The organism is Pseudomonas sp. H1_G08 (genome assembly GCF_054681355.1).
On sequence record NZ_CP162822.1, the window covers coordinates 2,972,014 to 3,028,674 of the forward strand.

The 56,661-nt window shown below is 58.9% G+C and carries 55 protein-coding genes (2 of these 55 cut by a window edge); 23 read left to right on the plus strand and 32 right to left on the minus strand.

Going from position 1 to position 56,661, the window contains the following annotated elements:
• A protein-coding gene (locus AB4N85_RS13430) for a winged helix-turn-helix domain-containing protein (RefSeq protein WP_460064688.1) crosses the window boundary here: on the minus strand, positions 1-730 show its 5' portion. Its footprint begins 497 nt before the window's first position; the window shows 730 of its 1,227 coding nt (coding positions 1-730); the start codon lies at positions 728-730; the stop codon falls past the left edge of the window.
• Positions 731-794: 64 nt separating this feature from the next.
• Positions 795-1,016, minus strand: a complete 222-nt coding sequence (locus AB4N85_RS13435; RefSeq protein ID WP_024013770.1) for a DUF1127 domain-containing protein — start codon at positions 1,014-1,016, stop codon at positions 795-797.
• Positions 1,017-1,113: 97 nt separating this feature from the next.
• Here AB4N85_RS13435 and AB4N85_RS13440 point away from each other — a divergent pair, with 97 nt between their 5' ends.
• Entirely contained in the window at positions 1,114-1,968 is an 855-nt protein-coding gene (locus tag AB4N85_RS13440; protein ID WP_174823892.1) for a LysR substrate-binding domain-containing protein, read from the plus strand.
• On the opposite strand, the gene AB4N85_RS13445 is transcribed toward AB4N85_RS13440, so the two are convergent.
• A complete protein-coding gene (locus AB4N85_RS13445; RefSeq protein ID WP_221264894.1) occupies positions 1,958-2,704 on the minus strand; it encodes a sulfite exporter TauE/SafE family protein in 747 nt (248 codons plus the stop codon). The two genes, AB4N85_RS13440 and AB4N85_RS13445, sit on opposite strands and share 11 nt — an antisense overlap.
• A 111-nt stretch (positions 2,705-2,815) precedes the next feature.
• Here AB4N85_RS13445 and AB4N85_RS13450 point away from each other — a divergent pair, with 111 nt between their 5' ends.
• From AB4N85_RS13450 to AB4N85_RS13465, 4 genes are all read left to right on the plus strand, one after another.
• Positions 2,816-3,772 carry a LysR family transcriptional regulator gene (locus AB4N85_RS13450; RefSeq protein ID WP_016770867.1) on the plus strand — a complete coding sequence of 319 codons (957 nt, stop codon included), beginning with the start codon at positions 2,816-2,818 and terminating at the stop codon, positions 3,770-3,772.
• Positions 3,773-3,847: 75 nt separating this feature from the next.
• A complete protein-coding gene (locus tag AB4N85_RS13455; protein WP_323620453.1) occupies positions 3,848-4,303 on the plus strand; it encodes a MarR family winged helix-turn-helix transcriptional regulator in 456 nt (151 codons plus the stop codon).
• 329 nt (positions 4,304-4,632) lie between these two features.
• Positions 4,633-5,052 (plus strand): organic hydroperoxide resistance protein, encoded by a 420-nt coding sequence (locus tag AB4N85_RS13460; RefSeq protein WP_007940002.1) that lies wholly within the window; start codon positions 4,633-4,635, stop codon positions 5,050-5,052.
• A gap of 37 nt (positions 5,053-5,089) precedes the next feature.
• Positions 5,090-6,100, plus strand: a complete 1,011-nt coding sequence (locus AB4N85_RS13465; RefSeq protein ID WP_041478416.1) for an alpha/beta hydrolase — start codon at positions 5,090-5,092, stop codon at positions 6,098-6,100.
• A 184-nt stretch (positions 6,101-6,284) separates the two neighbouring features.
• Here AB4N85_RS13465 and AB4N85_RS13470 read toward each other — a convergent pair whose 3' ends face one another.
• Together AB4N85_RS13470 and earP are read right to left on the minus strand one after the other, a co-directional pair.
• Positions 6,285-6,854, minus strand: coding sequence for an elongation factor P (locus AB4N85_RS13470; RefSeq protein WP_003226785.1), 570 nt, complete (start codon positions 6,852-6,854; stop codon positions 6,285-6,287).
• A gap of 48 nt (positions 6,855-6,902) precedes the next feature.
• Positions 6,903-8,045 carry an elongation factor P maturation arginine rhamnosyltransferase EarP gene (earP, locus tag AB4N85_RS13475; RefSeq protein WP_460064695.1) on the minus strand — a complete coding sequence of 381 codons (1,143 nt, stop codon included), beginning with the start codon at positions 8,043-8,045 and terminating at the stop codon, positions 6,903-6,905.
• A 125-nt stretch (positions 8,046-8,170) separates the two neighbouring features.
• On the opposite strand from earP, the gene AB4N85_RS13480 reads away from it, so the two are divergent.
• Positions 8,171-8,584 (plus strand): hypothetical protein, encoded by a 414-nt coding sequence (locus AB4N85_RS13480; protein WP_095182207.1) that lies wholly within the window; start codon positions 8,171-8,173, stop codon positions 8,582-8,584.
• Positions 8,585-8,586: 2 nt separating this feature from the next.
• A complete protein-coding gene (locus AB4N85_RS13485) occupies positions 8,587-9,069 on the plus strand; it encodes a GreA/GreB family elongation factor (protein ID WP_024013776.1) in 483 nt (160 codons plus the stop codon).
• Positions 9,070-9,078: 9 nt separating this feature from the next.
• Here the strand turns inward: AB4N85_RS13485 and cysB are convergent, their stop codons facing one another.
• From cysB to AB4N85_RS13510, 5 genes are all read right to left on the minus strand, one after another.
• Entirely contained in the window at positions 9,079-10,053 is a 975-nt protein-coding gene (gene cysB, locus AB4N85_RS13490) for an HTH-type transcriptional regulator CysB (protein WP_016770873.1), read from the minus strand.
• Positions 10,054-10,166: 113 nt separating this feature from the next.
• A complete protein-coding gene (locus AB4N85_RS13495; RefSeq protein ID WP_016770874.1) occupies positions 10,167-10,670 on the minus strand; it encodes a universal stress protein in 504 nt (167 codons plus the stop codon).
• Between the two features lie 97 nt (positions 10,671-10,767).
• Complete coding sequence (locus AB4N85_RS13500) at positions 10,768-11,673, minus strand: 5'-nucleotidase (RefSeq protein ID WP_024013777.1); 906 nt, start codon at positions 11,671-11,673, stop codon at positions 10,768-10,770.
• A 22-nt stretch (positions 11,674-11,695) separates the two neighbouring features.
• Positions 11,696-12,652 (minus strand): putative 2-dehydropantoate 2-reductase, encoded by a 957-nt coding sequence (locus AB4N85_RS13505; protein WP_460064699.1) that lies wholly within the window; start codon positions 12,650-12,652, stop codon positions 11,696-11,698.
• Complete coding sequence (locus tag AB4N85_RS13510; RefSeq protein ID WP_041478405.1) at positions 12,649-13,035, minus strand: thioredoxin family protein; 387 nt, start codon at positions 13,033-13,035, stop codon at positions 12,649-12,651. Before AB4N85_RS13510 ends, AB4N85_RS13505 begins: the two co-directional genes overlap by 4 nt.
• Here AB4N85_RS13510 and AB4N85_RS13515 point away from each other — a divergent pair.
• Positions 13,034-13,477 carry a PilZ domain-containing protein gene (locus tag AB4N85_RS13515; RefSeq protein ID WP_056788469.1) on the plus strand — a complete coding sequence of 148 codons (444 nt, stop codon included), beginning with the start codon at positions 13,034-13,036 and terminating at the stop codon, positions 13,475-13,477. The genes AB4N85_RS13510 and AB4N85_RS13515 overlap by 2 nt on opposite strands.
• 129 nt (positions 13,478-13,606) lie before the next feature.
• Positions 13,607-14,683, plus strand: a complete 1,077-nt coding sequence (locus AB4N85_RS13520) for a 3-deoxy-7-phosphoheptulonate synthase (RefSeq protein ID WP_016770878.1) — start codon at positions 13,607-13,609, stop codon at positions 14,681-14,683.
• Positions 14,684-14,743: 60 nt separating this feature from the next.
• Here AB4N85_RS13520 and AB4N85_RS13525 read toward each other — a convergent pair whose 3' ends face one another.
• On the minus strand, positions 14,744-15,025 hold the full coding sequence (locus AB4N85_RS13525; protein ID WP_016770879.1) for a GNAT family N-acetyltransferase: 282 nt from the start codon (positions 15,023-15,025) through the stop codon (positions 14,744-14,746).
• A 639-nt stretch (positions 15,026-15,664) separates the two neighbouring features.
• Here AB4N85_RS13525 and oprI point away from each other — a divergent pair.
• On the plus strand, positions 15,665-15,916 hold the full coding sequence (gene oprI, locus AB4N85_RS13530) for an outer membrane lipoprotei OprI (RefSeq protein ID WP_003183784.1): 252 nt from the start codon (positions 15,665-15,667) through the stop codon (positions 15,914-15,916).
• Positions 15,917-16,042: 126 nt separating this feature from the next.
• On the opposite strand, the gene AB4N85_RS13535 is transcribed toward oprI, so the two are convergent.
• The 3 genes from AB4N85_RS13535 to AB4N85_RS13545 all read right to left on the minus strand — a co-directional run bounded on the left by AB4N85_RS13535 (position 16,043) and on the right by AB4N85_RS13545 (position 18,166).
• Positions 16,043-17,014, minus strand: coding sequence for a L,D-transpeptidase family protein (locus AB4N85_RS13535; protein ID WP_024013783.1), 972 nt, complete (start codon positions 17,012-17,014; stop codon positions 16,043-16,045).
• Between the two features lie 195 nt (positions 17,015-17,209).
• On the minus strand, positions 17,210-17,503 hold the full coding sequence (locus tag AB4N85_RS13540; protein WP_016770881.1) for a hypothetical protein: 294 nt from the start codon (positions 17,501-17,503) through the stop codon (positions 17,210-17,212).
• A gap of 57 nt (positions 17,504-17,560) precedes the next feature.
• A complete protein-coding gene (locus tag AB4N85_RS13545) occupies positions 17,561-18,166 on the minus strand; it encodes an arylesterase (protein ID WP_252868046.1) in 606 nt (201 codons plus the stop codon).
• Positions 18,167-18,176: 10 nt separating this feature from the next.
• Here AB4N85_RS13545 and AB4N85_RS13550 point away from each other — a divergent pair, with 10 nt between their 5' ends.
• Genes AB4N85_RS13550 through greB form a run of 3 tightly spaced genes read left to right on the plus strand, consistent with a single transcriptional unit; the run spans position 18,177 to position 21,896 of the window.
• Positions 18,177-18,860 (plus strand): ABC transporter ATP-binding protein, encoded by a 684-nt coding sequence (locus AB4N85_RS13550; RefSeq protein ID WP_016770883.1) that lies wholly within the window; start codon positions 18,177-18,179, stop codon positions 18,858-18,860.
• Positions 18,860-21,364: an ABC transporter permease gene (locus AB4N85_RS13555; protein WP_460064707.1), complete on the plus strand. Its 2,505-nt coding sequence runs from the start codon at positions 18,860-18,862 to the stop codon at positions 21,362-21,364. The genes AB4N85_RS13550 and AB4N85_RS13555 overlap by 1 nt, the downstream gene beginning before the upstream one ends.
• 34 nt (positions 21,365-21,398) lie before the next feature.
• Positions 21,399-21,896 carry a transcription elongation factor GreB gene (gene greB / locus AB4N85_RS13560; protein ID WP_252868048.1) on the plus strand — a complete coding sequence of 166 codons (498 nt, stop codon included), beginning with the start codon at positions 21,399-21,401 and terminating at the stop codon, positions 21,894-21,896.
• Positions 21,897-21,902: 6 nt separating this feature from the next.
• Here greB and AB4N85_RS13565 read toward each other — a convergent pair whose 3' ends face one another.
• The 3 genes from AB4N85_RS13565 to AB4N85_RS13575 form a co-directional block, all read right to left on the minus strand.
• Positions 21,903-22,211 carry a hypothetical protein gene (locus AB4N85_RS13565; RefSeq protein WP_095182213.1) on the minus strand — a complete coding sequence of 103 codons (309 nt, stop codon included), beginning with the start codon at positions 22,209-22,211 and terminating at the stop codon, positions 21,903-21,905.
• 248 nt (positions 22,212-22,459) lie between these two features.
• Positions 22,460-22,894, minus strand: coding sequence for a DoxX family protein (locus AB4N85_RS13570; RefSeq protein WP_016770887.1), 435 nt, complete (start codon positions 22,892-22,894; stop codon positions 22,460-22,462).
• A gap of 113 nt (positions 22,895-23,007) precedes the next feature.
• The gene (locus tag AB4N85_RS13575; RefSeq protein WP_252868049.1) at positions 23,008-24,429 is read right to left on the minus strand and encodes an MltF family protein; all 1,422 of its coding nucleotides are present in this window, start codon (positions 24,427-24,429) and stop codon (positions 23,008-23,010) included.
• A gap of 234 nt (positions 24,430-24,663) precedes the next feature.
• Here AB4N85_RS13575 and AB4N85_RS13580 point away from each other — a divergent pair, with 234 nt between their 5' ends.
• The 3 genes from AB4N85_RS13580 (at position 24,664) to AB4N85_RS13590 (ending at position 27,728) form a co-directional block, all read left to right on the plus strand.
• Positions 24,664-25,470 (plus strand): TatD family hydrolase, encoded by an 807-nt coding sequence (locus AB4N85_RS13580; protein WP_252868050.1) that lies wholly within the window; start codon positions 24,664-24,666, stop codon positions 25,468-25,470.
• 207 nt (positions 25,471-25,677) lie between these two features.
• Positions 25,678-27,159 carry a methyl-accepting chemotaxis protein gene (locus tag AB4N85_RS13585; protein WP_252868051.1) on the plus strand — a complete coding sequence of 494 codons (1,482 nt, stop codon included), beginning with the start codon at positions 25,678-25,680 and terminating at the stop codon, positions 27,157-27,159.
• 203 nt (positions 27,160-27,362) lie between these two features.
• Complete coding sequence (locus tag AB4N85_RS13590) at positions 27,363-27,728, plus strand: DUF962 domain-containing protein (RefSeq protein WP_016770891.1); 366 nt, start codon at positions 27,363-27,365, stop codon at positions 27,726-27,728.
• A gap of 1 nt (position 27,729) precedes the next feature.
• Here AB4N85_RS13590 and AB4N85_RS13595 read toward each other — a convergent pair whose 3' ends face one another.
• The 3 genes from AB4N85_RS13595 to AB4N85_RS13605 form a co-directional block, all read right to left on the minus strand.
• The gene (locus AB4N85_RS13595; protein WP_056788449.1) at positions 27,730-28,524 is read right to left on the minus strand and encodes an acyl-CoA thioesterase; all 795 of its coding nucleotides are present in this window, start codon (positions 28,522-28,524) and stop codon (positions 27,730-27,732) included.
• 233 nt (positions 28,525-28,757) lie between these two features.
• Positions 28,758-29,516 carry a CHAD domain-containing protein gene (locus AB4N85_RS13600; RefSeq protein ID WP_252868052.1) on the minus strand — a complete coding sequence of 253 codons (759 nt, stop codon included), beginning with the start codon at positions 29,514-29,516 and terminating at the stop codon, positions 28,758-28,760.
• A 103-nt stretch (positions 29,517-29,619) separates the two neighbouring features.
• Positions 29,620-29,898 (minus strand): hypothetical protein, encoded by a 279-nt coding sequence (locus AB4N85_RS13605; RefSeq protein ID WP_016770894.1) that lies wholly within the window; start codon positions 29,896-29,898, stop codon positions 29,620-29,622.
• Positions 29,899-30,112: 214 nt separating this feature from the next.
• Here AB4N85_RS13605 and AB4N85_RS13610 point away from each other — a divergent pair, with 214 nt between their 5' ends.
• Positions 30,113-31,150, plus strand: a complete 1,038-nt coding sequence (locus tag AB4N85_RS13610) for a patatin-like phospholipase family protein (protein ID WP_252868053.1) — start codon at positions 30,113-30,115, stop codon at positions 31,148-31,150.
• Between the two features lie 148 nt (positions 31,151-31,298).
• On the opposite strand, the gene AB4N85_RS13615 is transcribed toward AB4N85_RS13610, so the two are convergent.
• The 6 genes from AB4N85_RS13615 to kdpF form a co-directional block, all read right to left on the minus strand.
• Positions 31,299-31,997: a response regulator gene (locus AB4N85_RS13615; protein WP_252868054.1), complete on the minus strand. Its 699-nt coding sequence runs from the start codon at positions 31,995-31,997 to the stop codon at positions 31,299-31,301.
• A 48-nt stretch (positions 31,998-32,045) separates the two neighbouring features.
• A complete protein-coding gene (locus tag AB4N85_RS13620; RefSeq protein WP_252868055.1) occupies positions 32,046-34,697 on the minus strand; it encodes a sensor histidine kinase in 2,652 nt (883 codons plus the stop codon).
• Between the two features lie 145 nt (positions 34,698-34,842).
• The gene (kdpC, locus tag AB4N85_RS13625; RefSeq protein WP_252868056.1) at positions 34,843-35,388 is read right to left on the minus strand and encodes a potassium-transporting ATPase subunit KdpC; all 546 of its coding nucleotides are present in this window, start codon (positions 35,386-35,388) and stop codon (positions 34,843-34,845) included.
• A gap of 228 nt (positions 35,389-35,616) precedes the next feature.
• Positions 35,617-37,674, minus strand: coding sequence for a potassium-transporting ATPase subunit KdpB (gene kdpB / locus AB4N85_RS13630; protein ID WP_252868057.1), 2,058 nt, complete (start codon positions 37,672-37,674; stop codon positions 35,617-35,619).
• Positions 37,675-37,684: 10 nt separating this feature from the next.
• Positions 37,685-39,379, minus strand: a complete 1,695-nt coding sequence (gene kdpA / locus AB4N85_RS13635; RefSeq protein WP_252868058.1) for a potassium-transporting ATPase subunit KdpA — start codon at positions 39,377-39,379, stop codon at positions 37,685-37,687.
• A gap of 8 nt (positions 39,380-39,387) precedes the next feature.
• On the minus strand, positions 39,388-39,477 hold the full coding sequence (gene kdpF / locus AB4N85_RS13640) for a K(+)-transporting ATPase subunit F (protein WP_007899818.1): 90 nt from the start codon (positions 39,475-39,477) through the stop codon (positions 39,388-39,390).
• A gap of 423 nt (positions 39,478-39,900) precedes the next feature.
• On the opposite strand from kdpF, the gene eat reads away from it, so the two are divergent.
• The 3 genes from eat (at position 39,901) to AB4N85_RS13655 (ending at position 42,349) form a co-directional block, all read left to right on the plus strand.
• Positions 39,901-41,265: an ethanolamine permease gene (eat, locus tag AB4N85_RS13645; RefSeq protein ID WP_016770900.1), complete on the plus strand. Its 1,365-nt coding sequence runs from the start codon at positions 39,901-39,903 to the stop codon at positions 41,263-41,265.
• A 221-nt stretch (positions 41,266-41,486) separates the two neighbouring features.
• Positions 41,487-41,654 carry a DUF2897 family protein gene (locus AB4N85_RS13650; protein ID WP_016770901.1) on the plus strand — a complete coding sequence of 56 codons (168 nt, stop codon included), beginning with the start codon at positions 41,487-41,489 and terminating at the stop codon, positions 41,652-41,654.
• A gap of 137 nt (positions 41,655-41,791) precedes the next feature.
• Complete coding sequence (locus AB4N85_RS13655) at positions 41,792-42,349, plus strand: TetR/AcrR family transcriptional regulator (protein ID WP_041478311.1); 558 nt, start codon at positions 41,792-41,794, stop codon at positions 42,347-42,349.
• Here AB4N85_RS13655 and fabF read toward each other — a convergent pair.
• The 3 genes from fabF to AB4N85_RS13670 all read right to left on the minus strand — a co-directional run bounded on the left by fabF (position 42,346) and on the right by AB4N85_RS13670 (position 46,266).
• The gene (gene fabF, locus AB4N85_RS13660; RefSeq protein WP_252868059.1) at positions 42,346-43,620 is read right to left on the minus strand and encodes a beta-ketoacyl-ACP synthase II; all 1,275 of its coding nucleotides are present in this window, start codon (positions 43,618-43,620) and stop codon (positions 42,346-42,348) included. The genes AB4N85_RS13655 and fabF overlap by 4 nt on opposite strands.
• Before the next feature lie 205 nt (positions 43,621-43,825).
• On the minus strand, positions 43,826-44,161 hold the full coding sequence (locus AB4N85_RS13665) for a ComEA family DNA-binding protein (protein WP_252868060.1): 336 nt from the start codon (positions 44,159-44,161) through the stop codon (positions 43,826-43,828).
• Positions 44,162-44,271: 110 nt separating this feature from the next.
• Positions 44,272-46,266: a polysaccharide biosynthesis protein gene (locus tag AB4N85_RS13670; RefSeq protein ID WP_150637733.1), complete on the minus strand. Its 1,995-nt coding sequence runs from the start codon at positions 46,264-46,266 to the stop codon at positions 44,272-44,274.
• Between the two features lie 351 nt (positions 46,267-46,617).
• Between AB4N85_RS13670 and cysC the strand changes: the two genes are divergently transcribed.
• From cysC to AB4N85_RS13685, 3 genes are all read left to right on the plus strand, one after another.
• Positions 46,618-47,208 (plus strand): adenylyl-sulfate kinase, encoded by a 591-nt coding sequence (cysC, locus tag AB4N85_RS13675; protein ID WP_150637731.1) that lies wholly within the window; start codon positions 46,618-46,620, stop codon positions 47,206-47,208.
• Complete coding sequence (locus tag AB4N85_RS13680; RefSeq protein WP_252868061.1) at positions 47,208-48,587, plus strand: FAD/NAD(P)-binding protein; 1,380 nt, start codon at positions 47,208-47,210, stop codon at positions 48,585-48,587. The genes cysC and AB4N85_RS13680 overlap by 1 nt, the downstream gene beginning before the upstream one ends.
• Before the next feature lie 137 nt (positions 48,588-48,724).
• Entirely contained in the window at positions 48,725-49,486 is a 762-nt protein-coding gene (locus AB4N85_RS13685; RefSeq protein WP_224787287.1) for an SGNH/GDSL hydrolase family protein, read from the plus strand.
• Between the two features lie 68 nt (positions 49,487-49,554).
• Here AB4N85_RS13685 and AB4N85_RS13690 read toward each other — a convergent pair whose 3' ends face one another.
• The 3 genes from AB4N85_RS13690 to AB4N85_RS13700 all read right to left on the minus strand — a co-directional run.
• Positions 49,555-50,538 (minus strand): NAD-dependent epimerase/dehydratase family protein, encoded by a 984-nt coding sequence (locus AB4N85_RS13690; RefSeq protein ID WP_224787286.1) that lies wholly within the window; start codon positions 50,536-50,538, stop codon positions 49,555-49,557.
• 214 nt (positions 50,539-50,752) lie between these two features.
• A complete protein-coding gene (locus tag AB4N85_RS13695) occupies positions 50,753-55,678 on the minus strand; it encodes a glycoside hydrolase family 99-like domain-containing protein (RefSeq protein ID WP_150637728.1) in 4,926 nt (1,641 codons plus the stop codon).
• Between the two features lie 144 nt (positions 55,679-55,822).
• Positions 55,823-56,661 carry the 3' portion of an ABC transporter ATP-binding protein gene (locus tag AB4N85_RS13700; protein WP_150637726.1) on the minus strand. Its footprint extends 535 nt past the window's final position, so only the last 839 of its 1,374 coding nucleotides appear in the window; the start codon falls outside the window, past its right edge; its stop codon occupies positions 55,823-55,825.

Below are 56,661 nucleotides of genomic sequence, written 5' to 3' on the forward strand. Positions count from 1 at the left end.
CCGCAGGGCTCAGGCGAAAGTAATCACGCAGGTCTCTTTCCGTACCAACGCCCAATGCTTGCGCCGCATGCGAGAGCAAACCGCGTTGCGCCTCGGCCTCATCCGGTTGGGGCTGCTGCAGAATCGCTGCCGGAATCACTCGCTCGGGCAAATCGTACAAGCGCTCGAAACCGCGTCGCCCCGCCACTGTGACCTCACCGGCGGCGAACAACCATTCCAGCGCATGTTTCTCGGCACTCCAGCCCCACCATGGCCCGGCCTTGTCTTCGCGGGTCGACAGACTGCCGGCGCCAAGCGCGCCCCGCTCCTCAACCGCAGTCAGCACGCGGCGAATGGTTTCCTGTTGTTCGCGACCAAACCTCGCCAATTGCTGGTAGATGTCTTCGCCACGCTTGGCCCGTTGCATGCGCCAGCCCAGCAACGGGTACATCGACATCGGCAACAGCGACGCTTCATGGCCCCAGTATTCGAACAGCGTGCGCCGACGGCCCGAACTCCAGGCAGCCTGGTCGAGCAAGTCAGATGAATAGCAACCGAGACGGGAAAACAGCGGCAGGTAGTGCGAGCGCACCACGGCATTGACGGAATCGATTTGCAGTAGACCCAGCCGTTCGATCAGTCGGTTGAGATGACTGGCATTGACGTTCGGCGGCTGGCGCCCGTTGAACCCTTGGGCAGCCAGCGCCAGACGTCGCGCCTGTTTGAGGGAAAAGGACACTGTCGCGGGCATTTATTCCTCCATGTCTGCTCGCAACCTACCTCACCTGAAAGGGGTTTGTGTAGCGATAGCCTCATCATTTATGCATCGGGTCGTCCCAGAACGGCCGCACGGTTTCATGCTCCACATCGGCGCGGCTGATGCCGATGTCCTTCAGCGCTTCGTCGCTGAGCCCGGCGAGCATTTCCCGTTCACGATGCAGCTCATACCAGCGGCTGAATTTGTGCAGCAGATCGGACACGATATGGCCGTGGCCGGACAGCTGTTCTTCGCTTGCATACTCTCTTTGACCTTTCATCGTCTTGCCTCCTTTTGTGGATGGCTCAAGTCTCGCGCCGGCGCTAAGATCAATCCAACGAATGTTTCTGATGGCATGCATCACGGAGATTCATCAATTGTCCGCCTACCCCAGTATCGATACCGATGTCCTGCGCACCTTTGTCGCGATTGCCGATCAGGGCGGTTTCACCCGTGCTGGCGAGATGGTCAACCGCACCCAGTCGGCGGTGAGCATGCAGATGAAACGCTTGGAAGAAGACGTGTTGCAGCGCCAGCTGTTCGAGCGTGATGGGCGCCAGGTGCGCTTGACGGCCGAAGGCCAGGTGCTGCTCGGTTATGCACGGCGCATCCTCAAACTGCACAGTGAGGTGTTCAACACCCTGCGCGAGCCGCACATGGTCGGCACCGTGCGCATCGGTACGCCGGATGATTATGTGATGCGTTTTCTGCCGGGGATCCTGTCGCGGTTCGCGCAGTTCTATCCGCTGATCCAGATCGAAGTGCATTGCGAATCGACCAAACAACTGTTGCAGCGCACTGATCTGGACTTGTCGATCGTCACCCGTGAGCCGGGCAACGAGATCGGCCAGTTGCTGCGCAAGGAGCGCTTTGTCTGGGCCGAGGCGCAGAACTTCAGCGCCCACGAACAGACGCCGCTGCCCCTGGCGATGTTCAACAGTGATTGTTTCTGCCGCTTGTGGGCGTGCAATGCGCTGGACGCGATGGGCCGCGATTACCGCATCGCCTACAACAGCAGCAGCCTGTCGGCGCTGATGGCTGTGGTCAGCGCAGGGCTGGCGATCACCGCGCAACTGGAGAGTCTGATCACCCCGGACATGCGCATCCTTGGCGCCGCCGAAGACCTGCCGCTGCTGCCCGAGGCGAGCATCATGCTGATCCGCAATCTTAACAACCCGTCGCCGATCACCGAGTGCCTGGCCGAGCACATTGTCGAGGGCTTCAAACTTTAAACGCGAGCATCACCGCACACAGCACGAGGAAGCCGCAAAACAGCCCACGCAGAATTTTTTCCGGCATGGCGTGGGCAACTTTCACGCCCCAACTGATGCTGAGCAGACCACCGACCGCCAGAGGCAGACCGATCATCCAGTCGACTTCATGGTGCACGGCGTAGGTCACCAGGGTTACACCAGTGCTCGGCAGGGCCAGCGCCAGCGACAAGCCCTGAGCGACCACTTGGCTGGTGCCGAACAGGCTGGTCAGCACCGGCGTCGCCACCACCGCGCCGCCGACGCCGAACAGACCGCCCATGGTCCCCGAGGCGGCGCCGAGCACGCCCAGCCAAGGCCACGAATAGCGCATCTCGGCAGTCGGCGCTGGGCGCGGGCCGAACATCTTCAACAGGTTGTAGGCCGACAGCGCCACCAGAAAGGCGACAAAGCCGATGCGCATGGTCTGCGCATCGATGCCCACCGCCCAGATCGAGCCGAGCCAGGCAAAGCAGAAACCCATCACCGCCAGCGGCAGCGCATGGCGCAATTCGATGCGATTGCGCTGGTGATAACGCCACAGCGCCAGCATCACGTTCGGTACCACCATCACCAGCGCCGTGCCTTGGGCGATCTGCTGATCAAGCCCAAACCACACGCCAAGCAACGGGATCGCAATCAAGCCACCGCCAATGCCAAAGATCCCGCCCAATGTGCCAAGGGCGGCGCCGAACAGCAGGTACAACAGAAAATCCATCACAACGGTAATCCTCTAACGACAGGCGGCCAATGCTACGCACTCGCGCCTAGCGGGGAAACGCATAGCAACGCACAATGGCTATGCCGATTTTGCACAAGCGTGGTTTCCATGAATCCCAACCAATTGACCGATCAGCTCGGCCTGTTTCTCGATGTGCTGGAAAGTGGCAGCTTTTCTGCCGCTTCGCGCCGCCATCCGCTGACCCCATCCGCCGTGGCGCGGCGCATCGACAGCCTGGAAAGTGCCGTCGGCAGTCAGCTGTTCGTGCGCAGCACCCACGCCGTGCTGCCGACTTCGGCCGGTCTGGCCTTCGCCGAACGGGCGCGACGGATCATCGCCGAGTTGCAACTGGCACGTGCCGAAGCGGTGTCGTTGAGCAGCGCACCGGAAGGCCTGATCCGCATCGATGCGCCAGCAGCTTTCGGGCGGCGACATCTGGCGCCGGTAATTGCCGATTTTCTCCTGCTGTATCCGGGACTCGATGTGCAGATGCACCTGATCGACAGCTTCAGCGACATGGCCGGCAGCAGCCTGGGCAAGGTCGATCTGGTGCTGCGTACCGGCCAGTTGGCTGACTCGCGCCTGGTCGCCACGCCATTGGCGAGCATGGTCCGCGTCGCCTGTGCCAGCCCTGACTATCTCAAGCAGCGTGGTGTGCCCGAGCATCCGGCGCAGTTGAGTGAACACGACGGGCTCGACTGGGAAGGCCTTGCGCCGCCGTTTGCCTGGAAATTCGAAGTGGACGGGCAAATGCAATTGCACCGGCCATCGCGCGTACGTCTGAGCGCCAACAATGCCGAAGCTCTGGCGTGTGGCGCGGCGGCGGGTCTGGGCGTCGCACACTTGCCGACCTGGCTGGCCAGCGAATACCTGCTGCGTGGCGAACTGGTGCCACTGTTCTGCGAAAATGGCCTGCCTCCGCCGGAGTCCACCGGCATTTACGCGCTGCGCATGGAACAGCAGGTCCATTCGCGCAGTCGGTTATTGCTGGAATATCTGAAAACCCGCTTCAGTCCGGTGCCGCCGTGGGATCTGGCGTTGCAACGGCAATTCGCCCGGCACTGAGGCCGGACATATTTATCTGGCGCCTTAAAGATTCGAGCGCTAGATTAAAAAACGATCAACGATCAAGGCTTTGACATGACTTCCGAACGCGACAACTGCGACGACCTTCTGCTCGACAATCAGGCGTGCTTCGCCCTGCACTCGACCTCGCTGATGATGACCAAGGTCTACAAGCCGCTGTTGCAGGCGCTGGGCCTGACCTATCCGCAATATCTGGCGATGATGGTGCTGTGGGAGAAGGACGGTCTGACTGTCGGAGAAATCAGCGCACGCCTGCTGACCGATCCGGGATCGCTGACGCCATTGCTCAAACGCCTGGAAGCCGAAGGCCTGCTCAGCCGCACCCGCAGTCGCGAAGATGAGCGGGTGGTGATTGTCGAACTGACCGCAGCGGGCCGAGCCTTGCGCGACAAGGCGCAGACCGTGCCACAGTGCATTCTCGGCGCCAGTGGCTTCACCCTTGAACGTCTGCAGAAATTGCAGGGCGAGCTGCAAGCGCTGCGCGGACATCTGCAAGACAGCCTGAATTAAGCCCCGCTACATCCCCCTGTGGGAGCGAGCCTGCTCGCGAAGGCAATTGATCAGTCAAAACGTGTCTCGGCTGACACGACGCCTTCGCGAGCAGGCTCGCTCCCACACTGATTTCAGCGCCAACAAAAATATTTGTCCCGCCTGAATTCCCTCGTCAAGCGCTCTAAATCAGGCCTTACCCGCCCCTTCCACGCTATGCCCTTGAGCAAAACGCGATTTTTATTAAAAATTTATCTTGCGCACTAAACATTAGCGCTATACATTCTCTTCACACCTACTTAGCGCGCAAACAATTAGCGCACAAAACCACAACCCATGAGGCTCACACCATGCAAACTCTCTACACCGCAATCGCAACTTCCACTGGCGGCCGTGACGGTCGTGCGATCTCCAGCGACAACGTACTGGACGTCAAACTGGCCACCCCGAAAGAACTCGGCGGTGCTGGCGGCGCGGCGACCAACCCTGAGCAACTGTTCGCTGCCGGTTACTCGGCCTGCTTCATCGGCGCGCTGAAGTTCGTCGCCAGCCAGACCAAGCGCAAGATTCCTGACGACGCGTCGATTACCGCGCACGTCGGCATCGGCCAGATCCCTGGCGGTTTCGGTCTGGACATCGATTTGCACATCAGTCTGCCAGGCCTGGAACAAGCCGATGCGCAGTCGCTGGTCGACGCCGCTCACCAGGTCTGCCCGTACTCCAACGCCACCCGTGGCAACGTCGATGTCCGTCTGCACGTGACTGTGTAATCACTCAAGCCCCCGGCCCGAACAAGGAAAAATGAACATGAACACTTTCAGCAAAGTCTTGACCGGTACCCTTCTCGCCCTGTCGGTACACAGCGCTTTCGCCGGTGATGTCGAACACAACACCCAGGCATTTCTCGATGCGCTGAACTCAGGCAGCGGCAAGCCGATCGAGCAGCTGTCGCCCAAGGATGCCCGCGCCGTGCTGGTCGGCGCGCAGTCCGGGGTCAAGTTGACGTTGCCCAAAGCCGATGTCAGCGAGAAAACGGTGCAGGTCGATGGTCAACCGCTGAGCCTGACCATCGTCCGGCCGGCCGGGGTCAAGGGTGAGCTGCCGGTGTTCATGTTCTTCCACGGCGGCGGCTGGGTGCTGGGGGACTTCCCGACTCACGAACGTCTGGTGCGCGATCTGGTGGTCGGTTCGGGGGCGGCGGCGGTTTTCGTCAACTACACCCCTTCGCCGGAAGCGCATTACCCGGTGGCGATCAACCAGGCCTACGCTGCGACCAAATGGGTGGCGGAACACGGCAAAGAGATCAACGTCGATGGCAAGCGCCTGGCCGTGGCCGGCAACAGCGTCGGCGGCAACATGGCCGCAGTGGTTGCACTGATGGCCAAGGACAAGGGCACCCCGGCGATCAAATTCCAGGTACTGCTGTGGCCGGTGACCGATGCCAACTTCGACACCGGTTCGTACAACCAGTACGCCGAAGGACACTTCCTCACCCGCAACATGATGAAGTGGTTCTGGGACAACTACACCACCGACGCCAAACAGCGCAACGAGATCTACGCTTCACCGCTGCGCGCTACTACCGCACAGCTCAAAGGCCTGCCACCTGCACTGGTGCAGACTGCCAGCGCCGACGTGCTGCGTGACGAAGGCGAAGCCTATGCGCGCAAACTCGATGAGGCCGGAGTACCGGTAACGTCGGTGCGGTTCAACGGCATGATCCACGATTACGGTTTGCTCAACGTGGTCAGCCAAGTGCCTGCGGTGCGTTCGGCGATGTTGCAGGCGTCTGAAGAACTGAAGCAACACTTGAAGTAACCACAGTCCCATTGTGGGAGCGAGCCTGCTCGCGAAAGCGTCCCGTCAGACAGCGCTTCATTGAATGACACACCGCATTCGCGAGCAGGCTCGCTCCCACATGGGACAGGTGTGAAACTCAAAGCGCAGGCACAAAAAAACCCGACTCAATGGTCGGGTTTTTTCTTTCCGCAAAAAGCAGTGCTTATTTCGCACGGCCTTTGTAGGAACCGCCTTCGCGGGTATCGATCTCGATCATGTCGCCGATTTCGATGAAGTCGGCAACCGACAGCTCGGTACCGTTCTTCAGTTTGGCAGGCTTCATCACCTTGCCGGAAGTGTCACCGCGAGCGGAGCCTTCGGTGTAGTCAACCTGACGCACGATGGTGGTCGGCAGCTCTACGGAAACCAGACGCTCTTCGAAGAACACGGCTTCGCAAACGTCGGTCATGCCTTCTTCAACGAAAGGCAGAACGCTTTCGATGTCTTCGGCGTTCAGCTCGTACATGGTGTAGTCAGTGGTGTCCATGAACGTGTAAGTGTCACCGCTGATGAACGACAGGGTGGCTTCTTTACGATCCAGGATCACGTCGTCCAGTTTGTCGTCCGCACCGTAAACGGTTTCGGTCTTGTAACCGGTCAGCAGGTTCTTCAGCTTGGTCTTCATGATCGCGCTGTTACGGCCCGACTTGGTGAATTCAGCTTTCTGAACCAGCCAAGGATCGTTGTCGATACGGATCACGGTACCGGGTTTGAGTTCTTTACCAGTTTTCATTGCGAATATCCGAATTTGGATGGGATTTACAAAAATCTAGGCCGCGTATCATATCCAATTTACATAAAACTGTACCAGCGCCGTGGCAAGATCCGCCTGCAAGGCCTGTTCCAGGCACCATGCCTCGGCATTTTCCTCGAGTTCCGGCCAATGATTTCGCACCGCCAGCCAGTGCTCGCCGATCGGTTGCCCGGCGCTCCACGCTCGCCACAGACCGTTCATCGCCTGCGCCGCAGCGGGCGAAAGGCCGTGAGTGTAGAGCGCGAGGAAAGCGTCGAGCTTGTCCAGATGGATGTCATCGTCCTGCTGATAGATGTGCCAGAGCATCGGCCGCCCCGCCCATTGCGCGCGCACGAATGAGTCTTCACCGCGCACCGCGTTGAAATCGCAACACCAGAGCAGGTGGTCGTATTGATCCTGACGGACGAACGGCAGCACTTGCACGGTCAGGGACTCGCGCACATGAATCGCGCCGACCGTCAGGGTTTCCACGCCCAGCCAGCGCGCCACATCGCCGAGAATCCGCCCTTCCGGCACCAGCAGGTGAGTCGCCTGTGCGTCGGCCGCCAGCACATCCAGCCAACTGGCCAACCCGGCATTTTCATAAGCAAACAGCGAGATCAGTTGCGCATCGGGCGCGGGATCAATACCCAGGTCTTGCAGGAAATGTTGCTGAGCCGGCCGATCCTGCTGAAACTGCCGACGCTGTTCGAGCAGTCCGCATTCGCGCAGCAGGCCACCGGTGCCCGGCTTGAAGCCCGGAAAGAAGAAGAACTTCTGCACCGATTTGTATTTCACCGACGGCAAGCCATGGCAGCCGGTGACCCAGTCTTCGGCGCTGAGATAATCGAGGTTGAGCCACAGCGGCCGCGTTTCCCGCGCAGCCATGCTGTCCATGTAATCAGTGGGCAACTGACAGGCGAAGGCGGCGATGACTACGTCGGCCGCCTCGGCGTGCGGCCATTCGCTCGGCCACTGACGCACCTCGACGCCCTGCTGCCATTGCTGCGCGAGATCGACATCGATCTCAGGACAGAGGCGCTCGAACGCGCGCAGATCATCCACCCACAGACGCACCGGCAAGGCATGTTCGGCCACCAGTTGCCGGGCCAGGCGCCAGGTCACGCCGATGTCACCGAAGTTATCGACCACGGTGCAGAAAATGTCCCAGCGGGGTTTCGCTTCAGGCATGCCGTTCTCCCGTTGGCAAAAGACCTCGATTGTCCGCATAAATGCGCTCGCGCAGAAGAGCCGACGGCGATTAATCTTCGTGCGACAATCGCCACTTGCCCGCAACCATCCGCCAGGAGGCCGCCATGCCCTACCGTCCGAATCCGCGTCGTCCCTTGCCTGTTCAGCTTAGCGCGCTGCATCTGACCGGCAGCATTGCGCTGGGCCTGTGGCTGGGGTTCCTGGCGATTGCGCTGACCTGCTGGCTGCTATCGCGCTTCATCTTTCCCGAGCAATTGGCCCCGCTGGCTCAAGCGGTGCAGCAATTGGCCAATCCGCCAGTTGCAGTCGAGCCACAGCCGGACGTCGCACCGCCGCCAACGCCGCTGTTCCAACAGTACGAAGAAAACCTGCGCAAGAATGAACAGCAGGCCCGACTGGATCAGGCGCGCGCCAATTCGCGTAATGCGTCCAATCCGAAATGCCAGTTCTGGCTGCAGCAGGACCAGACCGCGCCGACCGAAAAGAGCCGCGCCAACGTTTTGCAATTCTGCGATTGATCATGAACAAACACAGCGTCCACCAGTTGATTCTCGACAAGCTGCGCATCGACCTCGACATCGCCGAACGCGCTGCGCAAACCGCTTACGAAACCGCGACCCACGAAGAAAACATCGCCGAAAACAAGTACGACACGCTGGGGCTGGAAGCGTCATATCTGGCGGCGGGTCAGGCGAAACGGGTTGAGGAGATTCGTCAGTCATTAGCGCTGTGCCAGAACCTGACGTTGCGTGCCTACGACGAAAACCGCGGCATCGAAGTCGGCGCCCTGCTCGGCCTGGAGGACGAAAAGGGTCGCGAGCAATGGCTGTTTCTAGCGCCCGATGCGGCGGGGTTGAAAGTCGACGTGGTGGGTCAGCCGATCACCGTCATCACCCCACGCTCGCCGCTGGGCAAAAGTCTGCTGGGCAAGTTCGCGGGCGATGAGGTGGAGATTCTGGTGGCGGGCACCCGGCAACAATTTGCTGTCACCGAGGTGCTCTGAAGCGGGTGCTTAGTGAACGGGCAGTTCGACGCCGTCGAACAGTTCTTCCAGCTCTTGCTTGTTGTGGCACTGAATGGCCTTGGCCATGACTTCGCGGGTCAGGTGCGGGGCGAATTTCTCGATGAAGTCGCACATGAAGCCACGCAGGAAAGTGCCGCGACGGAAACCGATCTTGGTGATGCTCGATTCGAACAGCTCGCTGGCATCCAGCACCACCAGGTCGTTATCGAGTTTGGTATCGACGGCCATTTTAGCCACGATGCCCACGCCCAGACCCAGACGCACGTAGGTTTTGATCACGTCGGCGTCAGCAGCGGTGAACACCACTTTCGGCGTCAGGCCACGATGGCTGAAGGCTTCATCGAGCTTGGAACGGCCGGTGAAACCGAACACGTAAGTAACAATCGGGTATTCGGCCAGCGCTTCGAGGGTCAGCTTCGGCAGCTTGGTCAGCGGGTGGCCATGGGGTACGACCACGCAGCGGTTCCAGCGGTAGCACGGCATCATCACCAGATCGCCGAACAGCTCCAGCGCTTCAGTGGCAATGGCAAAATCGACGGTGCCGTCAGCGGCCATTTCGGCGATCTGCATCGGCGAGCCCTGATGCATGTGCAGGGCCACGTCCGGGTATTGCTTGATGAAATTGCTGATCACCGGCGGCAGCGCATAACGCGCCTGGGTGTGGGTGGTGGCGATCGATAGCGTGCCCTTTTTCTCGTTGGAGAATTCCTGGGCAATCTGCTTGATGCTTTCGACTTTGCGCAGAATCTCGCCGGCGGTGGTGATGATGCGCTCGCCGGCCGGGGTGACGCGGGTCAGGTGCTTGCCGCTGCGGGCGAAGACTTCGACGCCCAGCTCGTCTTCCAGCAGGCGGATCTGCTTACTGATGCCCGGTTGCGAGGTGTACAGGCTTTGAGCGGTAGCGGAAACGTTGAGGTCGTGGTGCGCCACTTCCCAGATGTAGCGCAGTTGTTGAAGCTTCATATCAATCCCTCAAAGCAGGTAGACGCCACGGGCATCAGCGACGGTATATAACTATATTAATGGTTCGAAGAATAAATCTAGAACTTTTTTATCAAAACGCCATTATTCCTGCTTCAACGATCCTCCCGCCGCCGGCGCTCCATCAGCGGCACCAGATAGACCGGCACCTTGGCCAGCTGCAGGACCCGCGCCGCCGTGCGCCCCAACGGCGTTTCCGCGCCGACGCCATGGCTGTGACTGCCGACGATCAGCAGATCGACCGAGAGCTTGTGCACCTGGTCGAGAATCACCTGCGACGGATCACCCTGCAGCACGCGCACCGCCCGAATGCGCTGCAGATCCTGTTCGCCGTCGTCCCCCAGTTCTTCACGAAAGCTGTCGAGCACCCGTTGTTCGATATTGGCAATGACTGTTTTCAGACCCTGACTATGGAATTCGTTCAATGCCTGTTCGTCGAGATAGCTTTGCAGCACCGACTCGGCAAACAGGCCCATGGGTTCCACCGCGTGTACTACATACAAATCGGCATTGAAGGTGCGCGCCAAGGCCAGGGCATGCTGCATCACGAACGGTGCGTACAGACCGAGGTCGGTGGCATACAGCATTGAGCGAATCATGGGACCTCCTCGCGAGCCAACGATGGCGGAGATTGATTCAGCTTAGCAGTGCCTTGGCGAGTACGACGTGCGACGCAACGTCCTGAATGAAAAGGCTCTAGATCGGCGGTTCGTTGCTGATGCCATGGGGCACGTGGCCGGTGGCGACCACTTCGCGAGCCAGCTCGCAATGACCGGTCTGGTCATCGAAGAACACGTCAGCGGCGAAGGCTTCGAGGAACGCCGATTTGGTCAGGCCACCGAGAAACAGCGATTCATCGAGGCGGATATCCCATTCCCGCAAGGTGCGAATCACTCGCTCATGGGCCGGCGCCGAACGCGCAGTCACCAGCGCGGTGCGGATCGGGCAATCGTCATCGGGAAACTCGCGCTGCAACAGATTGAGCGCTGCCAGAAAGCCCTTGAACGGCCCACCGCGCAAAGGCTCGCGTGCCGATTCGCGTTCCTTGGCCTGAAACGCTTCCAGGCCGCCGGACTGATAAACGCGCTCGGACTCGTCCGAGAAGATCACCGCGTCACCGTCGAAGGCGATACGCAATTCATCACTGGCCGCACGGCTCGCGCCACCGGACAGAATCGTGGCGGCGGCGAACCCGGCGTCCAGCGCGGCACGCACGTCTTCGGCGTGAGTCGAGAGAAACAGGTCGCAGCCAAACGCTTTCAGATAAGGGTACGGACTGCGCCCACCGACGAACGCCGCACGAGAAATCGCCAGGCCGTAATGATGAATCGAATTGAACACGCGCAGCCCGGTGTCGGCGCTGTTACGGGAAACCAGAATCACCTCGACCCGCGCGCGACCGAGGCGGCTGTTCAGACTCAGGAGTTTTTCCACCAGCGGGAACGCATCGCCCGGCGCGAGGATTTCGTCTTCGTGCTCGATCTGATATTGCCGATAGGCTTCGACGCCGCTCGACAGGTAGACCTTGTGGCTTTCGCTCAGGTCGAACAAGGCGCGCGAGGAAATCGCCAGCACCAGTTTGTCATCGATGTTATTGGCCATGCCTTCCCCCAGAACAACCGACTCAGGTATTGCGTCGGTCGATAAAACCCAAATGGCGATACAGCGCCTCGATGCGCGGCAACTCGCAGCCCGCCGCGTTCGCCGCCGCCAGTGGCCGGGCGTAAATCGCCTCCAGCTCCAGCGGGCGTTTGTGTGCAAAGTCGTGGTACATGCTCGGCCAGTAATCGGGCATTTTCTCGGTCATGGTGAACAGGTACTCGGCGTAACCGGGCGGGATCTCGTATCCACAGGCCTTGGCGCCCAGCACCACTTCCGCCATCAGTGCCTGAATCGACACGCGGCTGTCAGCATCAGCCATCAGCGCTTCGGTTCCCGCGCCGAGCAACACCGAAAGGCCGTTATAGGGAATATTCCACACCAGTTTCTGCCAGCGCGCCTGATGCAGGTTGGCCATCGCCTGCGAGTCGATGCCGGCGGCACGGAACAGTCCGGCTCCCTCTTCGACGATCGCCATGCGCGCTACTTCATCAATGGCCGAGCCGCTGTGATAACCGACATTCACCGCGCCAAGGGCCTGATGGGTAATCTGCCCCGGCCCCTCGCGGTGCACGCAGATCAGGCACAGACCACCGAGCAGATGCAGCGAATCCGGCAACAGCGGCCGCAGGCTGTCTTCGACATCCAGACCGTTTTGCAGCAACAGCACTTTTGCATCGGGTTTAGCGGCTTGAATGATCGCCGGGGCCAGATCGGCGTTGCTGGTGGTCTTGGTGCCGACCAGCAGCCAGTCACAGGGCGGCATGTCTTCGGCAGCGGAATAGGCATTGGCCGGATGCAGCGTCAACGGCCCGTGCACCGCACTGTTGATCTGCAAACCGCGCTCAGCCACCGCCGAGAATTCGCTGCGCAACAAAAAGTGCACGTCGAAACCGGCACGCGCCAGCATCACCCCGTAGAACCCGCCGATTGCACCGGTGCCGATAATCCCCACCACCGGCTTGCTGACTGTCTCGCTCATGGCAACTCCTCTGCAATTCGACTCAGCGATTGCGCCACCGCCTGGTTGAGTTGATCAACCGTCAGACGTGTGTGCACTGCGCCAAAGAACTCGCCGTCGCGCACCACAAACAGCGCCGGCAAATGAAACACCTGATAACGCTCGACCAGCCCGCCATTGTCGCCGGCGTCAATCCAGCACAGCCGATCGATAGCCAGCGGCAATCCCGGCAACACCTCGCGGGCATAACGACAACTGGCACAGCCGACGCTGGTGAAGATCACCAGAGAAACCCCGCGCATCGCCAGCAGCCGCTGGTCGGCGTCGAAGTCGGTCAGCTCGGATTCGACCACTATACTGGGGGAAACAATGTCAGATGGCCGACACAGGGAGTCTGTGCTCATGGGACGTTTCATTCCTCATCCGGACGAAGTGCCGGTTGAATTGACGTTACTCAAGCCTGAATGCATTTCCAGACAACAGCTGCACACTATCAGCCTCGGCGGCATCGCTTGCAATTACCACCGCGCCTGGCGCCACGGCACTGCACTGCAAGTACGCATGCCGACGCTGAATGCCGACTTCTGTTGCCCGGGCTACGTGGCCTGGTGTCTGCGCCGTAAAAAAGGCTATCTGGTGGGCATCGCCTTCACTGACGAACAGACCCTGTTCAGCGCGCGAATGGGTGAGCAGGTGTGTCAGATCGAACGCTATTCGCGCATGCAGGACAGCCACGATGACCTGCAGGATAGTCAGGCGCTGGCCCTGCAATGGGTCGAGGAGCACGCCGAAGAGTTCTCCCACGACAACTTGCGCAAGGCTTTCGCGCAGCCAGCGCTGGACTAAAGCACAGTTTGCCCATTGTCGAGCCGCCTCTGACGCGCTAAGGTTCGGCTCCCCCGACGCGCTAAATCTGCTGTGCTCCGCCGCGCGGGGATCGCTGGCGGCCGGCACCCGTGACCTGACGAGTAAACGATGGCTGATTTACCGATCAACGACCTAAACGTCGCCTCTAACGAGACCCTGATCACTCCCGATCAGCTCAAGCGTGATATCCCCCTGAGCGACGCCGCCCTGCGCACCGTCACCAAGGGCCGCGAAGTCATTCGCAACATTCTCGATGGCACCGACCACCGTCTGTTCGTCGTGATCGGCCCGTGCTCGATTCACGACATCAAGGCTGCCCACGAATACGCCGATCGCCTCAAGGTACTCGCCGAGGAAGTCTCCGACACCCTGTATCTGGTCATGCGTGTGTATTTCGAGAAGCCGCGTACCACTGTCGGCTGGAAAGGTCTGATCAACGATCCGTATCTGGACGACTCTTTCAAGATCCAGGACGGTCTGCACATCGGTCGTCAGTTGCTGCTCGACCTGGCCGAGAAAGGCCTGCCGACCGCGACCGAAGCCCTCGACCCGATCTCCCCGCAGTATCTGCAGGATCTGATCAGCTGGTCGGCCATCGGCGCGCGTACCACCGAATCGCAGACTCACCGCGAAATGGCTTCCGGCCTGTCCTCGGCCGTCGGCTTCAAGAACGGCACCGATGGCGGCCTGACCGTGGCGATCAACGCCTTGCAGTCGGTGTCCAGCCCGCACCGTTTCCTCGGCATCAACCAGGAAGGTGGCGTGTCGATCGTCACCACCAAAGGCAACGCCTACGGTCACGTGGTGCTGCGCGGCGGTAATGGCAAGCCGAACTATGATTCGGTCAGCGTAGCCCTGTGCGAGCAGGCGCTGAACAAGGCGAAGATCAAGCCGAACATCATGGTCGACTGCAGCCACGCCAACTCCAACAAGGACCCGGCCCTGCAACCGCTGGTGATGGAGAACGTCGCCAACCAGATTCTTGAAGGCAACCAGTCGATCATCGGCCTGATGGTTGAAAGCCACCTGAACTGGGGCTGCCAGGCGATTCCAAAGGATCTCGCCGACCTGCAATACGGCGTGTCGATCACCGATGCCTGCATCGATTGGTCCGCCACCGAAAACACCTTGCGCAGCATGCACGCCAAGCTCAAGGACGTATTGCCGAAACGCCAGCGCACGTAAGCTGCGTTTTGCGGGCATAAAAAAACGCCGGACATTGTCCGGCGTTTTTGTGTGTGCGATTCAGATCTTCGCAGCGCGGCGCTGATGGCGTTCCATGTAGCGCTCGACGTAGGAGCATGACGGGATCACCGTGTAGCCCATTTCTTCGGCGTATTGCAGCGCGCGTTCAGTCAGCGCTGCGGCAATGCCACGGCCGCGCAGGGCGTTGGGCACGAAGGTACGATAGATATCCAGGGTCTGCTTGCCCAGATCCATGTAGGTCAGGTAAGCACGATGACCGTCCACAGTGGTCTCGAATTGATGACCAGCCTGGTCATGGTGGATGGACAACGCCTCGCTCATCACTACTCCTCGCGGGTCTTGAATTGTGACCCCTACCTTACCGATGTTTTTCCGGCGAAGGAACATCTACGCCACCCCGTGCCTGATGGACACTGAGAAGAGCCACACCGATCTCGCGCAATCTGACACCTGCTGAATAGTAGGCACCATTGGCGAAAATGCTCAAGGTACGCTCGTCATCGGATGGTTTGCGTGCATTGGCATCGATGGTCGCAGGTTCGGCCGCAAGACAATCTTTGCGTGCCGTTTGCCTGAACATTGCCGGAATGTTGAGACTTAAGACGTGCGACCTTTTTTAAAGTCACCTGTACATCAACAAAGATACGCGAAGCGCTTCGCAGAACCTGAACAAAAGTGTGGACGAATTCATTTAGAAAGACTTTAGCCGAAGTCGCAAAAACAGCGCGCGAGCGCGGGAACTTTTCCCGTTTGAGTCGCTCACGCCGGGGCTTGCAGCTGGATATTTTTTATACAGCGCAGTTAAAAGTTGCTCGAAAAAGAATCAACGCCTACAATTTTTTTTGCTTCTTGCGCTACGTCAGTTTACTTACTACAAGTAATGGGTAGTATGTACGCCGGCTATTTCCTCAATCGTGAGGAGACAGCCACTTAATTTGAAAGTCCTTGAAGGGGAACACGATGAACAACGTTCTGAAATTCTCTGCTCTGGCTCTGGCCGCAGTTCTGGCTACCGGTTGCAGCAGCGCATCGAAAGAAACCGAAGCACGTCTGACCGCTACTGAAGACGCAGCTGCTCGCTCCCAGGCTCGTGCAGACGAAGCTTACCGTAAAGCTGATGAAGCTCTGGCTGCTGCTCAAAAAGCACAACAGACTGCTGACGAAGCTAACGAGCGTGCTCTGCGCATGCTGGAAAAAGCTAGCCGCAAGTAATAATCCCTCGGGATTGTTATCGAGCCGATCCGGTTTTCCGGGTCGGCTTTTTTGTGCCCGGTGCTTTTCTCCGTGCAATAAAAAACCCGCCGACGCTGCTCGCATCGGCGGGTTTTCAATCAGAGCTTATTGCTGCAGGTCGATCGGTGCACTGCTCACCATTGGCGCCGAGGTATTCGGCACGGCGATCTCTACCGGCAGGCCGTCTTCGGCGGCGACCACATCACGCACCACATCCCAGTTCATGCGCAGGTTGCTGGTGATGTCTTCACGCTTGAGCATCGCGTTGATTACCGCCGTGTGCTTGTCGACCACCGACGGGTTGCCCTTGTCGTCGAGCGGCGTGTGCGCTTCCAGATAGACCTTGCCGCCACTGCGACCGAACTTGTACGGGTCGTTGATGATGCGCACCGAGGTGCCGACCGGGACCATGCCGGCCATCTCCAGCACGTTGTTGTTGAACATGCGGAAGCAGCCGTGGCTGGTGCGCATGCCGATGCCGAACTTCTTGTTCGAACCGTGGATCAGGTAGCCCGGCGTGCCGAGGGTGAACTTGAACGGACCCAGCGGGTTATCAGGACCGGCCGGCACCACATTGGGCAGCGGATCACCGTCAGCGGCGTGTTCGGCCTTGATCGAAGCCGGAGGCGTCCACGTCGGGTTCGGTGTCTTGGCGATGATCGAGGTGTGCGCGATCGGCGAGCCCCAGCCTTCACGGCCGATACCCAGCGGGAAGGTGTACACCACGTCACGGCCTTTCGGATAGTAATAGAGGCGGTATTCGGCGAGGTTGATGACGATGCCTTCACGCGGGCCAGGCGGCAGGATGAAGCGCGTCGGCAGGACGATCTCGGTACCGGCGCCCGGCAGCCAGGCATCGATGCCCGGGTTGGCCGCAACCATTTCCGAATAACCCAGATCGTAGGTGGTGCCCAGGTCGGCGAAGGTGTCTTCGTACTTGGCTTTGATCACCTGCACCTGGCCGACGATGTCTTCGCCGGGTGGTGGCAGGGGAAGCTCCAATGCAGCAACGGGGCCGGCCACACACAGGGCGGCAAGTGACAGGCAGCGGGTGACGGCAGGAAAGCGCGGCAACATCCGGAAAATCCTTCGCATGATCATCAAGGGTATAAGGGCGCGATTGTACACCGCGGCTTGGGGATTCGGGAGACACCCCGATAGACCGTGTCGCGCCCTGAAAGATCGCAGCCTCGTTGCACTCGTCAGCTCCTACATTTGCAACGCATTCCCTGTAGGAGCTGACGAGTGCAACGAGGCTGCGATCTTTTGATCTTAAAGTTCGAATCGAAGCTCGGGCCAGATCGGCGACGTACCGCGCTTCTGCGATTCGAGAATCGCCCGGCACAGCGAGCACAGACGCTGATCCTGGAACACCCGGCGATCAACATTCGACCAGCGCGGTTGCGCCGGCAGCAGAGTGCCGCACAGCGTGCGATCAGCCGAGCCACCGAGTTCCAGCTGACGCGTCACCAGATGCACCCGCACTTCCTGGCAGGCGAACAGATCCAGCTGCTCGTCAGGCTCGATCAGTTGGTAGGCAAACAGGGACCAGGCAGGACGCGGCATCGGGGGCTCCAAATTAGGGGGCGCCACATTAGCCGAAAGCCTGCCTCTAGAAAAGCCTCATAACAGCGGTTTTAGCGTCGGCCAGACATTTTCCAGCAACTTGCCCTGAGCCCCCGCCGCCGGGTGCAGACCGTCGGCCTGCATCAGGTCCGGATGACCACCGACACCTTCGAGAAAAAACGGCACCAACGGGATGTTTTTCTCTACGGCGAGCTTGCCGTAAACCTCAGCGAACGAATCGGTGTAGCGCTTGCCATAATTGGGTGGCAACTGCATGCCGAGCAGCAGCACTTTCGCGCCGCTCTGCCGCGAGCTGTCGATCATCGAAGCAAGATTTTGTTGCAATTGCGTTGGCGGCATCCCGCGCAGGCCGTCGTTGCCACCCAACTCGAGGATTACCAGCTCAGGCTTATGCTCTGCAAGCAGCGCCGGCAGCCGCGCCAGGCCTCCGGCACTGGTGTCGCCACTGATCGAGGCGTTGACCACTTTATCGTCGAAACCCTCCTGTTTGAGCCGCTGCTCGAGCAGCGAGACCCACCCCAGACGGGTATCCAGGCCGAAACCGGCGCTGATACTATCGCCAACGATCAGGACAGTACCCGCCGCTGCGTTCTGGGCCATGCACATCAAGGCCAGGCCAGCACTCAAAAACCATACACGCATCGGATTCTCCATGGGCGCAAGCATTCTCACCGCGAAGAACCTCAGCAAAGTGGTCCCTAGCGCGGAAGGTGAACTGACTATCCTGCACGAACTCAGCCTGGAACTGAACAAGGGCGACAGCCTGGCCATCGTCGGCGCGTCCGGTTCCGGCAAATCCACCCTCCTCGGCCTGCTTGCCGGCCTCGACCTGCCGAGCAGCGGCGAAGTCACCCTCGCCGGCCAGGGCCTGAGCAATCTCGACGAAGACCAACGCGCGCGAATCCGCGCCGAGCACGTCGGTTTTGTCTTCCAGTCGTTCCAGTTGCTCGACAGCCTCAATGCGCTGGAAAACGTCATGCTGCCGCTTGAACTCGACGGCCGCAAAGATGCCCGCGAGCGCGCCACGCAATTGCTTCAGCGCGTCGGCCTCGGCCAGCGCCTGACCCACTCGCCGCGCCAGCTCTCCGGTGGTGAACAGCAACGCGTGGCCATCGCCCGCGCCTTCGCTGCCGAACCGGACGTGCTGTTCGCTGACGAGCCGACCGGCAACCTCGACAGCCACACCGGCGAGCGCATCAGCGACTTGCTGTTCGAATTGAACAAGGAACGCGGCACCACCCTGGTGCTGGTGACTCACGACGAACGCCTGGCCCATCGCTGCCGGCGCCTGATCCGTCTTGAAGCCGGGCTGCTGGTCGCCCCTCTGGAGCCTTGATGGCACGTCTGCCGCTGTTGCGTCTGTTCAGCCTTGCCCTGCGCCAGCTCATGCGCGATGCCCGCGCCGGAGAATTGCGCGTGTTGTTCTTCGCGCTGGTGGTGGCCGTCGCGGCGAGCACCGCGATCGGCTACTTCGGCGCCCGCCTCAATGGCGCAATGATGCTGCGCGCTACCGAGTTTCTCGGTGCCGATCTGGTCCTTGAAGGCAGCTCGCCGGCCCGCGAGGAGCAAATCCGCAGCGGCACCGAACTGCGCCTGAATCATGCGCAAGTGGTGGAGTTCTCCAGCGTCATCGCCACCGACAATGGCATTCAGTTATCCAGCATCAAAGCCGTCGACCGCGCGTATCCTCTGCGCGGCGAGCTGAAAAGCGCGCCCGCACCATTCGCCCAGGAAGAAGTCGGCGGCGAACCGCAACCCGGTGAAGCCTGGGTCGAGGCACGTCTGTTGACCGCGCTGGATCTGAAGATCGGCGACAGCATCGACGTCGGCATGAAGACGCTCAAGCTGACCCGCGTGCTGACCTACGAGCCGGATCGCGCCGGCAACTTCTACAGCCTGACGCCACGGGTGTTGATCAATCTTGAGGACCTCGCCGCCACCGGCGTGGTGCAACCGGGCAGCCGGGTGAGTTATCGCGAACTGTGGCGCGGCGAACCGCAGGCGCTGGAAACTTATCGCGAGCTGATCAAACCGGGCCTCGCTGCAAACCAGCGAATCCAGGATGCCCGTGACGGTAACCGGCAGATTGGCGGTGCGCTGGGCAAGGCCGAGCGCTATCTGAACATGGCCAGTCTGGTCGCGGTGTTGTTGGCTGGCGTGGCCGTGGCGCTGTCGGCCAATCGTTTCGCCAGTCGCCGTTTCGACGCCAGTGCCTTGCTGCGCTGCCTCGGCTTGTCACGCCGGGAAACCATGGTGCTGTTCAGCCTGCAACTGACCGTGCTCGGCCTGATTGCCGCCATAAGCGGCGCCCTGCTCGGCTGGCTGGCACAACTGGGTCTGTTCGCGTTGCTGCATGATTTGCTGCCAAGTGACGTACCGCCGGGCGGCCTGTTTCCGGCGATGGCCGGGATTGGCACCGGGCTGGTGGCGCTGGCCGGTTTTGCCTTGCCGCCTTTGGCTGCACTGGGTCGCGTGCCGCCGCTGCGGGTGTTGCGCCGCGACATGCTGCCGATCCCCTCGAGCACATGGATAGTGTACGGCGCGGCGTTGGGTGCGCTGGGCCTGATCATGTGGCGTCTGAGTCTGGATCTGCTGCTGACCTTCGCCCTGCTTGGCGGTGGCGTAGTCGCCGCGCTGGTGCTGGGCGGCCTGCTGTTGTTGCTGCTGCAAAGCCTGCGCCGCATGCTGGCCCGCGCCTCGTTGCCTTGGCGTCTGGGCCTTGGCCAGTTGTTGCGGCATCCATTGGCGGCGGCCGGGCAGTCGCTGGCGTTCGGTCTGATCCTGCTGTCGATGGCGCTGATCGCACTGCTGCGCGGCGAACTGCTCGACACCTGGCAGAACCAGCTACCGAAAAACGCGCCGAACTATTTCGCACTGAATATTCTCCCGGCGGACAAACAGGCTTTCGCCGATCACCTGATCAAGGTGTCCGCGCAAGCGGCGCCGTTGTATCCGGTGGTGCCGGGTCGGTTGATCAGCATCAATGGCGAAGCGGTACAACAGATCGTCAGCAAGGACTCGGCCGGTGACCGCGCCATTCAGCGTGACCTGAGCCTGACCTGGGCGGCGGATCTGCCGGCCGGCAACAAGCTCACCGCCGGCTCGTGGTGGAGCGGCCAGCCGTCCGATGATGTGCCGGGGGTTTCGGTGGAAGGCAAGGTTGCCGAAAGCCTGAAACTCAAACTCGGCGATCACATGGTGTTCAGTGTCGGCGGGGTCAATCGCGAAGCGAAGGTCACCAGCCTGCGCGAGATCAACTGGGACAACTTCCAGCCGAACTTCTTCATGATCTTCCAGCCTGGCACCCTGAAGGATCTGCCGGCGACCTACCTGACCAGTTTCTATCTGGCTCCGGGGCATGATCAGCAGATCGTCGAGTTGTCGCGGACCTTCCCGGCGGTGACCATCCTGCAGGTCGAAGCGTTGCTCGAACAGCTGCGCAGCATCCTCGCTCAGGTCACTCTGGCGGTGGAATATGTGTTGTTGTTTGTTCTGGCTGCGGGGATGGCGGTGCTGTTCTCCGGCCTGCAAGCGACGCTGGATGAACGCATCCGCCAGGGTGCGCTGTTGCGCGCGCTGGGCGCCGAGCGGCAGTTGCTGATCAAGGCGCGGCGTATCGAATTCGGTCTGTTGGGTGCGGTCAGCGGTCTGCTCGCGGCGATCGGTTCGGAGGTGGTCAGTCTGGTGCTGTACCGCTTCGCCTTCGATCTGCCATGGCATCCGCATCCATGGCTGCTGGTGCTGCCGCTGATTGGCGCCGCGCTGATTGGTGGCGCCGGTGTGTTCGGCACGCGTCGCGCTCTGAATGCGAGCCCGCTGACAGTGTTGCGCGAGGGTTGATAGACTCAAGCGGTCTTAATCACAAGAAGTCGCCATGAGTCGTTATCGCCCTCCCCGCACCGCCGGCACCGCGCTGATCACCCCCGAGGGTGAAGCGCGGATGCGCGCCGAATTCCATGAGTTGTGGCATGTGCGTCGCCCGCAGGTCACCCAGGCTGTGAGTGAAGCGGCAGCGCAGGGCGATCGTTCGGAAAACGCCGAGTACACCTACGGCAAGAAGATGCTGCGCGAAATCGACAGTCGCGTGCGTTTTCTCACTAAACGCCTGGAAGCGCTCAAGGTAGTCAGCGAAAAACCCAGCGATCCAAACAAGGTGTATTTCGGCGCCTGGGTGACCATCGAAGACGAAGACGGCAAGCAGTCGCACTACCGCATTGTCGGCCCCGATGAACTGGACCTCAAACAGGGTTTGATCAGCATCGACTCGCCGCTGGCCCGCGCGCTGATCGGCAAGGCACTCGACGCGGAAGTGCGGGTGCAAACGCCGACCGGCGAGCAGTTCGTTTACATCGTTGCGATTGAATACCCGTAAGACTGATCAGCGCCGAGTGATCAGGCCCTGCCGCGCTACGCGGGTCAGTTGCTTGATCATGTCCGGCGCATCTTCTGCGCTCGGCGCCTGAATCACCGCCAGATCGAAGCTGTCCGTAGCAAAACGCGCCAGCGACTCGCCGTCATCGACAAACTGGATCAGGAATGCGGCAGGACCGCCGCTGCGACGTGGCCAGCCATCGAGATAACGCAACAGCGTCGGCTGGTGTTTGCCGCCAAGAAGGATTTTCGGGTTGCGCTGGGTGACATGTGCCGTGATCGGCGCGGGACGTGCTGGAGGGCGTAGTGCGTTCATCGTGTCGTGTCTCTGCCTCAAAAGTCTGCATGGCAGGTGAGAGGCAACACCGAACCAGCGCTTTAGCGGTATTTCGAAGCCCTGTTCCGGCTTCTGACGGTAACTGTAGAAGTCACCTGGCGCCCCGCAAGTAGCTGTTTAAATCGGCGCATGGGCAACATCCTAGAGAACGTGACCGACCAGTGTCAAGAATCCCCCGCAACAAAAAAGGCCCGCGCAATGCGGGCCTTTGCCTTGAGCCAGAGCCTTCAACCGGCGATGGCGCGATCCGCCGAGAGCTTGCCGGCGCCTTCAATCAGGACCGCAATGCTGCCGGCCAACAAAGCCAGAGCGAACTCGTAACCGTTGTTGGCCATGAACAGACCGTTACCGATGTGCACCGAGAAGATCGCCACCAGCGAGAGGAACGCCAGACCGAGTGCCGCCGGGCGTGCCAGCAGGCCGATGATCAGCGCCAGACCGGCGAAGAACTCGGTACCGCCAGCCAGCGAGGCCATCAGGTAGCCGGGGGTCAGGCCAATGCTTTCCATCCATTGTGCGGTGCCGGCCAAGCCGTAACCACCGAACAGACCAAAGAGTTTCTGCGAACCGTGGGCGGCGAAGATCACGCCGACAGCAATGCGCAGGACAGTCAGGCCGTAACCGGCGCGGGTGAACAGAACCTTGTTGATCAGAGAGCTCATGGTGCATTCCTTGTTGTGCAGAAGTGTTTGTGTGTTTGGGTTGGTCGCTATATTAATCAGTTTATTTCATGTTTAAAGCGCAAAAATTTCGCCATAACAATCGAATTGTTAGATTATTTCCGTGTGACCACTTTCTGCTGCCGGGGCTCGAGCGACTCTCGCTCCCGGTCGAATGCCAGATAATACTTGTTCACGCTATTAACATAGCTGACGGCGCCCATCCCCACCTGCTCCATGGCAATGCGCTCGACCTGGAAGAACCACTGGTTGGGATTGAGGCCACGGCGGCGGGCTTCCGCACGCATACCCTGGACGCGCTCGGGGCCGATGTTGTACGCGGCGAGGGTGAACGCCATGCGCTCACGCTCGTTGAGTTTCGGGCTGCTGAAGAACTTGCGGCGGATCATCGCCAGGTACTTGGCGCCGGCCTGCACATTCGCATCGAGATTCTGGATATTGTTCACGCCGACCCGTTGCGCGGCGGACGGAGTGATCTGCATCAGCCCGGTCGGACCGCTGCCGCTGCGGGCGTTGGGCTGCAGACGCGATTCCTTGAACGCCAGCGCCGCCAGATTGAGCCAGTCCATGTTTTGCGCGTCGGCATGCTTCTGCAGGGTCGGACGGAGTTTTTCCAGACGCTGGCGATCGGCCTTGGCCAGCGGATTGTGCACCTGATAAAGGCGCCGATAGATGCGCAAGAAAGCGGCGTCTTCGTCCGACGGTCTCTTGTAACCGGTGAGGAAGCGATCGATGCTCGCGCGCAACATCGACGCATCGCGGCGCACGAACCAATGTTCTTCGCCCGGCTCGCCGAGGCTCAGTTGCCGATCGAGACGCAGCTTCGGCAGGATCTTGCCCCAACGCTCGGCAATCGGTTGCTCGACAATGGTCAGGTGGAAAATCCCGCCCTGGACCATCTCCAGCACGTCTTCGACCGCCAGCGTCGGATCGACCCACTCGATGTTGATCGGCGCCAGTTTGTGCAGCGCCAGTTTCTGGTTGAGCTGGCTGACCACCTCCCCCGCCGCACTGCCGGTAGGCAAGGCCAGGGTCTTGCCGGACAGTTGCTCGACCTTGGTGTACCGGCGCTGGCCCTTGATGCCGACCAGCACCAGCGGCACGTTGCTGGCAATCGGCTCACTGCTGGCCACTGCATAGCCCGATGGCAGATCGAGCAATTCACCGGGCGCGACCATGTCGCCTTCGCCGCGCTGCAAAGCGCCGAGCAATTGATCCTTGGCTTTGGGAATGATCTTGAGGGTGACTTCCTGGCCGTCGCGAGCATGGCCATTGAGGTATTGCTCGAACGCGCGCAATCGGTGGTACTCGACACCGATGGCCTGGCCCTGGACTTCGCCGGAGCTGTTGCGGCTCTGATTGACCAACACCCGCAACACGCGGCTGCTGCGGATTTCGGAGAGGTCGCGAACCTTGCTCGCCGGTACGGCTTGCAGCGGTCCGGGCAGGCGCGCGGCCGCCGTCATCGGCAGCAGCAACGCAGCACACAACAGCAGCAGAACCGAGGGACGATGCATCCACTCTCCGAAAAGAATACGGGGCGATTCGTCGCAAAAGAGACGACATCACCGACGAAAACAGAGCGCTTTGCGCGCTGATAAAGTGCGTGAGACTGGCACAGTGATGGCATTGTCGCCACCCCGGAGTCCCCCGCGGCCTCAACAGACAGCCATAAGTCTTTGTAGTTCTTGGCTTTTCTTATAAATCTACAGCTCTGATATGCTTTCCGGCCTTCGGCCCGAGGTAGCACCATGCAACTCATCGATATCGGCGTCAACCTGACCAACCCCAGTTTCGCCGACAAACACCAGGCCGTGCTCGACCGCGCCTACGCCGCCGGCGTCTGCCAACTGGTGCTGACTGGCACCAGCGTCGAGGGTAGCGAGCAGGCGCTGGAACTGTGCCAGCAACTGGATGAAAGTGGCCAACGGCTGTTCGCCACCGCCGGTATTCACCCGCATTCGGCCAGCGACTGGAACGCTGACAGCGCCCGTCGTCTGCGCAGTCTGTTGAACGAATCCAGCGTCGTCGCGGTGGGCGAATGCGGGCTGGATTTCAACCGCGACTTCTCCCCGCGCGCGCAACAGGAAAAGGTTCTCGAAGAACATCTGGCGCTGGCCGTCGAACTGCAATTGCCGGTCTTCCTGCACGAGCGTGATGCCAGCCAGCGGCTGCTGGAGATCCTCAAAGACTTCCGCGATCAACTGCCGGCGGCGGTGGTGCACTGCTTCACTGGCGAGCAAAAGGCTTTGTTCAGCTACCTCGATCTGGATCTGCACATCGGCATCACCGGCTGGATCTGCGACGAACGCCGGGGCACGCATCTGCATCCATTGGTCAAAGAGATCAAGCCGGGGCGGCTGATGCTGGAAAGCGATGCGCCATATCTGCTGCCGCGCACGTTGCGGCCGAAACCGAAAAACGGTCGCAACGAACCGGCGTATCTGACCGAAGTGCTGCGCGAGGTGGCGTTGCATCGCGGCGAGACTGAGGAAGCGCTGGCCGCACATACCACCGCGTGTGCCCGGGCGTTTTTTAATCTTCCCATTCTCACCTGACTGCACACTTCCCCTGTGGGAGCGAGCCTGCTCGCGAAGGCGGTGGATCAGCTACAAATGGGCTGAAGGACGCAGCGCTTTCGCGAGCAGGCTCGCTCCCACAATAGATCTCGGCATCTGTTGATTCATATCAAAACTCCCGAATCTGCATAGCGGCACAATAATGGCACCTTGCCAAAACTGTTTCCGCTATCAGAGAAGACCTCCATGGGTGCCTGGCTTAGCAACATCTCGCTGAAATACAAATTCTGGGCGGTCAACGCGGTCGCCTTTGTCACCACCCTGCTGCTCGTACTGTACGCCGTACATCTCGAACAGCAGGCCCGCAGCCACGCCGCGCAGGCATCCGCACAAGCGCAGGCGCAGTTGCTCAAGGCCTGGCCGCTCGGGCAACCGTTGCCCAAGTCCGCCCAAGTGCTGACATTCAAGCGCAGTGAAGCGCCGCGTCTCAATGATCAACCGCTGCTGGAAATCACCGGCAGCAACGGCTGGAACGCCATCAATGAAATGCCGCTGTTTGGCGAGAATCCGTTGATCGGCGCCGAAGTGTTCAGCCGTGCCGACGGCGAGCAAGTGGCGGTCATCGCCTATGCCCCGAGCCTGAGCCAGGTGTTCAGCGAGCGTTTCGCCAACTATGCGCTGGCGGTATTCATCCTGATGCTGGCGATGCTCGGCGCCTCGCAACTGTTGATCCGCTTTCTGCTCAGCCAGCTCAACACGTTGAAAGACGTGATGCTGCACGTTGAAAAAACCGGCGACCTCTCCGCTCGCGTGCCGCTGGTGGGCAGGGACGAAGTCGGGCAGATGGCCAATGCCTTCAACGCCATGCAGGCCGGTTATCAACGCGTCGTGACCACCGTTGCCAGCACCGCGCGACAACTGGATGACGGTGCAGCGCGGCTGGCCTCGAGCATGAACGACGTGCGCCACGGCATGCTCGGCCAACAAAGCGAAACCGACCAGGCTGCCACCGCGATCAACGAAATGACCGCCACCGTTTATCACATCGCGCAACACGCCGGCGCCACACGCGATCTGTCGAAAACCGCCGATGTCCTCGCCGGCAGCGGTCAGCAGGTGGTGGCGCGGGTGCAGCAATCGATTGCCGGGTTGTCCAACGGCGTGCAGCAGACGGCAGAAATGATTCAACGCCTGGCCGAGGACAGCCAGAAGATCAACGGCGTGGTCAGCGTGATTCACAGTATTGCCGAACAGACCAATCTGCTCGCGCTGAATGCGGCGATCGAAGCGGCCCGCGCCGGGGAGATGGGTCGCGGCTTTGCCGTGGTCGCCGATGAAGTGCGCAATCTCGCCAAGCGCGTGCAGGCTTCCACCGACGAGATCACCGGCATGATCGCCGCGTTGCAGGCCGGCACCCGCGATGCGGTGGATTTCATGCAGGAGAGTTCGTACAAGGCCGACGACTGCGTGCAGCAGGCGCAGGAGGCTGGCGCGGCGCTGGCGGAAATCACCGGAGCGGTGGCGCAGATGCGCGAAAGCAACACGCAGATTGCCGTGGCGGCGGAACAGCAGAGTCAGGTTGCCGAGGAGATGAATCGCGCGGTGGTGAGTATTCGTGACGTGACCGAGAACACCGTGCAGCAGACGGTGGATTCGGCGACGACCAGTAATGAGCTGGCGACGTTGGCCGGGGAGCTGAACAAGGCGATAGGTCAGTTGAAATTGTGAATCCGCTTTCGCGAGCAGGCTCGCTCCCACATGCGCCATAGAATCAATGTGGGAGCGAGCCTGCTCGCGAAGGCGTCAGAGGCATCTACATCGAATCCTGCGATGACGGCTATCACTTCAATAGCCAACCTTGATTCGCCGCGCTCCGCGCCCGGGCCTATTCTTCAACCATGAAGTTCAACATGGATCGAGGAGTAGCAAACATGGGCAAACGTCACCCCAACCTTCCCGCATGGCAATGGCGCGCCTACCCGGGCAATCATCAGCATCCGACCAATCTGGTCCTGCACTTGATTGCCGTGCCGCTGTTCATCGTGGCGTTTCTGTTGATCGTGTCGGGAGTGTTCAGTCTGAGCCTGGCCAGCGTCGCCATCGGCGTGATCGGTATCATCGCGGCGCTGGGTCTGCAGCGCCACGGCCACGGCCTGGAGGCGCAAGCCTCCGAGCCGTTCAGTGATCGCAAAGATGCCGTGTCACGTTTGCTGGTCGAGCAGTTTCTGACCTTTCCGCGGTTCTTTCTCAGCGGTGGCTGGTGGCGCGCCTGGCGTGAGCGCCACCGTCGGCATTGAGTCAGGCGAAGATCGTCACGGTCTGCCGACTCATGGCAATCAACTCCCCTTTCGCGCTCCACAACTTCGCGGCGACATGGCCGTAACCGTCGGCCGCGTATTCGATGTCGGCCAGGTATTGGCACCAGTCCAGCGTGCTCAAATCGTGTAACGGCTGCACGAATTCGATGGTCCAGGTCAGCGTGCTACCCGGCGCCGGCTTCTTCAGATACGGCAACAGCGCCGGCGGCCAGGCATCCACCAGTGCCAGCAGATGTGCCTCGTTGACCGGCTCCTCTTTGACATCCCCACGCAACCGCACCCAGCCGCCCATCAAGCGCGATGCCGTGCCGGAAAACGGAATACCGCCGACGCTCCAGCGCATCGCCAGATGGCGCATGAATTCCGGGGTCACGCCTTTGATGTAGGGCAGCTCCTGGCATTCGTCCCAGTGTTTCATGATCGGCGCTGGGTAGGCTTCGACGGCGACTTCCGAGGGCCGCGAGGCACCGAAGCTGCCCTGAATGATCGTCACCACCTGACCATTCTGCATGGCGCGGCCCAACACCTGGCTGACGGCTTTGCCTTCACGCAGCACATCGACTTCGAAACTCACCGGCACTTCCGGCTCGACCGGGCCGACAAAGGTAATCGCCAGCGAACGCACCGGGCGCTCCGTCGGCACCCTGGCGCGCATGGCTTCAAATTGCAGCGCGGCCACCAGTCCGCCAAAACTGGCGCGGCCCTGCCCCCATTCGGCGGGGATGATTACTTCAGGTTGTTGGCGGACAGCATCGAGCAGATCGCAAAAGCGCATGGCAACCTCGGAAAACGAGAAAGGAATGCGCGGATCTTACCCAGCCCCGGGCGGCGGCGCAGCGTCTATTCCGGTCAAATGGGCTGACAGATAGGCCTTGGCACTTTTCGATTTCGCCGCAAAACCCTTGTAGGAGCTGTCGAGTGAAACGAGGCTGCGATCTTTTGATCTGTTTGCAAATCAAAATCAAAAGATCGCAGCCTTCGGCAGCTCCTACAGGGGATGCGCAAGCTTCAGGATTTGAAACACGTAGCGCTGAGCTTTTCCAGCACTTGATCGGCCTTCAGCTCTGCCTTGATCAACCCGGCCTGCCAGGTGGCCACGCACGGTTGCAGATCAGCCTCCTGTTCGGCGCGCGCCAGCCATTGCCAGCAATCGTGCCAGTCGCCCAGTGCGCCTTGCGCGGATTTCAGGCGTTTGTAGGCCGATTTCGGCAAGCGATCCAGTTCGGGGTAGGCTTCGATACCATAGCGCACGCGTTTGATCAGCAGGCGCAGGCGATGGCGGTCATGGGCGGGATCGTGCAGCGCTTCGTCGAGTTTCTGCCATTGTTTGCCCAGGCGTTTTTCAATGCGTTTATCCAGATCTTTGAGCAAGCCCTGACGCTGGGACGCGCGCAAAAATCGTGGAAAGGCGTCAAGAATCATCAGCAACGAAGCCACTTCCGCACTCGCCGCCAGCGCCGGATACGCCTCGGCCATTTGCGCCAGACGCCGCTGCGCAGCCTCGGGCTGATCATGCTCGAGCAGATACGCCGCGAGCACTTCGCGATCACGCCACGGTGTGGTCAACTCGCCCACCGCAGACGCCGCCGCCTCCAGTTGCTCGACACCCGGCAAGCCGCGCAACGGCCGCAACAGACTGCGCAAGCGCCGCACCGTGGTGCGCAAATCATGCAACGCCTCGGGATCAGTGCGCGCAGTCAGGCGCGCCTGACATGCCAGTAGCCGCACATCCAGGCTCAACACATGAGCCACCAAGCGATCGATCATGGGGTCTACTCCGTAGACAGCTACAAGCTTCTAGCTACAAGCTTCAAGCTGAATGTGATTGCTTCAAAGCTTGCGGCTTGCAGCTAGAAACTTGCAGCTGCTGTTAACGTCCTGCGCGGGATTCGCGAATGTAGAAGCGGGCTTTCTCGGCTTTCTTGCTGCAGCCTTCGAAGCCTTCGAATTGTTGCTGGGTCTTGGCGGCGGTCAGCAGCGACAGCGCTTTGGAATAGCTGACGGTGCCGGCGAAGCCTTCGGCCTTGGCCAGATCCAGTTCGTGCCAGGCCGCGTCGAGTTGGCTGCCGCAGCTGTCGCGGTACGCGGTTTTGCCGGCGCAACCGGCCAGAACCAGAGCCATCAACGGTACACAGATCCAGGCTTTCATCACTCACACCTCAAGGTAGGTCAACAGTCGTGCAGGTAAGACGGTCAAGCGGTGAAAAAGTGCCTCGCTGATCGGTCAAACCACGTGGCGCAGAGCATAGCGCGCAAGCGTACGCCGCGAACGAAAAACGACGTCACCGCTTCGCGCAACGACCTTGGCGATTGAGCCGCTTGGCCGATGCGTGCATTGTGCAGGCTTGTCCGGAGGAAGTTTGATGAAAAAGCGTGTCGCACTGGTACTGGGCTCCGGTGGCGCCCGGGGCTATGCCCATATCGGCGTTATCGAAGAAATTGAAAGACGCGGCTACGACATCGCCTGCATTGCCGGTTGTTCGATGGGCGCGGTGGTCGGCGGGATCTATGCCGCCGGCAAACTGGATGAGTACCGCCGCTGGATCGAAAGCCTTGATTACCTCGACGTGCTGCGTCTGGTCGATGTGAGTTTCCGTCTCGGCGCGATTCGCGGTGAAAAGGTTTTCGGGCAGATTCGCAAGATCGTCGGCGAGATCAACATCGAAGACCTGCGCATCCCCTACACCGCCGTCGCCGCCGACCTGACCAATCAGCAGGAAATCTGGTTTCAGGAAGGCTGCCTGCATCAGGCCATGCGCGCCTCGGCGGCGATTCCCAGCCTGTTTACCCCGGTGATGCAGGGCAACCGCATGCTGGTCGACGGCGGCATTCTCAATCCGTTGCCGATCGTTCCGGTGGTGTCGAGCCATTGCGACCTGATCATCGCGGTCAACCTCAACTCCACCAATCAGCGCCAGTACAAGTTGCCGGTGATCGAGCGGCCGGCGGCGTTCCGTTCGCGCTTCGACAGTCTGATCAAATCCATGGGTTCGAAGTTGCCGTTCCGGCGTAAACAGGCTGAACAATTGTTGAAGCTGGAACAGGAAGCCTTGCGCGCCGAGGCGGCGGAGATCAATCCGTGGCTTGAGGGCGTCGAACCGGAAAGCCAGCAACCGGCCTCGGCCCCGGAACGCGAAGGCGCGCCGAAATCCGCCACCGGTTCGTTCATCATCGATAACGTCGGGCCGGCGTCGCTGCTGGATTTGATCAACCAGAGTTTCGAGGTGATGCAGACCTCACTGGCGCAGTACAAGATTGCCGGGTATCCGCCGGATATCCTGATCAACGTGCCGAAACGGGTGTGCCGGTTTTTCGAGTTCTACAAGGCGCCGGAGTTGATCGCGCTGGGGCGGGAGATTGCCAGTGATACGCTGGATCGGTATGAGCAGGAGCAGGGTTGATTACCTGAAGGCTGTGGGTGAATGTTCCGGCCTCATCGCGGGCAAGCCCGCTCCCACAGGGTTCTCGGCGGGAATGAAATCTGGGTGATACATAGCTCACTGTGGGAGCGGGCTTGCCCGCGATGGCGCCCGACCATACAACACAAAACTACAACCCATCAGCACTCAACAACCGATACCCCACCCCCGCCTCAGTCACGATAAACCGCGGCCGGGTCGGGTCATCCGCCAGTTTCTGCCGCAGGTGCCCGACCACGATGCGCAGATAATGACTGTCCTCGGTGTGCGTCGGCCCCCAGATATCCTTGAGCAACTGCTGCTGGGTGATCACCCGCCCCGGATGCCGCGCCAGTTGCGCCAGCACCGCATACTCCTTGCGGGTCAGGGCGACTTCGGCGCCGTCGAGCAGCACGCGCCGATAGGCCAGATCCACGGTCAACGGGCCGAAACTCAGCGCCGCTGGCTGCGCCTCCCCCGCCGGGGCTTGACGCAACAACGCGCGGACCCGGGCGAGGAATTCCTGAATGCCGAACGGTTTGGTCACGTAGTCGTTCGCGCCGCCATCCAGCGCTTCGACCTTCTGCCCTTCACTGGCGCGCACCGACAGCACCAGCACCGGCGTGGTCGCCCATTCGCGCAACTCGAGCAGCACCTGCTGACCGTCCATGTCCGGCAGGCCGAGGTCAAGCACCACCAGGTCCGGTTTGCTCAGCGCGGCTTGTGCCAGGCCTTCAGCGCCGGTGCCGGCTTCGAGCACTTTGTAGCCTTGTGAAGCGAGGCTGATGCGCAGGAATTTGCGGATCTGCGGTTCGTCGTCGATGACCAAAATGGTCGCGGTCTGGCTCATGAATTCACATCAACACAATAGATTGGCAAGAGAGTAGCGCAGTCGACTTCAAGCTTCACCGTCCATCCCCGGTTGTGCCTGCAACGGCAGGTGCAAGGTGATGCAGGTGCCGCGCCCGTCGATGCCGTCAGCCACGGAAATACGCCCGCCGTGGGCGCCGACCATGCCCTGACAGATCGCCAGCCCCAACCCCGTGCCCTGCCCGCCGCGATCACCGCGCGCGGCGGTGTAGAACATGTCGAAAATCTTCGCTCGGTCCTCTTCAGGAATCCCCGGGCCTTCATCGCTGACCGCAAAGAAAATCTCCTGCTCATTGGCGCCGGCGCGCAGTTGCAGGCGACCGTGGCTGGGGGAAAAGCGCGCGGCGTTTTCCAGCACATTGACCAGCGCCTGCTCGATCAGCGCCGCGTGCACATAGAGCAACGGCAACTCGGCCGGCACTTCGGTGCTGACCTGCAGCGGCGCCAGCACAGCGCGCAGGCGATTGAGCGAACTGCCGACGATATCGGCCGGCGATACCCAGTCGCGCGCCAGCTTCAAGGCGCCGTGGCCGAGGCGGGTCATGTCGAGCAGGTTCTGAATGTAGCGGTCGAGGCGTTCGGCCTCATCGCGGGTGCCTTCGAGCAGCTCGCGGCGATCTTCCAGCGGGATCGCTTCGCCGAGGGCCAGCAGGCTGTCGATGCTGCCGCGCATGGCTGTCAGCGGCGTGCGCAAATCGTGGGACACCGAGGCCAGCAAGGCGCTGCGCAATTGTTCGGTTTCGCCGTGCAGACGCGCCGCTTCGAGGTCATCGGCCAATTGCGCGCGGGCCAGGGCTTGCGCCAACGGCTGGCTCAGCGCAGTGAGCAAACGTCGGCGCTGACCGCTCAAGCTCTGGCCTTCCTTGGCGCAAACACCAAGCAACGCCAGCGGCCCGTCCTCAACCGACAACGGCCACCACCACCAACGCCCCAGCGGCAAGGTACCGGTGCCCTTGCCCGCCGGTTGATCGTGTTGCCAAGCCCAATCGGCGGCGGCGCGTTCGGCCTCGGTAAATTGCAGTGGCCCGCCGGTTTCGACTTTCCAGCCGCCCTGGCCGTCGCGGTTGAGCAAGCACAATTGCACATCGCTCCAGCCTTCAAGGTGCTGCGCGGCGGCGCTGATCACGGCCTGGCGATCAGTCGCGGCGGTGAGTTTGCGCGACAGGTCGAGCAGTTCGCTGGTCTCTTCCTGCGTATCGCGCAAGGCCTGCAACTGCCGCCGCTGACGCGCCGCGAGGTTGCCGGTGAGCGCCGCCATCAACAGGAAGAACAGCAGCGTCAGCACGTCTTCTTCGCGCTGAATGCTGAAGGAGAAATTCGGTGGAATGAACAGAAAATCGTAGGTCAGAAACGACAGCGCCGCACAGGCCAGCGCCGGGCCGAGGCTACTGCGCACCGCCACCAGCAACACCGCCGCGAGAAAAACCAGCGAGATGTTCGGCAGCGGCAACACACTCGACACCGCCCAGGCCAGGGCCGTGGCCAACAACGTCGCGACCAGCGCCAGCGCATAGTCGAACCACACCAGCGTGACTGAATTGCGCGGGCGCGGTTGGCGCTGCTCGTGGTCACTGTCGAGCACGTTGATTTCCAGACCGTGCGCCTGACGCAACAGGCGCGCCGCCAGACCACCGCCGAACAGTCGACGGCGCAGACGTGGCCGCGACTGGCCGACCAGCAACAGACTGGCGCGGCGTTCGGCGGCGTGTTGAATCAGGGTTTTCGCCACTTCGCCGGCCCGCAACAGCACCACTTCGCCACCGAGGCGTTCGGCCAGTTGCTGGGCGCTTTGCAGGCGCAACCGTGATTGCTCATCCCGCGCACTGCCGTTGTCGACATGTACCAGACTCCACGGCAGATGTCGGCGCTGGGCGACGCGGCTGGCGTGACGCACCAGCCGTTCGGCCTGCGCATCGCCATCGATACCGACCAGCAAACGCCCGCGCACCGCCGGCGCGGCCTGGCCGAGTTGGCGATAGCCTTGGGCGAGATCGTTGTCGACCTGCGCGGCGGCGGTCTGCATCGCCAGTTCACGCAGGGCGGTAAGGTTGGTCTGGGTGAAAAACGCGTCGATCGCAGCGCGGGCCTGTTCCGGCACGTAGACCTTGCCTTCGCGCAGACGCTCGAGCAATTCACGCGGCGGCAGGTCGATCAGCAGCAGCTCGAAGGCTTCCTGCAGGACCCAGTCCGGCAGGGTTTCGCGCACCTGTACACCGGTGATGCCGCGCACCTGATCGTTGAGGCTTTCCAGGTGCTGGACGTTGACCGTGGTGTACACGTCGATGCCGGCGGCGAGCAGTTCCTGAATGTCTTGCCAGCGCTTGGCGTGACGACTGCCGGGGGCGTTGCTGTGGGCCAGTTCATCGACCAGCACAAGCTTCGGCTTGGCGGCGAGAATGCCGTCGAGGTCCATTTCCTCAAGCAGCACGCCACGGTATTCGCTGCGCACCAACGGCTGCTGCGGCAGGCCACCGAGCAAGGCTTCGGTTTCGGCGCGGCCATGGGTTTCGACCACGCCGGCGAGGACCTTCACGCCCTGGCGCAGTTGCGTGTGGGCAGCCTGGAGCATGGCGTAGGTCTTGCCGACCCCGGGCGCCGCGCCGAGGAAAACCTTGAGCCGGCCACGGCCATCGCGGGGCAGGTCTGCTAACAGTGCGTCGGCGCGGCCGGAGTCGCTCATGCTTGATGTTCTCTCTTACGAATGATCGTTCCCACGCTCTGCGTGGGAATGCAGTCCGGGACGCTCTGCGTCCCATAAAAGCAGACGCAGAGCGTCTATTGATGCATTCCCACGCAGAGCGTGGGAACGATCGGTATCAACTGAATTACAGGTTTTGCAGTGCCAGATTCAGCTCCAGCACATTCACCACCGGCGGCCCAACCAGCGGCTGTTCGATGTGCTTATCGAGCAATTGCTGCAAGGTCGACACCGGCAGGTTACGCGCTGCTGCGACACGCGCCAGTTGATAGGCAATTGCCGCCGGTGGCAAGTGCGGATCGAGGCCGCTGGCGGAGGTGGTCAGCAAGGCCAATGGCACCGGCCCCTGCCCAGCGACTTGTTGTTTTTGCGCGTCTTCGATTACGCGGGTCGCCAGGGCCGGATTGCTCGGCGCGAGGTTGCTGGCGCCGCTGGCGACGGTGGCATAAGCCCCGGCAGAGGGGCGCGGGTGGAACCAGTTGTCACCGCTGAAATCCTGAGCAATCAGCGACGAGCCGCGGACTTTGCCGTCGGCGTCGTGGATCAGGCTGCCGTTGGCCTGAGCCGGGAAAGCGACCTGGGCAATGCCGGTGACCGCGAGTGGATAGGCGACGCCGGTGATCAGGGTCATCAGCGCCAACAGGGTCAGGGCCGGGCGTATCATTGTGGACATTTCAAAATCCTCGAATTCGTTGGGCAAACTTTTGCGGGGTGTCAGGGAGATTTTTCCCCCTCACCCCAGCCCTCTCCCCCAAGGGGGCGAGGGGGAAAGGGAGCCGATCCTTGCGCTGTTCAAACCCGAGTTAGGCTCGGAATTTCAGGTCGGCGAACCTCGCACAAACACCTCGGTCAGTCCCCTCTCCCCCCGGGAGACGGTTAGGGTGAGGGGCTCTTTTCAGCCTTACACCAGATGCAACGCCGTAAGCAGCATGTCGATCACCTTGATCCCCAAGAACGGCACGACAATCCCGCCGACGCCATAGATCAGCAGATTGCGCCGCAGCAACGCCGCCGCACTCGCTGCTTGCACACGCACGCCGCGCAATGCCAGTGGAATCAGCACAACGATGATCAAAGCGTTGAAGACGATGGCCGAGAGAATCGCGCTCTGCGGACTGCTCAGATGCATGATGTTCAGCACGCCCAGCTGCGGGTAAATCGAGGCGAACAGCGCCGGCAGAATCGCGAAGTATTTGGCGATGTCGTTGGCGATGGAAAAGGTCGTCAGCGCGCCACGGGTCACCAGCAATTCCTTACCGATCTGCACCACGTCGAGCAGCTTGGTCGGGTCGCTATCGAGATCGACCATGTTCGCCGCTTCGCGTGCCGCTTGTGTGCCGTCGTTCATGGCCATGCCGACGTCTGCCTGGGCCAGCGCCGGGGCGTCGTTGGCGCCGTCGCCGCACATGGCGACCAGGCGACCGTCGTTCTGCTCGTGACGAATGCGCGCGAGTTTCTTCTCCGGCGTGGCTTCGGCGAGCACATCATCGACGCCTGCTTCAGCGGCGATCGCAGCAGCGGTCAGCGGGTTGTCGCCGGTGACCATCACCGTGCGAATTCCCAGTTTGCGCAACTCGGCAAAACGCTCGCGGATGCCTGGTTTGACCACGTCCTTGAGATGGATCGCGCCAAGCAACTTACCGTCTGCACAGACCAGCAACGGCGTGCCACCGCTCTGCGCAATCTTGTCGATTTCCCGCGCCAGCGCCGGGGCCAGATCGCTACGTTGCTGACCGAGAAACGCCAGCAGCGAATCCACCGCACCTTTACGATACACGCGGCCCTGATAATCGACGCCAGACAAGCGGGTTTCCGCGCTGAACGGCACGGCGGTCAGGGTTTCCGGGGCCGGCTCCGGTTGTGGATGCAGGCCACGGAGGAACTCGACGATCGACTTGCCTTCAGCGGTTTCGTCGGCCAGCGAAGCAAACAACGCGCCTTCGGCCAGCTCACGGCCGCTCACACCCGGCGCCGCGTATACGGCACTGCAGCGACGGTTACCGAAGGTGATGGTGCCGGTCTTGTCGAGCAACAGCACATGCACGTCACCCGCCGCCTCCACCGCGCGGCCGGACTTGGCGATCACATTCAGGCGCACCAGCCGATCCATCCCGGCGATACCGATGGCCGACAGCAGACCGCCGATGGTGGTCGGGATCAGCGTGACCAATAACGCCACGAGGAACACCAGCGGCAGGCTGCCATTGGCAAAGTGCGCGAACGGTTGCAGGGTGACGACCACCAGCAGAAAGATCAGGGTCAGGCCGATCAGCAGGATATCCAGCGCGACTTCGTTGGGGGTCTTCTGACGCTTGGCGCCTTCGACCAGGGCGATCATGCGGTCGAGGGTCGATTCACCAGGGTTGGTGGTGATCTTCACCAGCAGCCAGTCGGACACCAGCCGCGTGTTGCCGGTGACGGCGGAACGGTCGCCGCCGGACTCGCGGATCACCGGCGCCGATTCACCGGTAATCGCCGCTTCGTTGACCGCCGCGATGCCTTCGATGACTTCGCCGTCACCGGGGATCATTTCCCCGGCTTCGACTCGCACCACATCGCCCTTGCGCAGATTGGCAGCCGGCACGATCTTGAAGCTGCCATCGGCTTGGCGGCAACGGGCGCTGAGGCCTTCGCTGCCGGCCTTGAGGCTGTCGGCGCGGGCCTTGCCACGACCTTCGGCCAGGGCCTCGGCGAAGTTGGCGAACAGCACGGTGAACCACAGCCACAGGGCGATTTGCGCGGCGACGAAGGTCGGCACATCAGCGTCCGGAAGGAAGCACAGCACGGTGGTGAAAATCGCCGTCAGTTCGACCACCAGCATCACTGGCGAACGCGCCAATTGCCGAGGGTCGAGCTTGACGAAGGCTTGCACCAGCGCCGGACGCCACAGGGCCGAGATCGCGGTTTTGGCTTGTTCCGGCGCTTTGACGGCGGCGGGTTTGATTGCAGGCATATTCATGATGGATTCCTTAGAAGCCCATACTTAAATGTTCGGCGATAGGACCGAGCGCCAGCGTCGGCAAGAACGTCAGGCCGCCCACCAGCAGAATGGTCACGGTCAACAGGGTCACGAACAGCGGGCCGTGAGTCGGAAAGCTGTTCTGGCCGACCGGTGCGCTTTTCTTCATCGCCAGGCTACCGGCCAGTGCCAGCACCGGCAGGATGTAGCCGAAGCGGCCGATCAACATGCCCAGGCCGAGCATCAGGTTGTGGAACGGCGTGTTCGCGCCCAGGCCACCGAATGCCGAACCGTTGTTGGCGCTCGCCGAGGTGTAGGCATAGAGCAACTGACTGAAGCCGTGCGCGCCGGGGTTGCTGATGGTTGCCGCAGCGCTGGGAACCGTGGCGGCAATCGCGCCGAGCACCAGCACGCCGACCGGCATCACCAGCAGCGTCACCACCAGCAATTGCACTTCGCGGGCCTGGAGTTTCTTGCCGAGGTATTCCGGCGTACGACCGATCATCAGACCGGCGAGGAACACCGCGATCAGCACGTTGAGCAACATGCCGTAGAGCCCGGCACCGACACCGCCGAAGATCACTTCGCCGACCATCATGTTGACCAGCGCGACCATGCCACTCAGCGGGTTGAGGCTGTCGTGCATGCCGTTCACCGAGCCGTTCGAAGCCGCCGTGGTAGTCACCGACCACAGCACCGTCGCGGTAGTACCGAAGCGCGCTTCCTTGCCTTCCAGCGGCGCGGTCTGCTCGACGGCGGCATTGTTCAGGGTCGGATTCGGCTGATACTCGGCCCACAACGATGTCGCACCGCCGATCAGGAACAACGCCAGCATGCAGGCGATGATCGCGCGGCTCTGACGCAGGTCCTTGACGTAGTGGCCGAAGGTGAACACCAGCGCCACCGGGATCAGGATGATCGAAGCGACTTCGAACAGGTTGCTCCACGCAGTAGGGTTCTCGAACGGATGCGCCGAGTTGACCCCGAAGAAACCACCACCGTTGGTGCCCAGTTGCTTGATCGCAATCTGGCTGGCGGCCGGGCCGAGCGGGATCACCTGATCGACGCCTTGCAGGGTCACGGCATTTACATACTGAGCGAAGGTTTGCGGCACACCCTGCCAGACCAGATACAGCGCCAGCAGCAGGCACAGCGGCAGCAAGCCATAGAGGGCGGCGCGGGTCATGTCGACCCAGAAGTTGCCGAGGGTCTGCGCCGACTTACGGCCGATGCCACGGCACAGCGCGACCAGCACGGCGAGGCCGGTGGCGGCGCTGACGAAGTTCTGTACGGTGAGGCCGACCATCTGGCTCAGGTAGCTGAGAGTTGCCTCACCACTGTAGGACTGCCAGTTGGTGTTGGTCATGAAACTGACTGCGGTGTTGAACGCCTGCGTCCATTCCTGGCCCGGCAGGTTTTGCGGGTTCAGCGGCAGGTGATCCTGGAACAGCAGAATCGCAAACAGCAGCAGGAAACCGGCAAGGTTGAACGCCAGCAGCGCCAGCGTGTACTTCTGCCAGCTCTGCTCCGCTTGCGCATCGACCCCGGCAAGACGATAGCAACCGCGCTCTACCGGGCCGAGAATCGGCGTCAGCCAGGTGCGCTGGCCCTCCATGACCTTGTAATAGAAGCGCCCAAGGAACGGCGCCGGCAGCAGGACCAGCGCAAAAAACCCGAGGATCAGCCAATAGTCATAACTGTGCATAGCCGCTCCTAGTTCCGGTCCGCGCGCAACAGCGCAACCAACAGATAAATGAACAGCCCCACTGCCAACAGCAGTGACACCCCGTCCAGAACGCTCATGGAAGATCTCCGTGTAACGGCGTATTGCCGTGTGTGCAGCGATTGTCGGGAAGGAGGCTGTAAAGGAACGAGAGCGAGGCGCGGCGTGGGTCATAAAGAAAGCGTAAAGAGTGGGTTTATGCCGGCGTTACAGCAGGTTTTTGCAGCGTCAGGTCGGGCCTCATCGCGGGCAAGCCCGACTCCCACAGGTTATGCGGTGGAATCAAATTCAGCGGACGACGCAGAAACCTGTGGGAGCGGGCTTGCCCGCGAAGGCGGCATAACAGACTCCGCTGCTCCCAACTGGCGCACAAAACCCGCACATCCAGCGCCAATCATCCCCGCTGCGACAGCTTTGAACTCATTACGACTTGTTTCAGCGTAATGGCACGCCCACTGCACACGCCCTCCCCTGAGCTTTCCAACCATTGCGGGAGCAAGCGCATGAACACACAACTCAAACCCACGCTGGGCACGTTGCACCTGTGGGGCATTGCCGTGGGGCTGGTGATTTCCGGGGAATATTTCGGCTGGAGTTACGGCTGGGGCGTGGCCGGTACGCTGGGTTTTCTGGTGACTTCATTCATGGTCGCGACCATGTACACCTGCTTTATCTTCAGCTTTACCGAACTGACCACCGCGATTCCCCATGCCGGCGGGCCGTTTGCCTACAGCCGCCGCGCGTTTGGCGAAAAAGGCGGATTGATCGCCGGACTGGCCACACTGATCGAATTCGTCTTCGCCCCGCCAGCGATTGCCTTGGCGATTGGCGCGTATCTCAATGTGCAATTTCCGGCACTCGACCCGAAACACGCGGCGGTCGGGGCGTACATCGTGTTCATGGGCCTGAACATTCTCGGGGTGAAACTGGCCGCGACGTTCGAGCTGATCGTCTGCGTGCTGGCGGTGGCTGAGTTGCTGGTGTTCATGGGCGTGGTCGCGCCGGCGTTCAGCTTCAGCAACTTCGCGCTGAATGGTTGGGCCGGTTCCGACGTCTTCGGCGCGCCGGCAATTGCCGGGATGTTCGCGGCAATTCCATTTGCAATCTGGTTCTTCCTCGCCATCGAAGGCGCCGCCATGGCCGCCGAGGAAGCCAAGGACCCGAAACGCACGATCCCAAAAGCCTACATAAGCGGCATCCTGACGCTGGTGCTGCTGGCAATGGGCGTGATGTTCTTCGCTGGCGGCGTCGGCGACTGGCGCACCTTGTCCAACATCAACGACCCACTGCCGCAGGCGATGAAAACCGTGGTCGGCGACAACTCCGGCTGGCTGCACATGCTGGTCTGGATCGGCCTGTTCGGCCTGGTCGCCAGTTTCCACGGCATCATCCTTGGTTATTCGCGGCAATTCTTCGCCCTCGCCCGCGCCGGTTACCTGCCCGCCTCATTGGCAAAACTTTCGCGCTTCCAGACCCCGCACCGCGCAATCATCGCTGGCGGCCTGATCGGCATCGCGGCGATCTACAGCGACGGACTGATCAACCTCGGCGGCATGACACTCACCGCCGCGATGATCACCATGGCCGTGTTCGGCGCCATCGTGATGTACATCATGAGCATGCTCAGCCTGTTCAAACTGCGTAAATCAGAACCGAATCTGGAGCGTACTTTCCGCGCGCCGTGCTATCCGCTGGTTCCGCTGATCGCGCTGGTGCTGGCGGTGGTTTGCCTGGTGGCGATGGCGTGGTTCAACACACTGATCGGGCTGATTTTCCTCGGTTTCATGGCGGTGGGGTTCTGCTACTTCATGCTCACCGGGCAACTGCGCGCCGATGCGCCGGCGGATGCCATGCTCACAGGCCTGTAACGACTCGTCCCCTGTAGGAGCTGACGAGTGAAACGAGGCTGCGATCTTTGCTTTTCAAGATCAAAAGATCGCAGCCTTCGGCAGCTCCTACAGGAATTTCGGATGCACCGGGTGCAAGCGGCCTAGAATGGAACCACTGCGAAGTCGTTTCGCTCAAAGGTGGTATGCAGCATCGCACGGCGAAGTCCTCGCCCGTCGAGCTGCCATTAAGGAGAGCCGTTATGCCCTGGTATGCCTGGTTGATTCTGGTCGTTGCGATCGGCTCGATTGTCGGCGGATTGATGATGTTGCGCGACACCGCCAACAAGGTCGAACTGACCGATGAAGAACGCAAGCGCGTCGCACAGCGCAATGCCGAAGCGGATGCCAAGGATGCACAAGACCGCTGATACCAACCCCGCCGCAATGGCGGGGTTTGTTTTTTCAGCACGATCGGACTTACCCGCAGGCTGTTTAGATTTTAGAAGTACAGTCACCATTTAATCTTCCGTGGTTAAGATGGCAGCATCGTCGCGGAGAGCTCCACATGCGTTACTCGCCAGATCACAAAGCCCAGACCCATCAACGCATCATCAAGGAGGCTTCCGCCCGATTTCGCAAGGACGGTATCGGCGGCACCGGCCTGCAGCCTCTGATGAAAGCCCTGGGCTTGACCCATGGCGGTTTCTACTCACACTTCAAATCCAAGGAAGAGCTGGTCGAAAAAGCCCTGCAAGAGGCCGGCGAGCAAGTCGCGGGCCTGTGCGAAGAAATCTTCGCGCAGGAAAACCCTCTGCAAGTGTTCATCGACACCTACCTGTCAGAGTGGCATCAGACCTCGCCCGACGAAGGCTGCCCGCTGCTGACCATTTCCTCGGAGCTGGGCCTGCGTGGCCAGCCAAGCCCCACCAGCGACGAAGTTCTCAATGCTCGCCTCGAACAAATTCAAGGCACGCTCGAAGGCGAGAACAGCGCCGATCGCAGCATTGTCATCATGGCCACCCTGGCCGGTGCCCTGCTGCTGTCACGCAGCGTCGCGGATGCCGACTTCGCTCAGCGCATCCTCGACGTCACCCGCGAGCATCTCAAGCAATCGAGCGATTAACCTTCCCAGCGTTTGAACAACACGCTCGCATTGACCCCGCCAAAACCGAAGCCGTTGGACAAGGCATATTCGATCGACATGGAGCGCGCCTCGCCATGCACGATGTCCACCCCTTCGCTCGCCGGATCCGGGTTTTCGAAGTTGAGCGTTGGTGGCACCACCTGATCACGAATCGCCAGCAGCGTGAAAATCGCCTCCAGCCCACCCGCCGCGCCGAGCAAATGACCGGTAGCGGATTTGGTCGAAGTCACGGCGATCTTGTTCTGCGTGCCAAACAACGCCTTGATCGCCGCCAACTCGCCCAGGTCACCGACCGGCGTCGACGTCGCATGGGCGTTGAGATGCTGCACCTGCTCCGGCGTTACACCGCCCTGAGCCAGTGCCAATTGCATCGCCCGGCGAGCGCCACTGCCGTCTTCCGGCCCGGCGGTCAGATGGTAGGCATCGGCCGTGGTGCCGTAGCCAACCAGTTCGGCCAACGGCTTCGCACCCCGTGCGAGCGCATGCTCCAGCGACTCGATGACCAATAGACCGGCGCCCTCGCCCATCACGAAACCATCGCGCCCACTGTCGAAGGGACGCGAAGCTTTTTCCGGGGTGTCGTTGTAGCCGCTGGACAACGCCCGCGCCGCCGCGAAACCGGCGAGACTGACGCGATCGATCGAAGCTTCAGCACCGCCACATACTGCGATGTCCGCCTCCCCCGCCCTGATCAACCGCGCTGCATCGCCGATCGCCTGAACCCCGGCGGCACATGCGGTAACCGGAGCACCCAACGGCCCTTTGAGGCCATGCTGGATCGAGACATGACCCGCCGCGAGATTGACCAGAAACGATGGAATGGTGAACGGCGACAAACGCCGAGGACCACGGCTGTCGGTGGTACGCACCGCATCGGCAATCGCACCGAAACCACCGACACCCGAGCCGATGATTGTTGCAGTGCGCTCCTGGCTTTCAGCGTCCCCCGGATGCCAGCCGGCCTGCTCCAGCGCCTGCCGCGCCGCTTCCATGGCAAACATGATGAAGCGATCCATCTTCTTCTGTTCCTTGGGCGGCGTCGCACGATCCGGATCAAACCCGGCCTCGGCATCCTCCTCCACCGTCGGCACACTGCCGCCGACCCGGGTCGGCAGATCAGCCACCACAGCGTCAGGCAGATTGCGCAACCCGGAACGACCGGCCAGCAAGCGCTGCCAGACAATTTCAACATCACTGCCCAAGGGTGAAACCAGGCCCATGCCCGTGACGACGACTCGACGTTGGTTCATATCGTGGTTACCCCTTATCAATTCAAAATTCGACGTGCATCGGTGTGCTTCGATTCGGCTGCTGAATCAGTCCCGAGCGAAATTATTATAGGCATAATCAAGACACAATATGATAGCCGTAATTTTTAGCATTCAGACATCCACCAGATCGGCACCCAATAAAAAGGCCGGTCAATGACCGGCCTCTCGGCGTTGAACTGTCAGCTTAGTTCACTTCCAGCTTTTCACGATTGCGATCCAGAATCGCCTTGCCAATCCCCTTCACTTCCAGCAACTCATCCACCGACGCGAACGGACCGTTTGTATCGCGATACGCAACAATCGCCTGCGCCTTCGCCTCACCCACCCCTGCCAACTCCTTCTGCAACGTCGCCGCATCCGCGCCATTGAGATCGACCTTCGCGCTTGCCGAGGGCGCAGCCGCATCCATCAGCAAAGGCGTCTTTGTTGTCTCGGCGGGCGCTACAGGGGCAGCAATCGCAGCAATCGAGGCGCTGGTGAGGAAAGCAAAAATCAGCGAGTAGAAATAACCGGTACGCATAAGTGACGCTCCATCATCGTTTGAGAAAGCAGCTTTTCCCAAGCTGCTCTCCAAACGTAGGTCATGATGGAGGGAAGTCAAAAATGCGAGCGTTACAGGATGTGAAATAATCAAGGTTCGAGGCGGCGTTGCTGGTAGATCCAGTCGACGATTTCGCCATCGGGGGTGTAGCCGGAGACGGTTTCGCGCAGGAGTTGGCGGACGCGGGTGTAGTCGTCGGCCTCGACGGCTTTCAGGAGTTCACTCAATCGGGCTTTTAGGACATCCCAAGGAAGATGATCCTCATTGGCGCTCATGATCATCGGATGCGACGTGGCTGCGACGTTGTCGCCGATCAGCAACTCCTCGTACAGCTTCTCGCCTGGACGCAAACCGGTGAACTCTATGGAGATGTCGCCTTGAGGATTGCGCTCGGAACGGATGCTTAAGCCGGACAGGTGGATCATTTTTTCCGCCAGTTCGACGATTTTTACCGGCTCACCCATATCCAAAACGAAGACATCCCCGCCCTGCCCCATAGAACCGGCCTGGATGACCAACTGTGCGGCTTCGGGGATGGTCATGAAGTACCGGGTGATCTTGGGATGCGTGACCGTCAGCGGACCACCGGACTTGATCTGGCTGTGGAACAACGGAATCACAGAGCCGGAGGAACCCAGCACATTGCCGAACCGCACCATTGTGAAACGAGTTTTGTTGACGCGGGAAACATTGGACTTGTCTCCGAACAGCACAGGCGCAACCTCACGGCTCAAAGCCTGCAAAGTCAACTCGGCTAGACGTTTAGTGCTGCCCATTACATTGGTCGGGCGAACGGCCTTGTCCGTAGAGATCAGCACAAAGTTCGATACACCAGACTGCAAAGCTGCCTGGGCTGTGTTGAGCGTTCCGATCACATTGTTCAGCACACCTTCGGCAATATTGTGCTCAACCATAGGTACATGCTTATAGGCCGCCGCATGGTAAACCGTCTCGACTTTCCATGTTTTCATGACATCCAACAACTTGTCTTGATGACGAATTGAACCGAGGATCGGTAACAATCTGATAGAGACCGACTGCCGACAGACCCGCTGCTCCAGTTCTGACAGAATATTGTAGAGATTGAACTCACTGTGCTCGAACAAAATCAAAATCGTAGGCCGTAACGCAAAGATCTGCCGACATAACTCCGAACCAATCGATCCCCCGGCGCCGGTGACCATGACGGTTTTGCCGTGAATGCAGCGAGCGAGCAGGTCGGGTTGCGCGGGAACTGAATCGCGTCCCAGCAAGTCAGCAATATCGACTTCCTGAATATCCTCAACCTTGACGCGACCGCTGGCAAGATCGGTGAAATTGGGCACACTGCGAACATGCAGGGGAAACCCTTCGAGAACATTCAGAATTTCCCGACGTCGTGCGCGGGTAGATGATGGCAAAGCTAGAAGAATCTCTTGTGCCCCGGTCACATCAATCATTTGTTGTATGTGTTTGGGTTTATAGACCTGAAGTCCGGAAATCGACCGATCAGAAATTCCGGGATCATCGTCAATAAATGCGACCGGGCGCATGACCCGCCCCATGCGAAGCGCTGCTACAAGCTGATTACCCGCAACCCCCGCCCCATAAATGGCAACTTTTATCAAGCCATCATTACGACTTGCAAATGGTACGTGTTGCGCAGCCGTGAACCAATCGCCCATGAAATACTGTCGCAGACACAAACGCAGGCCACCGATGATGACCATGCTCAACCACCAATAGTTGAAAACGATCGAACGAGGAACAACAGATTCATGATTGCTGTACCAGAACACAACTACAGCCAGAATCAATGAGGAAAGACTGACCGCCTTGACGATCGCGATAAGCGCGTCGTTGCCAAAGTAGCGCATGACAGCGCGGTACATGCCAAAGCGTATAAAAAACGGGATCGCAATAACTGGCGCACATGCGAAGAGCCATATATGAGCATTGATCGGGTTATACATATCATCGACGCCCAGACGTACAATGAAAGACAGCCATAAAGCGACCCAAACCAATACGACATCGGTAAGCACCTGCAACAAACGTTTTTGTTTGCGAGGCAACCCCAACAAGACCGTCCGCACCTTATCCATTCACCCATCGGAGCACGCAGCTCCCTCCTTAAGCAGTCGAGGCTGGCATTCTACTCCCAATATTTGAATGATCATCTGAATAGTTGATTGCGCCATGTCAACCCTAGCACTGGATCGACCGACTCCGGCCGATTCTGCACGAGCAATTTGCCGGGTGCATAGCTACAATCCACCATTACCGAAAATGTAAAGCGCTCTCAGATTTGCGAACCCCCTTCGCCTGCCGATCCACTTCATCAACACACGGCAAAGATCATGAAAGCACGGAACCGGAGGCCGCACCGCTCGTGCAGGCATCTCCGTCCATCAAGCCTACATCATTTTCCAATTTTCAGTGCTTAATGAGAAAACATGTCCGAAAATCTTGTAGCTCACACAACCGCAGTGAACGCAGAGCGCCGCAGCCTCATTAAAAATCAGCGACCTACTGTCATTTGGCTCACAGGACTCAGCGGAGCGGGTAAGTCGTCCATTGCCAATGCCTTGGAGCTGGCGCTTTGCAATGAAGACCGTCATACCTACCTCCTCGACGGTGACAATGTCCGATTGGGTCTTTGCCATGATCTGGGATTCAGCGACAAGGATCGCATCGAAAACATACGACGCATTTCCGAAGTCGCCAAGCTTTTCATTGATGCAGGATTGATCGTTATCACCGCATTCATCTCTCCGTTCAAACGTGACCGCGCGTTGGCCCGCGAAGTCATCGGCGCAGAAAACTTCATTGAGGTATTCATCGATACTCCCCTCAATGAATGTGAACGCAGGGATCCGAAAGGCCTGTACAAGAAAGCCCGTCAGGGACTGATTGCCAACTTCACGGGCATCGACTCGGCCTATGAGCCACCGGAAGATCCGCAGATAGTAATCAACACACTGGAAGATGATCTGCAAACTGCCGCCCGGCGTATTATCGACTTCATCAACAAGCCATCACGCTAATGAAAACTCTAGTTATTATCGGTGCCGGATTCAGTGGCACTGTGGCCGCCATCGAATTTCTGCGCTCTGCCGCCGAAGACACCCGACTGATCATCATCAATCGATCTGGCGCAGTTGCGCGGGGTCTTGCTTATGGCACCAGCAGTTCAAAACACTTGCTGAATGTTCCTGCAGGCAATATGAGCGCCCTTGTCGATGATCCCGACTCGTTTCTGCGCTACTGCCAGGTCCGGGCACCCGATACAACCTCCAGTTCGTTCGTATCCAGAAAGTTGTACGGCGACTATCTTGCTACACTCCTGGAAGATGCAGAAAAAGACTTCGGGCGCCCTACCGATGTAGTACGTATCTGTGCGGAAGTGGTATCGCTCAAACCGCAAGATCAAGGAGCGCAGATTGAATTGTCTTCGGGTGAGAGAATCCTTGCCGATCACGTGATTCTGGCTTTTGGCCATTTCCCTCCGCGCACGCCCGCTGCGCTGGCAAGCCTGTTGGAGTCACCGCACTACATCGCAAATCCTTGGAGCGGATCGGTCAGCGCCATGGAACAACAAGGTGAATCGGTGCTCCTGATCGGAAGCGGCCTCACGGCTCTGGACGTCATTTCCAGCCTTGGAAAGGTGAACGACGGCAGTCGGATATATTTGCTGTCGCGGCGAGGATTGTTGCCACTGTCCCACAGGGCAAACAAGGGCGGATTGCAGGCACCGATACCCTTTCGTGATGAAATGCTGAATGCTGCCCCCACCATATTGAGTTACCTGCGCGTCCTCAAATCGCAAGTAGAAGCGGGCGAAACGCTCGGACTGAATTGGCGCGATGTTGTTGCTGCGATACGCCCGATCACTTCCCGTCTGTGGGCTCGCCTGCCGACGACTGAGCGCAAGAGGTTTCTCCGTCATCTGCAACCCTATTGGGATGTTCATCGCCATCGTGTAGCGCCGCAAACGCATGAGTTCTTCGCAGATGCAGTCAAACAGAAAAAAATCATACCGTTAGCCGGGCGTATCCGCTCGATGGAAACATTCGATGGAAAAACGCTGATTACTCTGCAGCGGCGCGGTCATCGTGATACGGAGCAATTGCAGATTGATCGCATCATCAACTGTACGGGACCTAATTCCAATCCAGGCATGATTGACGAGCCTCTGATTCAACAATTGATAAGAGACGGGCTGATTGCTGTCGACGATCTTGGTTTGGGTTTGCTAGTCGACGACAGCCTCTGCGTGCAGTGCAAAGACGGGAAAGCACTCTCATGGCTGAGTTACGTCGGCCCAATGCTCAAAGCCGGGCTCTGGGAAGCCACAGCCGTCCCCGAATTGCGTATACATGCCAGCTCGCTCGCCCGAAGCGTATCCGGAAAATTCCGGCCTTGAGTAATTAACGGACCCAGGGATCGCCAACACATCGCATCCTGCATGCCACATGCTGGCCTCCCTGGTTCGAGTCATCCGCGACAGCTAGCAGCTATCGGGTGATCTCAAAGAAACCCCCATCAGGATCCATCCAGACAATGAACTCTGTACTTGTGCTCGGCGACTCTCACGCTTTGGTATTCAGCTCAGAACACATGAGAGATCTATTTCCCGACCATGTATTCGAAGTGACATCAGTGGGCGGTGCAACTGTATCCGGATTGCAGAATCCTAATGCCGTTACTCAAGCCTTGCCGCAATACCTTGCTGCGCTGCAAACGACTACCGCGAAAACAGTCATAGTGATGCTGGGAGAAGTCGATACCGGCTTTGTAATCTGGTACCGAGCACAAAAACATGGCAGCTCGGTGGAGCGAATGCTTGAGAAGGCCGTTGGTAACTACCAGAACTTTTTGCAGCAGATTGCTAAAACAAATCAGGTAATCTGTATCAGCACTCCGCTCCCCACTATCCGCGACGATATGCAATGGGGCGATGTTGCCAACTTGAGAAAGGAAGTAACTGCCTCCCTGTCTCAAAGAACCCGGTTGACCATCAGATTCAACTCAATGATGGAAGCCTTCTGTCTTGAAGAAGGCATAAACCACCTGAATTTCGACACGCTTTCCACTGATGAGACGGGTTGTCTGAAAGAATCCCTCCGCAACCCCGATCCCAGCGATCATCACTACGATCCGACAGCGCATGCGAAGATGATCGAACCTTTATTAAAGCCATTACTCTTGCAAGATAAGCACCGCGAACCGCAATGCACTAAATCTGCGACACCCGCCGGCAACAACACTGAAAAAATTTCTGCCATCAGCAATCTGTTGCGAATATTCTTGCGCTGGAAATAAAACAACCCGTTGACTCCTCAACGGGTTGAATCGATTGTCTGGCTGCACCGCGAATCGACGTCCGACTGTCAAGCAATTCGCGAGGAAGGACTCTCCTCCAACCATGCTACAAACTGCTTGAGTCCCTGCTCGAAGCTGACGGCGGGCGCCCATCCCAGCGAACGCTTCGCTCGCTCGATACACAAAACACTTACAGGCACATCAAACCCTCGTGCAGCCTGGTACTGCCGATCAGCTACACGTCCCGTGATTTTTTCAATCGCATCCAGCAACTCATTCAAACTGTGTCCATGTCCGGAGCCGATATTGAACACGTGTTCATCCGTTGAGCGCTCAATAGACGCTAGCAAAGCTTGAACAACATCCGCTACGTGGATGTAGTCACGAACCACCGACCCGTCGCCCCAGATCTCAATAGGCTCACCACGCAATACTTTACCGAGAAAAACCGCAACAGCCCCCTGACTTGAATGTGTCCGCTGCCCTTCTCCATATGGATTTGCCAATCGCAAGACGGTGTAATCAAGACCATGCAGGCGATGAAAAAGGGCCAGGTATTTCTCGATTGCCAGCTTCGCAATTCCGTACGAACAAGCCGGGTCTGTAGGATGCGTTTCAGAGATAGGTACCTGAACGGGATCCCCATAAACGGTTCCTCCCGATGACACGAAAACAATCTTCTTGATACCGGCCTCGACGGCAAGATTCAGCAAGCGAATGGTTCCAACCAGATTGCTTTCGATATCAAAAACCGGATCCGCGTTCGATGATTTAGGCAGCGTAGTCGATACCAAGTGATAACAAATGTCGCAGTCTCGTAGCGCTTCGCTTATATCAGCCTCGCTGGTGAAATCACCCTCATACAACTCAAAACGTGTATCGGTGGTGTGTGAATCTCCTAACGCTACGACGTTAGGGCGATCAAAGCAGCGCACAGTATGCCCTTGATCGAGCAATGCCTCGATCAGATGGGTACCGATGAAGCCGCGACCGCCCAATACCACCGACCGCATTGCTCTCGAGGTGGAGGTGTTCTCGGATATTTTCAACATTAATCTCCAATGCTTCAAAGGCTCGATTTGCTGTCGGATGAGCAGTTGACGTAGCCCTGCGATAATCAGCTGTTTCAAAGCTTTGCGAAAAAAGGGGCAGTGACAGGCCATGTAGCACAAAAGGAGCCTATGAGACGACGCGAAGCGCTCCACAGCCTGACCAGCTCAAACTGTGGAACCTCCTTCATGCCTAAGGCAAGCCCTTAATCGCCGTCTACACAGCAGGCGGCGATACCAAAGCAGACTCGTCGCCAGCTCGCTCTTCCCGGCGGGCTTTGATGTCACGTTCGAACAAACGAATGTATTGTCCTGCAACTGCGTCGATTCGGTAGCGACTGGAGACCTCTTTCACCAACCCCAGCACCTCGTCATACCTTGCTTTTTTGCTGGCAAAATCGGCGATTACTTTCGCAGTATGCTCAATAGGGATCTCCCAGTCTTCAAGTACGATTACCTCACCGGCCATCTGATCGCCTATCGTCAGCATGTTTCGAATATCGCCAACATCGGATGCGATATATGGCTTGCCCGCGAAAAGGCAGTCAACAATTGTCAGAGGGAAGCTCTCGGACTTGAACTTGGTGAGCATAATCCCCATGTCCGCCGCGGCATAATGTCCGACCGAGTTATCACTGAATCCCGTCAAGCAGACGAAATCAGGAGCCCCAACACGGCAATATTCGTCGTATACAGGTCCATTACCGACCAGCAACAAACGTATGTCGACTCCCGAAAGGTTACGCGCCAAAGCTACTGCCTGTATGGTCTCATCCCAGCCCTTGTCAGGTATTGCCCGACTCACACAGCAAAGTACAAAAGCGTCCTGCGCAATGCCCAACTGCTCACGTTCGATAGCTACCACGGCTGGGGGCTGCAAGCCATTAGGTACTTTGACGAAACGTTCAGGGTCTTTCTCACAGATAGAAAGATTAGCGAAAGGAACGATATTCTTTTCAGCTGTATAAACCCACGTAGTCACCTCACTATTTGCCGCCTTGAGCTGTTCATGAGTTACAGCGAAGGCTTCACCGTGCTCGATCATTCCGTGCAAGGAAGCAACGTGAGAACCCAACTCCGAAAATACGCCAGGAAGACTTATTGGATACTTCTGCGTATGCCATTGATGGCTGTTCAAGGCTTCTATACCGAACTCGTGAATAAGCGACTTCACCTCATGAAGGTCGTTCGTTTCGACGAGCGGAACATCCGCACGTAGCATACGGCGAACGCCGTCCTCTCGCGCTGTAAGTCCGGCACTCAGCAGAAGCACCGAAAAACCTTGGCGCTTAAATTCGTTCGCTAGGCGGATTGGCAAGATTTCCGCACCACCCGGGTAAAAGCCAATCGTTGAAACCATGATGTTCGGAGTGCGATTGGCGCGAGCCTCAGAGATAGCATCGCGCCCATACCACGCGTAGAACTCTTGTTGTGAGTTCCCAACGTTAATATCGTAAAGTCGCTGGCTACTCTCTTCACACATTTCAAGAACCGAAAGGGGGACGTTGTACAGAGCCTGTACTGTCTGGCTTGCCATCCCGAGTTCTCGATAAAAGACTTCTCGCTTATAGGTAAGCTCTGCAGCACTGCCGACGTAACGGCGGAAAAAATTCGTCCCCTCGACCGAGTAAGCGACTTTGCCTCCGCGAATGAGATGAAGGTAAAAAACCCAGTCACCCGCTACTCGCATGGAGAGCCAGGCCTCATCATCAAGCAACGGTAAATCTATCGGCCGCTTGAAAACGACACCGCTAGCGTTAGGAATCGTATTTTTAATCCCCAGTGCATAACGCACTTCACTGTGAGCGGTATCTACGTACGATTCTGTCCATTTCTCTGCGCATTCCAGGTCACTGACATACTTGTGGAACTCACCCTCTTGGACGACCTCATCACTGGTGACGAATTCGCAGCGTGCATAGGCGAGCATGACGGCTTCATCATCGAAGCAGCGAACAAGAGCCTGAAGAAAGTTTTCGTCACAGTAATCATCGCTCTCGGCAACCCAGACAAGATCCCCCGTTGCTGCCTTGATACCCTTCGCCCATTGCCTGAACACGCCACCAGAATTGTTCTCGTTGAACAATGTGACGGTTACGTCCGGAAACCGCTGTGCATACTCATTCAATATCGAGCGACTTTGATCAGACGAGCAGTCATCCATCAAGATAACTTCAAAATTCTTGTACGTTTGGCCATAAATACTATCCAAACGCTTACGCAGAAAACGTTCATGATTGTAATTTGGCACAACAACCGAAACTTTCGGCATCAACGTCGCTGACTTGATGTCCAACAACGCACGACTCGTCTCGTTAACGCGACCAAAACCTGCAATTTTGTCAGGTTCTAGAAACAGTCCACGACTCCAGTCATTCCAAGCATTCACGAACACCAACTGCCGATCTTCGGAGTGTGTATTCTTAGCACTTTTTATTGTCGCATCCAGCCAACGACGGTACTCGCGCGCTAAAAATCGAGTATAAACCAGCGGGGAATTTGCATCATATGCAGATTCATCTCTGGCCAAAGTAATACCGTTAAAAACCGGAAACGAATGTGATTGAGCGTTTTCCGCTCGTGTAATGCCATTGGCCACAATTACCGAGTAAGGAACAGCGGATATACCATTCTTACGCTGTGGAGCAAAAGTGCCAATCTCACCTGAAACAGGCTCTACTGGCAGTTCCAGAACGCCATCACATAGCGATGAGAGCTTTTCGCTCCACACCGTTTCATTAATCTGTGTCGACTGAACGATCAGATACACATCAATGTCATGTTGGACGAGTTGATCGTGTAGCTCATTGATCACATCGAAATTGTTGCGTCCCGAGCACTCGATTACAACGACAGGACGTCCATCAATACGCAGATATCGCCGATCGCGAACAGCCTCACGCAAACGTACCGGCACTTTTTTTTCTTGCTCTGAAATTTTCACGCAAAACTGAAATTGAATGTTTTTATGATCAAGAAAAACGTCTACTGGCTGGCGCTTATCTTCAATGCCTTCGCTGCTATTCCACTCGAAACAAAAACCGTACAATCCATGGGCTTTGGCCAGTCCCACCTGCTTGGCCAAAACTTGGCTATCCAGTGGATCATAAAATCCAAGATAGTCATTCGGCAGTAACTGAGCCCCGCCTTTGGAGGCGGCACGCGCCTCGCGAAACTTATCCCACTGCGGCAAAACATAAAGAGCAAAAAGTTTTATGCTGTTTTTAGCACGACCAAAATTTATATCATCTTCATAACGGATCATCGCTCCCGGCACCGCGATCCGTTGTTCCGAGGCACCTGAAACAACGTAATGCCAAAACGGATTTATATTGGCGGCGGCGATATCCTTGTACATCTCAAGATAACCGACAGTATCGAAGTCATCGGAAGGATTTTTCCCTTCAAACCAGCCAAAACTACAATAATGTCGAACAGGCTCCAGACCAATATTCTTTAACTCTGGATACATTGCCAGATAGTAATCAGCATCAAACAACCCAGAATTCTTAATAACTTCAACTTGCTCTGCGATAACGTCCGGAGCAACCTGTTTGAAAACGCGAGGTATGGCCTCCACCTCTACACGTTTTTTTCGCGTCCAGGTGCGTGCGTGACCAGCAATAGACCGTCCTTCCAAACTACCGCTTTTAAGGTAGTGAACCAATGGATTCACAGCCGCAGCGGCAACGTCTGGATAATCACGCAGGTATTTTTCGGTATTGAATAACGCAGAGGGGTTGCGCCCTTCCTTCCACCCATCGATCAAATAGTGCATGAGTGGATCAACACCCTGATCTTTTACATCGGGATTCTTGGAAAGGTAGTAACTCTCATCGAAAAGCTCACTGGCGTTCAGTAGTTCAATCGAGGATTCACCTGCGGGAGAGCGCCGTTTTTTCAGGACTTCGATAGCTTTACCCAAGGACGTATTGCTCAGCCTGCGGATTGTCCGGCGAGCCAGCACACTGGCTCTACGCAACGGCGAAGTCACACGCCAGGAGTGCGAGTTATGAGTTTTTTGCAGTTCTTGCCTTACCGCAGCAACTTCAGAATCCCTTTGCTGTTGCAGGCTGGAAATCTTCTCCTCGCCCCCAACAACCTGAGCCTTCAGAATATCGATCTGACGCGTGAGGTTCGCAATTTCGGCTTCACGCTTGCCCGCAAGAAGACGAAGTTCGGTAATTTGTGTGGCACCCTCGACTAACGAAGCATTCAGCGACCCGACCTTTCCCTCGAGCATGCCAACTGTCTGACCCAGGGTGACAATTCGCGCAGTGCGCTCTCCGAGGGATTTGTGGCGCCCCCTGATCAGCTTGATCGCGCGCAAAGCAAGCATGAGCTCATCGTGGGTAAATGATTCCTTGGCTTTAGGTGGCTCGGTGTCATAACCCAATACCGCAAAATCCTCAGCATACAAACTCCGGATCAGACTGGCACTGCGCTCTGTGACGAACTCAGGAAGATAAGGAATCAGACTTTCGTTTGCGCGACGCTCGGCAAAAGGGTCAGGAAGGAACTCACCGAGGTGCTCGGACAATGCCTTACTGAGCCGGGATGACTCTTCAATTTTGGCCAGCACGCTATAGTTGATCAGATCAGGGCGCAACAACATGACTTGAGGAGTCCAGTGTTGATCCCAGAATGTTGGCGCTTCCTGACTGGCAAGGTGCTCAAGAAACCCCTCGAACGCCAAGGAGATATCCTTCGCATCTTTCAACGGCTGATGATAAAAATCTCGCTGAAGATAGGGCCCAACCTGTTGTGGTTCCTGCAACAGCAATTTTGACTGCCACGCCGAAAATATTCGCTTGTACGGGTTTCTAACCACAGCAAATCGGAAATACGAGTCCGAGGTCAGGGCTTCATGTAATGCCTCTGGAGCAAGTCCCGTGACAGTGGGTGCGACCCTGTGCATCTCATGCACGATTTGATCCGGGTTGCTTTCTGCACTATCAGTGATCTCGTTAAGCGCTTTCGAGCAGCCTACCAACGATGCAAACCACCATTTAAGGGATGTACACGCGACTTTTGGTGTGCTCACGTACAAGAGCTTGTGCTGCTCCGAACGATAGCCACTCCAGCGGAGATAGTTGAACACTGCGGCTTCGTCACTTGGTGGCCATTCACTGATATTTAACATTTACGTCATAAACCTTATGAATATGCTGCAGCGCAGCATCAAACTTCCGAGTCCATTATTCCATTACACAAGTCAACAACGTCGCCTTTGACTCGTCGCGTTGCGTCGAGCGGTCGGCTAGTTCCTTTAGCCGACAGCCAACCGCTAAATCGTAGCTTTCCGACCAACTTCCGCTTGAGGTACGCTCGCCATCAAATCCACATAACCGAATGAGTTCAGCTTGTCCTCGGATACAACTCGAAACATGATCGCATCCATGATTCGATGAGCGCAGCTTGGTTCCTGATTTGACCAGACACCGCCTCCTACAAAGTAAACGCCCGGCAGCAAGCTCATATGAAAAGAAAACTTTATATTAAAGTCACTTCCCGCACTCACAGGTTCAAAATAGGCACCATCCTCAGGAAAACGCTGACCTGTTACAACAGAGCCAGAAACATTACGTATATGGATGCCCCAGAACGTTGCGTCAAAACTTTCGCTGAAATGGCCGGCTACCTGCATATGATAAGTGCTGCCAGCCTGCAGAACATTCACCTGACGTCCATCGGCATCAAGTATCGAGAACGACGTAATCTCGGCCCCTTGGGTTGGATAGATTGCAGTGGTTTCAGGCACCAGTCCCGAATCAAACGAATCCTCCGACACATCCACGGAGACAACACGAGGTTTCTGGGTGGTTTTCTGGAGATCAACGTTTTCTCCAGTTTTATCCGCTTCGAGGTAGGCTTCAACCAGTCTTTTGTATTCCGCCTGTGGAGCATAAATAAGCTTTTGGTAGGCCCTTACCGCTTGAGGTGCCGCACCGTACATAAGCCGGGTGCCATGGTCGAGTAGCAAGGTTCTGTCACACAGTTCAATAATGCTCGAAGCCGAGTGCGACACGAACAAGATGGAGGTGCCCTGGCTTTTCAGCTCTTCCATTCGTGCAAAGCATTTACGTTGAAACTTTTCGTCGCCAACGGCAAGCGCTTCATCGACAA

Coding starts and splice junctions, on each gene's coding strand:
- AB4N85_RS13435 (WP_024013770.1), bottom strand. CDS start 1,016: ATGAAAGGTCAAAGAGAGTATGCAAGCGAAGAACAGCTGTCCGGCCAC.
- AB4N85_RS13445 (WP_221264894.1), bottom strand. CDS start 2,704: ATGGATTTTCTGTTGTACCTGCTGTTCGGCGCCGCCCTTGGCACATTG.
- AB4N85_RS13450 (WP_016770867.1), top strand. CDS start 2,816: ATGAATCCCAACCAATTGACCGATCAGCTCGGCCTGTTTCTCGATGTG.
- AB4N85_RS13455 (WP_323620453.1), top strand. CDS start 3,848: ATGACTTCCGAACGCGACAACTGCGACGACCTTCTGCTCGACAATCAG.
- AB4N85_RS13460 (WP_007940002.1), top strand. CDS start 4,633: ATGCAAACTCTCTACACCGCAATCGCAACTTCCACTGGCGGCCGTGAC.
- AB4N85_RS13465 (WP_041478416.1), top strand. CDS start 5,090: ATGAACACTTTCAGCAAAGTCTTGACCGGTACCCTTCTCGCCCTGTCG.
- AB4N85_RS13470 (WP_003226785.1), bottom strand. CDS start 6,854: ATGAAAACTGGTAAAGAACTCAAACCCGGTACCGTGATCCGTATCGAC.
- earP (WP_460064695.1), bottom strand. CDS start 8,045: ATGCCTGAAGCGAAACCCCGCTGGGACATTTTCTGCACCGTGGTCGAT.
- AB4N85_RS13480 (WP_095182207.1), top strand. CDS start 8,171: ATGCCCTACCGTCCGAATCCGCGTCGTCCCTTGCCTGTTCAGCTTAGC.
- AB4N85_RS13485 (WP_024013776.1), top strand. CDS start 8,587: ATGAACAAACACAGCGTCCACCAGTTGATTCTCGACAAGCTGCGCATC.
- cysB (WP_016770873.1), bottom strand. CDS start 10,053: ATGAAGCTTCAACAACTGCGCTACATCTGGGAAGTGGCGCACCACGAC.
- AB4N85_RS13495 (WP_016770874.1), bottom strand. CDS start 10,670: ATGATTCGCTCAATGCTGTATGCCACCGACCTCGGTCTGTACGCACCG.
- AB4N85_RS13500 (WP_024013777.1), bottom strand. CDS start 11,673: ATGGCCAATAACATCGATGACAAACTGGTGCTGGCGATTTCCTCGCGC.
- AB4N85_RS13505 (WP_460064699.1), bottom strand. CDS start 12,652: ATGAGCGAGACAGTCAGCAAGCCGGTGGTGGGGATTATCGGCACCGGT.
- AB4N85_RS13515 (WP_056788469.1), top strand. CDS start 13,034: ATGGGACGTTTCATTCCTCATCCGGACGAAGTGCCGGTTGAATTGACG.
- AB4N85_RS13510 (WP_041478405.1), bottom strand. CDS start 13,035: ATGAGCACAGACTCCCTGTGTCGGCCATCTGACATTGTTTCCCCCAGT.
- AB4N85_RS13520 (WP_016770878.1), top strand. CDS start 13,607: ATGGCTGATTTACCGATCAACGACCTAAACGTCGCCTCTAACGAGACC.
- AB4N85_RS13525 (WP_016770879.1), bottom strand. CDS start 15,025: ATGAGCGAGGCGTTGTCCATCCACCATGACCAGGCTGGTCATCAATTC.
- oprI (WP_003183784.1), top strand. CDS start 15,665: ATGAACAACGTTCTGAAATTCTCTGCTCTGGCTCTGGCCGCAGTTCTG.
- AB4N85_RS13535 (WP_024013783.1), bottom strand. CDS start 17,014: ATGTTGCCGCGCTTTCCTGCCGTCACCCGCTGCCTGTCACTTGCCGCC.
- AB4N85_RS13540 (WP_016770881.1), bottom strand. CDS start 17,503: ATGCCGCGTCCTGCCTGGTCCCTGTTTGCCTACCAACTGATCGAGCCT.
- AB4N85_RS13545 (WP_252868046.1), bottom strand. CDS start 18,166: ATGCGTGTATGGTTTTTGAGTGCTGGCCTGGCCTTGATGTGCATGGCC.
- AB4N85_RS13550 (WP_016770883.1), top strand. CDS start 18,177: ATGGGCGCAAGCATTCTCACCGCGAAGAACCTCAGCAAAGTGGTCCCT.
- AB4N85_RS13555 (WP_460064707.1), top strand. CDS start 18,860: ATGGCACGTCTGCCGCTGTTGCGTCTGTTCAGCCTTGCCCTGCGCCAG.
- greB (WP_252868048.1), top strand. CDS start 21,399: ATGAGTCGTTATCGCCCTCCCCGCACCGCCGGCACCGCGCTGATCACC.
- AB4N85_RS13565 (WP_095182213.1), bottom strand. CDS start 22,211: ATGAACGCACTACGCCCTCCAGCACGTCCCGCGCCGATCACGGCACAT.
- AB4N85_RS13570 (WP_016770887.1), bottom strand. CDS start 22,894: ATGAGCTCTCTGATCAACAAGGTTCTGTTCACCCGCGCCGGTTACGGC.
- AB4N85_RS13575 (WP_252868049.1), bottom strand. CDS start 24,429: ATGCATCGTCCCTCGGTTCTGCTGCTGTTGTGTGCTGCGTTGCTGCTG.
- AB4N85_RS13580 (WP_252868050.1), top strand. CDS start 24,664: ATGCAACTCATCGATATCGGCGTCAACCTGACCAACCCCAGTTTCGCC.
- AB4N85_RS13585 (WP_252868051.1), top strand. CDS start 25,678: ATGGGTGCCTGGCTTAGCAACATCTCGCTGAAATACAAATTCTGGGCG.
- AB4N85_RS13590 (WP_016770891.1), top strand. CDS start 27,363: ATGGGCAAACGTCACCCCAACCTTCCCGCATGGCAATGGCGCGCCTAC.
- AB4N85_RS13595 (WP_056788449.1), bottom strand. CDS start 28,524: ATGCGCTTTTGCGATCTGCTCGATGCTGTCCGCCAACAACCTGAAGTA.
- AB4N85_RS13600 (WP_252868052.1), bottom strand. CDS start 29,516: ATGATCGATCGCTTGGTGGCTCATGTGTTGAGCCTGGATGTGCGGCTA.
- AB4N85_RS13605 (WP_016770894.1), bottom strand. CDS start 29,898: ATGAAAGCCTGGATCTGTGTACCGTTGATGGCTCTGGTTCTGGCCGGT.
- AB4N85_RS13610 (WP_252868053.1), top strand. CDS start 30,113: ATGAAAAAGCGTGTCGCACTGGTACTGGGCTCCGGTGGCGCCCGGGGC.
- AB4N85_RS13615 (WP_252868054.1), bottom strand. CDS start 31,997: ATGAGCCAGACCGCGACCATTTTGGTCATCGACGACGAACCGCAGATC.
- AB4N85_RS13620 (WP_252868055.1), bottom strand. CDS start 34,697: ATGAGCGACTCCGGCCGCGCCGACGCACTGTTAGCAGACCTGCCCCGC.
- kdpC (WP_252868056.1), bottom strand. CDS start 35,388: ATGTCCACAATGATACGCCCGGCCCTGACCCTGTTGGCGCTGATGACC.
- kdpB (WP_252868057.1), bottom strand. CDS start 37,674: ATGAATATGCCTGCAATCAAACCCGCCGCCGTCAAAGCGCCGGAACAA.
- kdpA (WP_252868058.1), bottom strand. CDS start 39,379: ATGCACAGTTATGACTATTGGCTGATCCTCGGGTTTTTTGCGCTGGTC.
- kdpF (WP_007899818.1), bottom strand. CDS start 39,477: ATGAGCGTTCTGGACGGGGTGTCACTGCTGTTGGCAGTGGGGCTGTTC.
- eat (WP_016770900.1), top strand. CDS start 39,901: ATGAACACACAACTCAAACCCACGCTGGGCACGTTGCACCTGTGGGGC.
- AB4N85_RS13650 (WP_016770901.1), top strand. CDS start 41,487: ATGCCCTGGTATGCCTGGTTGATTCTGGTCGTTGCGATCGGCTCGATT.
- AB4N85_RS13655 (WP_041478311.1), top strand. CDS start 41,792: ATGCGTTACTCGCCAGATCACAAAGCCCAGACCCATCAACGCATCATC.
- fabF (WP_252868059.1), bottom strand. CDS start 43,620: ATGAACCAACGTCGAGTCGTCGTCACGGGCATGGGCCTGGTTTCACCC.
- AB4N85_RS13665 (WP_252868060.1), bottom strand. CDS start 44,161: ATGCGTACCGGTTATTTCTACTCGCTGATTTTTGCTTTCCTCACCAGC.
- AB4N85_RS13670 (WP_150637733.1), bottom strand. CDS start 46,266: ATGGATAAGGTGCGGACGGTCTTGTTGGGGTTGCCTCGCAAACAAAAA.
- cysC (WP_150637731.1), top strand. CDS start 46,618: ATGTCCGAAAATCTTGTAGCTCACACAACCGCAGTGAACGCAGAGCGC.
- AB4N85_RS13680 (WP_252868061.1), top strand. CDS start 47,208: ATGAAAACTCTAGTTATTATCGGTGCCGGATTCAGTGGCACTGTGGCC.
- AB4N85_RS13685 (WP_224787287.1), top strand. CDS start 48,725: ATGAACTCTGTACTTGTGCTCGGCGACTCTCACGCTTTGGTATTCAGC.
- AB4N85_RS13690 (WP_224787286.1), bottom strand. CDS start 50,538: ATGTTGAAAATATCCGAGAACACCTCCACCTCGAGAGCAATGCGGTCG.
- AB4N85_RS13695 (WP_150637728.1), bottom strand. CDS start 55,678: ATGTTAAATATCAGTGAATGGCCACCAAGTGACGAAGCCGCAGTGTTC.